General features: G+C 43.2%; 58 protein-coding genes and 2 pseudogenes (2 of these 60 running past the window's edge). 38 read left to right on the top strand and 22 right to left on the bottom strand.

The window, feature by feature from the left end:
• The 12 genes from FKQ60_RS01005 to FKQ60_RS00950 form a co-directional block, all read left to right on the top strand.
• Positions 1–646: the 3' end of a chemotaxis protein CheA gene (locus FKQ60_RS01005; protein WP_170905868.1), read on the top strand. It extends 1,493 nt beyond the left edge of the window; 646 of the gene's 2,139 nt are visible here — the last part of the coding sequence; the start codon falls outside the window, past its left edge; the stop codon is at positions 644–646.
• Positions 647–712: 66 nt separating this feature from the next.
• Positions 713–2,323 (top strand): methyl-accepting chemotaxis protein, encoded by a 1,611-nt coding sequence (locus FKQ60_RS01000; RefSeq protein ID WP_170905867.1) that lies wholly within the window; start codon positions 713–715, stop codon positions 2,321–2,323.
• A 9-nt stretch (positions 2,324–2,332) separates the two neighbouring features.
• Entirely contained in the window at positions 2,333–2,854 is a 522-nt protein-coding gene (locus tag FKQ60_RS00995) for a chemotaxis protein CheW (RefSeq protein ID WP_110166926.1), read from the top strand.
• Positions 2,855–2,864: 10 nt separating this feature from the next.
• Positions 2,865–3,704 carry a protein-glutamate O-methyltransferase CheR gene (locus FKQ60_RS00990; protein ID WP_158138476.1) on the top strand — a complete coding sequence of 280 codons (840 nt, stop codon included), beginning with the start codon at positions 2,865–2,867 and terminating at the stop codon, positions 3,702–3,704.
• A 77-nt stretch (positions 3,705–3,781) separates the two neighbouring features.
• Positions 3,782–4,876 carry a chemotaxis response regulator protein-glutamate methylesterase gene (locus tag FKQ60_RS00985; protein WP_004395233.1) on the top strand — a complete coding sequence of 365 codons (1,095 nt, stop codon included), beginning with the start codon at positions 3,782–3,784 and terminating at the stop codon, positions 4,874–4,876.
• Between the two features lie 243 nt (positions 4,877–5,119).
• Positions 5,120–5,887 (top strand): DUF3450 domain-containing protein, encoded by a 768-nt coding sequence (locus FKQ60_RS00980; protein WP_158138475.1) that lies wholly within the window; start codon positions 5,120–5,122, stop codon positions 5,885–5,887.
• Positions 5,887–7,257, top strand: coding sequence for a MotA/TolQ/ExbB proton channel family protein (locus tag FKQ60_RS00975; protein ID WP_158138474.1), 1,371 nt, complete (start codon positions 5,887–5,889; stop codon positions 7,255–7,257). Before FKQ60_RS00980 ends, FKQ60_RS00975 begins: the two co-directional genes overlap by 1 nt.
• A gap of 9 nt (positions 7,258–7,266) precedes the next feature.
• Entirely contained in the window at positions 7,267–7,812 is a 546-nt protein-coding gene (locus FKQ60_RS00970; RefSeq protein ID WP_040904289.1) for a MotA/TolQ/ExbB proton channel family protein, read from the top strand.
• The gene (locus FKQ60_RS00965; protein WP_158138473.1) at positions 7,809–8,213 is read left to right on the top strand and encodes a biopolymer transporter ExbD; all 405 of its coding nucleotides are present in this window, start codon (positions 7,809–7,811) and stop codon (positions 8,211–8,213) included. The genes FKQ60_RS00970 and FKQ60_RS00965 overlap by 4 nt, the downstream gene beginning before the upstream one ends.
• Positions 8,213–8,833 (top strand): energy transducer TonB, encoded by a 621-nt coding sequence (locus FKQ60_RS00960; RefSeq protein WP_154168138.1) that lies wholly within the window; start codon positions 8,213–8,215, stop codon positions 8,831–8,833. Before FKQ60_RS00965 ends, FKQ60_RS00960 begins: the two co-directional genes overlap by 1 nt.
• Positions 8,830–10,023, top strand: coding sequence for a tetratricopeptide repeat protein (locus tag FKQ60_RS00955; RefSeq protein WP_158138472.1), 1,194 nt, complete (start codon positions 8,830–8,832; stop codon positions 10,021–10,023). The genes FKQ60_RS00960 and FKQ60_RS00955 overlap by 4 nt, the downstream gene beginning before the upstream one ends.
• A 243-nt stretch (positions 10,024–10,266) precedes the next feature.
• Positions 10,267–11,130, top strand: a complete 864-nt coding sequence (locus FKQ60_RS00950) for a DNA ligase (protein ID WP_158138471.1) — start codon at positions 10,267–10,269, stop codon at positions 11,128–11,130.
• Here FKQ60_RS00950 and FKQ60_RS00945 read toward each other — a convergent pair.
• Positions 11,127–12,161, bottom strand: coding sequence for a DUF3080 family protein (locus FKQ60_RS00945; protein WP_158138470.1), 1,035 nt, complete (start codon positions 12,159–12,161; stop codon positions 11,127–11,129). The genes FKQ60_RS00950 and FKQ60_RS00945 overlap by 4 nt on opposite strands.
• 114 nt (positions 12,162–12,275) lie before the next feature.
• Positions 12,276–13,646: an MATE family efflux transporter gene (locus tag FKQ60_RS00940; RefSeq protein ID WP_158143866.1), complete on the bottom strand. Its 1,371-nt coding sequence runs from the start codon at positions 13,644–13,646 to the stop codon at positions 12,276–12,278.
• Between the two features lie 142 nt (positions 13,647–13,788).
• Between FKQ60_RS00940 and FKQ60_RS00935 the strand changes: the two genes are divergently transcribed.
• Positions 13,789–14,397, top strand: coding sequence for a riboflavin synthase subunit alpha (locus tag FKQ60_RS00935; protein ID WP_170905866.1), 609 nt, complete (start codon positions 13,789–13,791; stop codon positions 14,395–14,397).
• A gap of 58 nt (positions 14,398–14,455) precedes the next feature.
• On the opposite strand, the gene FKQ60_RS00930 is transcribed toward FKQ60_RS00935, so the two are convergent.
• The gene (locus FKQ60_RS00930; protein ID WP_170905865.1) at positions 14,456–14,659 is read right to left on the bottom strand and encodes a CPXCG motif-containing cysteine-rich protein; all 204 of its coding nucleotides are present in this window, start codon (positions 14,657–14,659) and stop codon (positions 14,456–14,458) included.
• A gap of 184 nt (positions 14,660–14,843) precedes the next feature.
• On the opposite strand from FKQ60_RS00930, the gene FKQ60_RS00925 reads away from it, so the two are divergent.
• The 3 genes from FKQ60_RS00925 to FKQ60_RS00915 are packed head-to-tail and all read left to right on the top strand — an operon-like array spanning position 14,844 to position 17,995.
• The gene (locus tag FKQ60_RS00925) at positions 14,844–16,391 is read left to right on the top strand and encodes a DUF3369 domain-containing protein (protein WP_170905864.1); all 1,548 of its coding nucleotides are present in this window, start codon (positions 14,844–14,846) and stop codon (positions 16,389–16,391) included.
• A 31-nt stretch (positions 16,392–16,422) separates the two neighbouring features.
• The gene (locus tag FKQ60_RS00920; protein WP_170905863.1) at positions 16,423–17,181 is read left to right on the top strand and encodes a transporter substrate-binding domain-containing protein; all 759 of its coding nucleotides are present in this window, start codon (positions 16,423–16,425) and stop codon (positions 17,179–17,181) included.
• 43 nt (positions 17,182–17,224) lie between these two features.
• Positions 17,225–17,995, top strand: a complete 771-nt coding sequence (locus tag FKQ60_RS00915; RefSeq protein WP_170905862.1) for a transporter substrate-binding domain-containing protein — start codon at positions 17,225–17,227, stop codon at positions 17,993–17,995.
• A gap of 103 nt (positions 17,996–18,098) precedes the next feature.
• On the opposite strand, the gene FKQ60_RS00910 is transcribed toward FKQ60_RS00915, so the two are convergent.
• Complete coding sequence (locus FKQ60_RS00910; RefSeq protein WP_170905861.1) at positions 18,099–20,039, bottom strand: ATP-binding protein; 1,941 nt, start codon at positions 20,037–20,039, stop codon at positions 18,099–18,101.
• A gap of 95 nt (positions 20,040–20,134) precedes the next feature.
• Here FKQ60_RS00910 and FKQ60_RS00905 point away from each other — a divergent pair, with 95 nt between their 5' ends.
• Entirely contained in the window at positions 20,135–20,449 is a 315-nt protein-coding gene (locus tag FKQ60_RS00905) for a heavy metal-binding domain-containing protein (protein WP_154168153.1), read from the top strand.
• Between the two features lie 97 nt (positions 20,450–20,546).
• Here FKQ60_RS00905 and FKQ60_RS00900 read toward each other — a convergent pair whose 3' ends face one another.
• Positions 20,547–21,413, bottom strand: coding sequence for a fructosamine kinase family protein (locus FKQ60_RS00900; protein WP_154168155.1), 867 nt, complete (start codon positions 21,411–21,413; stop codon positions 20,547–20,549).
• A gap of 384 nt (positions 21,414–21,797) precedes the next feature.
• On the opposite strand from FKQ60_RS00900, the gene FKQ60_RS00895 reads away from it, so the two are divergent.
• Positions 21,798–22,139, top strand: a complete 342-nt coding sequence (locus FKQ60_RS00895; protein WP_154168157.1) for a DUF3802 family protein — start codon at positions 21,798–21,800, stop codon at positions 22,137–22,139.
• A 68-nt stretch (positions 22,140–22,207) separates the two neighbouring features.
• On the opposite strand, the gene FKQ60_RS00890 is transcribed toward FKQ60_RS00895, so the two are convergent.
• The gene (locus tag FKQ60_RS00890) at positions 22,208–22,690 is read right to left on the bottom strand and encodes an NlpC/P60 family protein (protein ID WP_158143872.1); all 483 of its coding nucleotides are present in this window, start codon (positions 22,688–22,690) and stop codon (positions 22,208–22,210) included.
• 10 nt (positions 22,691–22,700) lie between these two features.
• Positions 22,701–23,486, bottom strand: a complete 786-nt coding sequence (locus FKQ60_RS00885; RefSeq protein ID WP_154168161.1) for a sterol desaturase family protein — start codon at positions 23,484–23,486, stop codon at positions 22,701–22,703.
• A gap of 110 nt (positions 23,487–23,596) precedes the next feature.
• Here FKQ60_RS00885 and FKQ60_RS00880 point away from each other — a divergent pair, with 110 nt between their 5' ends.
• The 3 genes and pseudogenes from FKQ60_RS00880 to FKQ60_RS00870 form a co-directional block, all read left to right on the top strand.
• Positions 23,597–24,373: a tRNA-uridine aminocarboxypropyltransferase gene (locus tag FKQ60_RS00880; protein ID WP_170905860.1), complete on the top strand. Its 777-nt coding sequence runs from the start codon at positions 23,597–23,599 to the stop codon at positions 24,371–24,373.
• A 157-nt stretch (positions 24,374–24,530) separates the two neighbouring features.
• A complete protein-coding gene (gene nagK / locus FKQ60_RS00875) occupies positions 24,531–25,439 on the top strand; it encodes an N-acetylglucosamine kinase (protein ID WP_170905859.1) in 909 nt (302 codons plus the stop codon).
• Positions 25,440–25,645: 206 nt separating this feature from the next.
• Positions 25,646–25,777: pseudogene (locus FKQ60_RS00870) on the top strand (IS200/IS605 family transposase); the annotation flags it as partial.
• 95 nt (positions 25,778–25,872) lie between these two features.
• Here FKQ60_RS00870 and FKQ60_RS00865 read toward each other — a convergent pair.
• From FKQ60_RS00865 to FKQ60_RS00840, 6 genes and pseudogenes are all read right to left on the bottom strand, one after another.
• Positions 25,873–26,148: a DUF2960 family protein gene (locus FKQ60_RS00865; RefSeq protein ID WP_154168167.1), complete on the bottom strand. Its 276-nt coding sequence runs from the start codon at positions 26,146–26,148 to the stop codon at positions 25,873–25,875.
• A gap of 28 nt (positions 26,149–26,176) precedes the next feature.
• Positions 26,177–27,964, bottom strand: coding sequence for a bifunctional molybdopterin-guanine dinucleotide biosynthesis adaptor protein MobB/molybdopterin molybdotransferase MoeA (locus FKQ60_RS00860; protein ID WP_170905858.1), 1,788 nt, complete (start codon positions 27,962–27,964; stop codon positions 26,177–26,179).
• On the bottom strand, positions 27,961–28,548 hold the full coding sequence (mobA, locus tag FKQ60_RS00855; protein WP_158138459.1) for a molybdenum cofactor guanylyltransferase MobA: 588 nt from the start codon (positions 28,546–28,548) through the stop codon (positions 27,961–27,963). Before mobA ends, FKQ60_RS00860 begins: the two co-directional genes overlap by 4 nt.
• Entirely contained in the window at positions 28,526–29,239 is a 714-nt protein-coding gene (locus tag FKQ60_RS00850; RefSeq protein ID WP_154168173.1) for an energy-coupling factor ABC transporter ATP-binding protein, read from the bottom strand. Before FKQ60_RS00850 ends, mobA begins: the two co-directional genes overlap by 23 nt.
• A gap of 13 nt (positions 29,240–29,252) precedes the next feature.
• Positions 29,253–29,951, bottom strand: a complete 699-nt coding sequence (locus tag FKQ60_RS00845; protein WP_170905857.1) for an ABC transporter permease — start codon at positions 29,949–29,951, stop codon at positions 29,253–29,255.
• 6 nt (positions 29,952–29,957) lie between these two features.
• A pseudogene (locus tag FKQ60_RS00840) lies at positions 29,958–30,689 on the bottom strand (substrate-binding domain-containing protein); the annotation flags it as partial.
• A gap of 305 nt (positions 30,690–30,994) precedes the next feature.
• On the opposite strand from FKQ60_RS00840, the gene FKQ60_RS00835 reads away from it, so the two are divergent.
• Positions 30,995–32,440, top strand: coding sequence for a sigma-54 dependent transcriptional regulator (locus FKQ60_RS00835; RefSeq protein WP_170905855.1), 1,446 nt, complete (start codon positions 30,995–30,997; stop codon positions 32,438–32,440).
• Positions 32,418–34,472, top strand: coding sequence for a HAMP domain-containing sensor histidine kinase (locus tag FKQ60_RS00830; protein ID WP_170905854.1), 2,055 nt, complete (start codon positions 32,418–32,420; stop codon positions 34,470–34,472). The genes FKQ60_RS00835 and FKQ60_RS00830 overlap by 23 nt, the downstream gene beginning before the upstream one ends.
• 63 nt (positions 34,473–34,535) lie before the next feature.
• Here FKQ60_RS00830 and fdhD read toward each other — a convergent pair whose 3' ends face one another.
• On the bottom strand, positions 34,536–35,354 hold the full coding sequence (gene fdhD, locus FKQ60_RS00825) for a formate dehydrogenase accessory sulfurtransferase FdhD (RefSeq protein WP_154168179.1): 819 nt from the start codon (positions 35,352–35,354) through the stop codon (positions 34,536–34,538).
• 207 nt (positions 35,355–35,561) lie between these two features.
• Here fdhD and FKQ60_RS00820 point away from each other — a divergent pair, with 207 nt between their 5' ends.
• From FKQ60_RS00820 to cobB, 10 genes are all read left to right on the top strand, one after another.
• Positions 35,562–36,026, top strand: coding sequence for a DUF3305 domain-containing protein (locus FKQ60_RS00820; protein ID WP_161425595.1), 465 nt, complete (start codon positions 35,562–35,564; stop codon positions 36,024–36,026).
• Entirely contained in the window at positions 36,016–36,552 is a 537-nt protein-coding gene (locus FKQ60_RS00815) for a DUF3306 domain-containing protein (RefSeq protein WP_170905853.1), read from the top strand. Before FKQ60_RS00820 ends, FKQ60_RS00815 begins: the two co-directional genes overlap by 11 nt.
• 192 nt (positions 36,553–36,744) lie before the next feature.
• Positions 36,745–38,406: a 4Fe-4S binding protein gene (locus tag FKQ60_RS00810; RefSeq protein ID WP_170905852.1), complete on the top strand. Its 1,662-nt coding sequence runs from the start codon at positions 36,745–36,747 to the stop codon at positions 38,404–38,406.
• Positions 38,407–38,416: 10 nt separating this feature from the next.
• The gene (locus FKQ60_RS00805; protein WP_154168187.1) at positions 38,417–39,052 is read left to right on the top strand and encodes a molecular chaperone; all 636 of its coding nucleotides are present in this window, start codon (positions 38,417–38,419) and stop codon (positions 39,050–39,052) included.
• Positions 39,053–39,113: 61 nt separating this feature from the next.
• Positions 39,114–39,314: a transcriptional initiation protein Tat gene (locus FKQ60_RS00800; RefSeq protein ID WP_154168189.1), complete on the top strand. Its 201-nt coding sequence runs from the start codon at positions 39,114–39,116 to the stop codon at positions 39,312–39,314.
• A gap of 9 nt (positions 39,315–39,323) precedes the next feature.
• Complete coding sequence (locus FKQ60_RS00795) at positions 39,324–42,176, top strand: formate dehydrogenase subunit alpha (protein WP_170905851.1); 2,853 nt, start codon at positions 39,324–39,326, stop codon at positions 42,174–42,176.
• Between the two features lie 11 nt (positions 42,177–42,187).
• Positions 42,188–42,796: a formate dehydrogenase FDH3 subunit beta gene (fdh3B, locus tag FKQ60_RS00790; RefSeq protein WP_004395267.1), complete on the top strand. Its 609-nt coding sequence runs from the start codon at positions 42,188–42,190 to the stop codon at positions 42,794–42,796.
• A gap of 6 nt (positions 42,797–42,802) precedes the next feature.
• A complete protein-coding gene (locus FKQ60_RS00785) occupies positions 42,803–43,861 on the top strand; it encodes a formate dehydrogenase subunit gamma (RefSeq protein WP_170905850.1) in 1,059 nt (352 codons plus the stop codon).
• Positions 43,845–44,267, top strand: a complete 423-nt coding sequence (locus tag FKQ60_RS00780; protein ID WP_161429715.1) for a hypothetical protein — start codon at positions 43,845–43,847, stop codon at positions 44,265–44,267. Before FKQ60_RS00785 ends, FKQ60_RS00780 begins: the two co-directional genes overlap by 17 nt.
• A gap of 115 nt (positions 44,268–44,382) precedes the next feature.
• Positions 44,383–45,111, top strand: coding sequence for a Sir2 family NAD+-dependent deacetylase (gene cobB / locus FKQ60_RS00775; protein ID WP_154170645.1), 729 nt, complete (start codon positions 44,383–44,385; stop codon positions 45,109–45,111).
• Positions 45,112–45,221: 110 nt separating this feature from the next.
• Here the strand turns inward: cobB and FKQ60_RS00770 are convergent, their stop codons facing one another.
• From FKQ60_RS00770 to potA, 5 genes are all read right to left on the bottom strand, one after another.
• The gene (locus FKQ60_RS00770) at positions 45,222–46,259 is read right to left on the bottom strand and encodes an extracellular solute-binding protein (RefSeq protein ID WP_154168197.1); all 1,038 of its coding nucleotides are present in this window, start codon (positions 46,257–46,259) and stop codon (positions 45,222–45,224) included.
• A 126-nt stretch (positions 46,260–46,385) separates the two neighbouring features.
• On the bottom strand, positions 46,386–47,417 hold the full coding sequence (locus tag FKQ60_RS00765) for an extracellular solute-binding protein (RefSeq protein ID WP_040904305.1): 1,032 nt from the start codon (positions 47,415–47,417) through the stop codon (positions 46,386–46,388).
• Between the two features lie 105 nt (positions 47,418–47,522).
• Positions 47,523–48,293: a spermidine/putrescine ABC transporter permease PotC gene (gene potC, locus FKQ60_RS00760; protein ID WP_004395273.1), complete on the bottom strand. Its 771-nt coding sequence runs from the start codon at positions 48,291–48,293 to the stop codon at positions 47,523–47,525.
• Positions 48,293–49,150, bottom strand: a complete 858-nt coding sequence (gene potB, locus FKQ60_RS00755) for a spermidine/putrescine ABC transporter permease PotB (RefSeq protein ID WP_004395274.1) — start codon at positions 49,148–49,150, stop codon at positions 48,293–48,295. The genes potC and potB overlap by 1 nt, the downstream gene beginning before the upstream one ends.
• The gene (gene potA / locus FKQ60_RS00750) at positions 49,134–50,267 is read right to left on the bottom strand and encodes a spermidine/putrescine ABC transporter ATP-binding protein PotA (RefSeq protein ID WP_040904817.1); all 1,134 of its coding nucleotides are present in this window, start codon (positions 50,265–50,267) and stop codon (positions 49,134–49,136) included. Before potA ends, potB begins: the two co-directional genes overlap by 17 nt.
• A gap of 519 nt (positions 50,268–50,786) precedes the next feature.
• Between potA and FKQ60_RS00745 the strand changes: the two genes are divergently transcribed.
• Positions 50,787–51,590: a hypothetical protein gene (locus FKQ60_RS00745; RefSeq protein WP_004395276.1), complete on the top strand. Its 804-nt coding sequence runs from the start codon at positions 50,787–50,789 to the stop codon at positions 51,588–51,590.
• Positions 51,583–52,377 carry a glucosaminidase domain-containing protein gene (locus FKQ60_RS00740; RefSeq protein WP_170904807.1) on the top strand — a complete coding sequence of 265 codons (795 nt, stop codon included), beginning with the start codon at positions 51,583–51,585 and terminating at the stop codon, positions 52,375–52,377. Before FKQ60_RS00745 ends, FKQ60_RS00740 begins: the two co-directional genes overlap by 8 nt.
• Positions 52,378–52,448: 71 nt before the next feature.
• On the opposite strand, the gene ttcA is transcribed toward FKQ60_RS00740, so the two are convergent.
• The 3 genes from ttcA to FKQ60_RS00725 all read right to left on the bottom strand — a co-directional run bounded on the left by ttcA (position 52,449) and on the right by FKQ60_RS00725 (position 55,378).
• Positions 52,449–53,381 (bottom strand): tRNA 2-thiocytidine(32) synthetase TtcA, encoded by a 933-nt coding sequence (gene ttcA, locus FKQ60_RS00735; RefSeq protein WP_004395278.1) that lies wholly within the window; start codon positions 53,379–53,381, stop codon positions 52,449–52,451.
• Positions 53,382–53,522: 141 nt separating this feature from the next.
• Positions 53,523–54,470, bottom strand: a complete 948-nt coding sequence (gene uspE / locus FKQ60_RS00730) for a universal stress protein UspE (RefSeq protein WP_115152734.1) — start codon at positions 54,468–54,470, stop codon at positions 53,523–53,525.
• A 155-nt stretch (positions 54,471–54,625) separates the two neighbouring features.
• Positions 54,626–55,378: an FNR family transcription factor gene (locus FKQ60_RS00725; protein WP_072669111.1), complete on the bottom strand. Its 753-nt coding sequence runs from the start codon at positions 55,376–55,378 to the stop codon at positions 54,626–54,628.
• A gap of 245 nt (positions 55,379–55,623) precedes the next feature.
• On the opposite strand from FKQ60_RS00725, the gene FKQ60_RS00720 reads away from it, so the two are divergent.
• The 3 genes from FKQ60_RS00720 to FKQ60_RS00710 all read left to right on the top strand — a co-directional run.
• Positions 55,624–55,821 carry a hypothetical protein gene (locus FKQ60_RS00720; protein ID WP_170905807.1) on the top strand — a complete coding sequence of 66 codons (198 nt, stop codon included), beginning with the start codon at positions 55,624–55,626 and terminating at the stop codon, positions 55,819–55,821.
• A 121-nt stretch (positions 55,822–55,942) separates the two neighbouring features.
• Positions 55,943–57,058, top strand: a complete 1,116-nt coding sequence (locus FKQ60_RS00715) for an FIST N-terminal domain-containing protein (protein WP_170905966.1) — start codon at positions 55,943–55,945, stop codon at positions 57,056–57,058.
• Positions 57,059–57,067: 9 nt separating this feature from the next.
• A protein-coding gene (locus FKQ60_RS00710; RefSeq protein ID WP_170905965.1) for an ATP-binding protein crosses the window boundary here: on the top strand, positions 57,068–57,671 show its 5' portion. Its footprint extends 1,142 nt past the window's final position; only the first 604 of its 1,746 coding nucleotides appear in the window; it begins with the start codon at positions 57,068–57,070; its stop codon lies off the right edge, out of view.

Here is a 57,671-nt window from a genome sequence, read left to right as displayed (position 1 = left end):
TGATGAGCACTCGGTATTGACCCGAGATGAAATGTATCAATTGATTTTTGAACCGGGTTTTTCTATGGCGCAAGAGGTTTCTAATCTCTCGGGACGAGGGGTTGGCATGGATGTGGTGCGTCGAAACATCAATGAATTACGTGGTCGAGTCGAGATAGAAAGTGAGCTATCGATTGGCACCACAGTCCGTCTAATTTTGCCATTAACTCTGGCGATCATCGATGGGTTCTTAATTGAAGTCGGTGATGAAGAGTTTGTTGTACCTCTTGATGCAGTTAAAGAGTGCGTAGAGCTGCATCACCCAGTGACCAAGCAAGGGGTAAAAGTCAGCAGTCACCTTAATTTGCGCGGCAGCGTTTTACCACTGATTGATTTACGCAAACAGTTCAACTTAAGTAAGCAAGCGCCTCGTCGGCAAAATGTGGTTGTTGTACAAACCGGTGGGCAAACGGCTGGATTGGTGGTTGACCGATTATTGGGCGAGTTACAAACCGTTATTAAACCGCTCGGACCTATTTTTGAGAATATCCAAGGGATCAGTGGCTCTACTATTTTAGGGAATGGGGATATTGCCTTGATTTTAGATATTCCTGGTTTAACGCAGCAAATGATTCAACAAGAATCACAACAATTTGCGCTGCATTAATATCGACAGCGCACAAGGTATCAGATTAAGCGCATAATGCGCGTCACCGCTATAAGGAATCTGGCAATGTTTAAGGATCTATCAGTAAAAATTAAGCTCAGCCTACTCATTGGTTTGTTAGGTGTGTTATTAATCGGTGTTGGTTCGGCTGGCTTATATGGCATGAGCAAAATGGTTGATGGATTGAGAAGTGTTTATCTTGATCGAACCATTCCGATTGGTCAGTTAAACGATATTAAAGTTCGTTTCTTACAAAATCGGATTGCAATGGCATTTGCTCAGTTGTATCCCGATGATGAGAATATCAACGCTCAAGTCAAGAACGTAGAAGATAACTTAAAAGTGATTGATCAAATCTGGTCTCGATACATCACGACGACGTTAACCGAGGAAGAAGCTCGCTTGGTCAATCAGTTTCAGCGCGACAATAAAATCTTCATTGAGCAAGCCATTGAACCGACATTGACTGCATTAAGAATGGGGGATATTGCAACTGCCACCTCATTGGCATTGGAAAGGGTTCGACCTTTATATCCCCCGGTTGCTCAGTCTTTGGATCTATTGGTTGATTTGCAAATTCAAGAAGCAGCAGCGGAATATAATAGAGAAAGTACATTGTATGAAACGCTACGTTTGGTCTCCATCTCTTCGATAGCAGTTGGACTGATTTTGGCTTTCAGTTTCGGAATTGCTTTAATTCGGGGAATTTGTGGCCCATTAGAAAAAGCGGTCCATCTATCTCAAGAGTTGGCGAAGGGCAACTTAACCACCAAGCTAGAAGCAACCAGTAAAGATGAAATGGGGCGTTTGCTCGATTCCATGCAGCAAATGGTTCGTAAGCTATCTAGTATTGTCGGTGAAGTGAATGGGGCAAGTAATGCATTGGCTTCTGCGTCAGAGCAAGTCTCAGCGACGGCGCAAAACTTAAGTCAGGGTGCGAGTGAACAAGCGGCGAGTGTTGAAGAAACCACCTCTTCAATTGAAGAAATGTCAGCCTCTATTGCCCAAAATACTGAAAATGCCAAAGTAACTAACGGGATTGCCAGTAAAGCGGCTTTAGAAGCCCAAGAAGGCGGCAACGCGGTGGGCAAAACAGTGGCCGCAATGAAATCAATAGCAGAAAAAATCAGCATTATCGACGACATCGCTTATCAAACCAACTTGCTGGCTTTGAATGCAGCGATTGAAGCGGCTCGGGCTGGTGACCACGGTAAAGGATTTGCTGTTGTGGCGGCAGAAGTAAGAAAACTGGCCGAGCGCAGCCAAGTGGCTTCGCAAGAGATTGGTGAAGTGGCGAAAAATAGCGTTGCCTTGGCAGAGCAAGCCGGAAGTTTGTTAGAAGAGATTGTCCCTTCGATCCAAAAGACCGCTGATCTGGTACAAGAAATCAACGCGGCATCTATGGAGCAAGCCACGGGTGCATCACAAATTAATCAAGCGATGGAACAACTCAATAGTGTCACGCAACAAAGTGCATCAGCATCCGAAGAGTTAGCCTCCACGTCCGAAGAAATGAGTAGCCAAGCTCAGCAGTTACAACAATTGATGACCTTCTTTAAGACCGATGAGCGACAAGTGAAATTGGCGAGTAAAAAACAGCAACCCTCTGCCAAATCATCGCCTGAAGCCTCAAGAGTCACTCAAGACGATGATGATTCGGACTATGTACGTTTTTAGGAGAATCGTATGATGGGACAGTTAGCGACACCCAACTTGGCAACCAGTATCAACGATCAGCAATATTTAACCTTTCTGTTGAACGGAGAGATGTATGCGTTTGCGATACTTAATGTCAAAGAGATCCTCGAATACGGAAAAGTAACCCCGATCCCTCGTATGCCTAAATTCATTCAAGGGGTGATCAACTTACGTGGTGAAGTGGTTCCAGTGATTAATTTGGCACATCGCTTTCAAATAGAGGCTCGCGCGATCACGAAACGAACCTGTATTGTGATTATTGAAGTCGATACCGATGATCAGCGCCAAGATTTAGGGGTGCTGGTGGATAGCGTGTCAGAGGTGATTGATATTCCGATGAGCGATATTCGTGCTGCGCCGGCTTTTAGTTGTCAGATACGGACAGATTTTATCCGCGCGATGGCTCAGTTACAGGATAACTTTGTCATCATTCTCGCGGAAGATAAAGTGCTATCGGTTGATGAGCTCGCTATGGTTGATAAAGTAGCCAAGGAACTCGGTAAGAGCTAAGAGGTGTAAGATGTCTTTTCTTGAATCTGTGTATACAGAATGTCAGCCACAGCTATCGGACGAGACATTCATTCGTTACCAACGCTGGTTATATGAAAAAGCGGGGATTTCCCTTAACGTAACGAAAAAATCCTTGGTCATTGGGCGTCTTAATGTTCGCTTACATCAACTTGGCTTAAAAAGCTTTGATGCTTATTTTGATTTTTTTGCTTTAGCACCGGATAGTGCTGATAAAAAAGCAGAGCAACAGGTGGTGATTGATTTACTCACCACCAATGAAACGTACTTTTTTCGCGAAGAGGCACATTTCACTTTCGTACAACAAGAGGTGATCCCCAACTATTATCCCCAAACACTGCGTTGCTGGAGTGCGGCAAGCTCATCAGGGGAAGAAGCTTACTCTCTGGCGATGCTATTAATGGATAACAATCCACGACCTTGGCAGATAGTAGCGACCGACATCAACAGCCGAGTTCTCGCACAAGCGAGTAGCGGAATTTATCCCTTATCTCGCAGTAGTAATATTCCGTTGCACTATTTACAAAAATATTGCCGTAAAGGCGTCGGTGCGAAAGCCAATACATTCAAAGTGATTCGTTCTTTACGTGATCGGGTCACTTTTCAGCAGGCTAATTTGCAAGAGAGTTTGGCTCGATTTGGACATTTTGATCTGATTTTTCTGCGTAACGTGATGATCTACTTTGACGCAGCGTCGAAACAAAAAGTGATTGATAATATTCAGCGTCAGCTTAATCCAGGCGGTTACCTGTTGATTGGTCATGCAGAAACGTTGCAGTCGATGAAAGCGCCATTAAAGTTAATCAGTCCGTCGATTTATCAAAAACTATAAGAAATCAAAATGCTAGTGGTTAACTATACTTTAACGTTGATGATTGCTCTCCTCCTTTGCCTCAATAGGGAAGGTTAATGACAAATAAGAAAATACAAGTCCTGATTGTTGATGATTCAGCGGTCGTCAGGCAAGTGCTTAGCCAAATATTAGTTGAACAACCAGATATCGATTTGCTTCCTGCGGCGGCAGACCCGCTATTTGCCATGAAACGGATGGAAAAAAACTGGCCAGATGTGATTATTTTGGATGTCGAAATGCCGCGTATGGATGGTATTACCTTCTTGAAAAAAATCATGGCTGAGCGACCAACACCGGTAATTATCTGTTCAACATTAACCGAAAAAGGCGCTCAAGTGACCTTAGAGGCATTACAAGCTGGTGCCGTTACGATCATTACTAAACCCAAAATGGGCTTAAAAGATTTTTTAGAAGATAGCGCCAATCAAGTGCTGCAAGCGGTAAGGGGAGCCGCGAAGGCGAAAGTTAAAAATTTGTTCAATGCTTCAGCATCTCACTCTGACAAATCATTATCCACGGAACATAAATTTCAGACTCAGCCAGCAGCTTCATTACCGATCAATTCATTATTGAGCAGTGAAAAAATCGTCGTCATCGGCACTTCGACAGGCGGAACACAAGCCTTGGAATACGTTTTAACCCATTTACCGAAACACGCGCCGGGGATTGTGATTGTCCAACATATGCCAGAAAAGTTTACCGCAATGTTTGCTGAGCGCCTCAATTCATTGAGTCAGATGACGGTCAGTGAAGCCAAAAGTGGCGATCGAGTGCTGCCTGGTATCGCATTGATTGCTCCTGGAGGAAAACACACTAAGTTGTTGCGCAGTGGTGCTCAATACAAAGTCGAGGTGTTTGATGGACCTTTAGTCAATCGACATAAACCGGCTGTCGATGTGTTGTTTCGTTCAGCAGCTCAGCAGGCCGGAAGCAATGTACTCGGGATCATCATGACTGGCATGGGCGATGATGGAGCCAGAGGGTTAAAAGCGATGTTTGACCATGGTGCGTCAACCGTCGCGCAAGATGAAGCCAGTTGTGTCGTCTTTGGTATGCCGAAAGAGGCGATTGCCCTTGGTGCGGTGCAGACCATTTGTCCTTTATCCGCTATTCCTAAACAAATTCTGCGTTTTACTCAGCACATCAAGTGATCGTGCTTCCTCGGGGCTGTTGCCATAATTTCATCGTTATCGAACCTCATGAGGCGTAATTGACTCGCCGCCGACTTATAATGTCAGTCTTTTGAGGCTTATTATCTCTGTCCGCGTTGGCTATCTTTACATTGTTTACGCTTATAATCGCAGCCAGAGCAGATTTTCATTGAAAATACAGTTGATAATGAGAGCTTTTATCAATAACATGTCAGCATTCTCATGTGGTAATTGATGACAACGATGAATTTAACCAAACCTAGCCTAATCTTATTTTCAGCGCTAAGCGTGTTAGCGGCGCATGCCAGTGTGCTGGATGATGCAAAAACAATCCAAAAAACCACCAATCGCGCTTCAGCGGTGAGTCAGCAGAACGTCGATAAAAGTGCAGAAGCAACCTTATCTCTTCAAGCGGACATTGAGCGATTAAATGAAGAAGTGAAAAATTTAACCATTTATCGTGATCATTTACTCTCGCTAGTAGCCAGTCAGGAAAGTGAAATGACGAGTTTAGATGAGCAGATCATTGAGGTTCATCAGACTCGTCAGGGGATTGTGCCTTTGATGTATCAAATGATCGATGGTTTAGATGTTTTAATCAGTGAAGATAAACCCTTACGTCTTTCCGCTCGCCAAGAGCGCCTTGAGCGACTCAAAGAGTTAATGCCACGCTCCGATGTGAGTGATGCTGAGAAATATCGCCGAATTCTTGAAGCGTATCAAATCGAGATGGATTACGGCACGAAATTAGGGGTTTACCAAGATCGAATCACCTTAGCTGATAAAGAAACGATTGAAGCGGATATTCTTTATGTCGGCCGAGTTTCATTATTAGCACGCAATCGTAATGGATCGCGCTATTGGTCTTGGGATCAAAAACAAGGACAGTGGCAAGCATTATCGATGAAATCGAAAGGGGATATTGACACCGCTTATCAACTTGCCTATCAACAAATTGCCCCGACACTGCTTTATCTACCGGTTTCTCTTACTCCAGCGGAGGCAAAATAATGATCACTAAATATGGCTTTGTCGCATGGAGTTTAAGTCTGTTATTACTCACTCCAGCTTATGCAAGTGGTGGTTTGACCGAACAAGCACACAATGAGAGTCGAGTACAACGCAATCATAATGTTCAGCGTGAAGCAACATTTCAAAAAACGGAACAGCAATTACGTGATGAAAAAAAGGCTCTGATGGCGCAAAGAGATCGCTTACAAGCAGAAGCCGATAAGCTGTCTACCCGTTTTAGCCAAAATGAAAATAGTCTTGCTCGTCTAGAAGAAAAGCTGCGTTTGGAAACCGGCAGTTTAGGTGAAATTTTTGGTGTCGTTCGACAAAACGGAAAAGAGTTACAAGCGACACTAAGTGATTCTGTAACGGGGGTTGATCGTCAGCAGTACGCACCAGTGGTTGATCAGATTGTCGCAGCACAATCCTTACCTTCGATGAAGCAACTGATTGGTTTATGGCAGGCAATGCAAGAGCAAGTGATTGCCAGTGGCGAAATCAGCACGAATACGATTGCTTTCATTGATGGTGAAGGCAGAACCCAACAAGTGGATGCGGTTAGACTTGGTGCGATGGCTTTAGTCACTGAGCAAGGTTACGTCAGTTGGAATAATCGCCGTCAAGACGCGGTCGCTTATCAACAGCAGCCCGCTCAAGGTGCGCGTTTCTCTTCATTAACCGATCTTAAACAAGGAGAAATGCAATCGCTGGTATTGGATCCTTCACAAGGCCTTCTATTTGAACAACTGGCGTTAACTCCAACGTTGAAGCAACGCCTTGAAGCCGGTGGTGTGATCGGCAATATCATCTTGGTATTACTAGCGATTGGCCTAGGGATCGCTGTTTATCGAGGCATCGTTTTAGCGATGGCTCGACAACGCATTCAACAGCAACTTAAGCAATCTGAGCCAAGCAGTAATAACCCGTTGGGCCGAGTATTATCAGTTTATGATAAAGAGCAAAACCGCAGTGTTGAAGCGCTAGAACTGCGTTTGCTGGAAGCGGTGGTTGATGAACAAGCTGGTTTAGAAAAAGGACTGTCGATGCTGAAGCTTTTTGCGGCCTTAGCACCGATGCTTGGACTCCTTGGTACCGTTACCGGAATGATTGAGACTTTCCAAGTGATCACGCAATTTGGTAATGGCGATCCTAAAGTCATGGCGGGAGGGATCTCGATGGCGTTGGTGACGACAGTATTGGGTCTAGTCGCGGCAATGCCTCTATTGCTGGCTCATAATATCTTAAGCTCTCAAGCAGAAACGATTCGTACCATCTTAGAGAAGCAAGGGATTGGGCTTGTTGCTGAACAAGCAGAACGTGAGTCTCTAGCGGCGAATACTAAAAAAGCCGTCAACCACGCAGCGGCGTAAGGGATGAACATGAATCAAGCAGATGGGTTATTTTCATTGCAAAAGCTCTTTCTGCCCCTTTCCGAGTTTATGGCTCAGGGTGGAACAGTACTCTGGTGGCTGGCCGCGGTGGTCGCGGTCTGCTGGTTGCTAGTGATAGAACGGATAATGTACTTATTATTTACCTTTCCTAAGCAGCGTAAGCAGTGGATTGAACAATGGCATGCGCGTGACGATCATCATTCATGGCATGCGCAAGCGATTCGTTCAGGATGGTTGGGTCAAGCACACATTCAACTTACTCAATACCTTAATCTAATTAAAGTATTGGTGGCCATTTTTCCGATGTTAGGTTTACTCGGTACAGTCACGGGGATGATTTCGGTGTTTGATGTGATGGCGACTCAAGGCAGCAGTAATCCCAAATTGATGGCGTCGGGAATCTCTTTAGCGACGATTCCGACCATGGCAGGCATGGTCGCTGCTTTAGCGGGGATGTTTGTTTATGCTCGGTTGGCGAAAACGTGCCGTTTATATGAATTGAAGTTAGAAAAATCCTTAAGGAGTCAGCGATGAGACTGGGTCGACGTTCGTCCAATCAAGATGAAGCACAAATCGATTTAACCTCGATGTTGGATATTGTGTTTATTATGTTGATTTTCTTTATCGTAACCAGCTCATTTGTCCGTGAATCTGGCGTTGAGGTGAATCGTCCATCCGCCTCGAATGTCACGGCACAGAAAGATGCGGGTATTTTTGTTGCGATTACCTCAGCAAACGATATTTATATCGATAAAAGGCAAATTGATGTTGAAAGAGTACAGGCGACATTAGAGCACCTGTTGTTAGAGCAGCCCGATGCGGCTTTGGTTATTCAAGCCGATGAGCATGCTTACAATGGAACCGTTGTCAAAGTGATGGACGCGGCGAAAGGGGCGGGTGTAAAAAGCATTGCATTGGCGGCGGAGAAGCGCTGATGCTACGTTTATTGCTGGCTACGCCTTTCGCGGCTTTGATTTCAGTGAGCTTATTTTCATTCATGGCTTGGATGATCAATAACGATGGCTTGCGCTCACCGACGCAAAATAACTCACTTAGCTTTACCATGGTAATGGTTGAGCAAGAGAAAGAGGTGCAGCGCCGACAACGCGCTGTGCCTGAACAGCCTAAAGCGCCACAGCCTCCGCCACAATCGCCAGTGTCTAAGCAACAGAGTTCAGTGACCAATACGTTAACTTCAACATCGGTTCCAACACTTGGGCTCGACACGGCGATTAACGGTATTGCGATCAATGTGCCTACTCTTGGTGATTTTGGGGCTAATCAGCAGGCTTTACCACTGTATCGTGTTGAGCCTAATTATCCAGCACGTGCTTTAAAACGTAATGTTGAAGGCTATGTTCTACTGCGTTTTACAATAGATGAAACGGGACGACCAACAGATATTGAGGTGGTCGATGCCAATCCGCGGCGAATGTTTGAGCGTGAAGCGATGCAAGCCTTACGGAGTTGGAAATATCAGCCTAAATTGCTGGATGGGCATGCGGTTTCTCAACCCGGTCAAACGATTAAATTGGAGTTTAAGTTAACCAAATGATCAGACGATGGATAGTTTACTTATTGCTGATTGGTTCTACTTCTTCTTTTGCGGTAGAACTCAGCCCTTATGCGGCGAATAAAGCGCTGCAAGCGAATCAACTCGCTCAAGAAGAGCGTTTTGCCGAAGCGATTGAACTATTAAGAGAAACCAAAGTAAGCCGGGGATACGATAAAGCGTATTTCGACCGTATGCTTGGGGTTTTTTATTGGCAAAATGAGCAGCTTTCTTTGGCGATACGTTCGTTGACAGAAGCGGTGGGTAGCGGAGAATTGGTTGATGAGCAAGGTTGGGCCACTCGTCGTATGTTGGCCGATTTATTACTTATGGATCAACAATATCAATCCGCTTTACCGCATTACTATCAGCTCGTAAAAGAAGTGATCAAAGACGGTAATGAAAAGCAAACCACTAGCGAATTATGGTTGAGGATTAGCCAAGTTCATTATCAATTGCAGCAATGGGCGAAGACATTATCATCGATTGATCGCTATGAGCAACTAACGTCAATCGATGAGGTGACACCACTATCGTTGAAACTTGGTGCTCAACTTCAGCTTGAACGATGGCAGCCAGCGATTGTAACCTTAAAGCGCTTGATTGCTTTAGAAAGTGACAAGAGCAGTTGGTGGCTACAATTGGTGAGTTTGGAGTTACGTACCGGACAACCGAAAGAAGCTTTGAGTAGCTTGGGCTTAGCGAAGTTACATGGTATTGAGCTGAATCAGCAAGAGTTAAGATTACTTGCCCAACTGTACGCTCAAAATGGAATTCCTGAGCGAGCGGCTCAAATTCTTGGTTCAATAGAGAATGCTGACAGTGATCTTGATTTGATCACCGAGCGAGCATCTTATTGGCAACGAGCCAAAGAGTGGGATAGGGCGATTGAAACTTGGTCTTTAGCCGCGCAATTTGACGCTAAGTACTATTGGAACGTCTCATTACTTTATAATCAACAAGGCGAATATCGACAAGCTTTAAGCGCACTGGATAAAGTCACTGATAAAGCGCGTCAACCTGAGGTCGCTTTAGCTCGTGCCCGTGCCCTTTATAAGTTAAATCGACTCGATGATGCGTTAGCTCAAGCCAAAAGAGCTCAGCATTTACAACCTTCCAATAATGAAGCTCAAGGTTGGATTAATTATTTGACCCAGTTACGCGAGATTAACTCAAGGCATCAAGCCTCTTAACCTTCTCCGGACCTTATCATTACCGTGCTCCCCATCTATTCTACCGTGAGTGTCATTGGATTTTATGATGACCTTTAGGTCAGATGGGGAGTGAATCTCGTGTATGTAGGGCATCAATTAGTGTGAAATACCTCGCTAGTTCTCCTTTGTTGTTGCTCAAATAGACGCTGATATCGGCATACTTTACTCATCTTTAAATCAGATGCTTAGCGCATCATTAGAGTGAAAATTTGAGGACAAGTGATGTCATATAAAATCTCGTTAATTACCGCCTCGCTACTACTTATAGCGCCAGCTATAACGATTACGCCAGTTTGGTCAGCCGATTATCAACCGTTGCCGATTGTCTATGCAAAAGAATATCGTCAAGGGATTGAGTTAGGTGATTATTGGCAAAGTGAAAAATTGGATGGTATTCGTGCGATTTGGGATGGGCAACAACTCACTACTCGTAATGGCTACCCGATCCATGCGCCCTCATGGTTTACTGAACCGTTGCCCAGCTACCCGTTAGAAGGTGAATTGTGGGCGGGACGCGAGCAGTTTTCCCTTGTTCAGCAAACAGTATTAGATAGACAGCCTTCGGATGTTGCTTGGCAAAAAATCAATTTTATGTTGTTTGATGTGCCTGAAATGGAAGGCAATTTTCGGATACGATACCAACATTTAATTGAGATAACGACGAATATCGGCGCGAAACATATTCAGTATATCGTCCATCAGCCGATTGAATCCGAGCAGACGTTGTTCGCTGATCTTGAAACGCTGTTTACTTTGGGTGGCGAAGGGTTAATGCTACGGAGAGTTGCTGCCGATTATCAAGCTGGGCGCAGCGATGATCTCCTCAAGTTAAAAAAACACCAAGATGCAGAAGCTCACGTGATTGGTTATCGACCAGGAAAAGGCAAATATACCGGTATGGTCGGTGCTCTGATTGTGCGAACGGATGACGGTATTGAATTTGCGATTGGCAGTGGTTTAACCGATCAATTACGTCAAACTCCACCTAAAATAGGCTGTTTAATTACTTATCAATACAATGGGTATACCGATTCAGGCATCCCTCGTTTTGCTCGCTTTATGCGTAATCGAGAAATCGTATGTTAACGGCCGACGCTGATTGAACAGCGTTGAAATAATTGCTGCCAATAGCCTACGTGTGACGCAAGGGCATCACGAAACTGTTGGTGGCTATCTTGCACGGTAAAGTGGCTCTTCATACTATCGTTGGCTTCAAAAATGATGAAGAACTCTTCTAATTGAAGATAGACACTATCAATCCGAGTTAATGCCGGCTGAATACGTTCAACATAATAACGGTTGAACACATTTTGTAAATAATGGAGACGAGTACGGTCTTGATTTGGACCACATACAATCGCGCTATCGTTATCTTGCAATTGCTGAGTCGTAACTGTGAGCCAGAGGGCTGCATTATCCAGCGAAAACTTGAGAGCCCCCAAAATACGCTGCTTTTCAATTACCTCTTGATAGGGAGTAATAACGCTATCGGGTAAGGTTTGATTAAGCACTATATGGTCATGAACGGTGGTAAAGGTTTTTAACGCTTGAGTGAGTGCACTGAGTTCGATGTTATCGGCTAACCATGAATGGCTGGTGAGCTGCGCACGCATGGCCACGCTGGTATAGAGTAAGTTATACCAATGTTTATGGAGATCTTGCCCTTTAAGTTCTGCCATCGTTTTTAGTTGTGTACTAACGCTTTGAGAAAGCGAGTTTATTTGCAAACAGTGTTCGATGCCGTTTAATAATTGTATCTCGTAGTCAAAACCGCGAAATTCATCTTGGACTCGGCCAAGGGAGGAGTTTCTTTGGGCAATGAGTTGAAAAAGCTGGCATTTTCTCAGTTCATAACTATCAAGTAAGCCTAAAGTCAGTGGCGTGATCGTCAGCTCAATGTGTCGTTTGTCCGGTAAAGTTTGCGATAACCTTTTGGGATTTGCCAACCGCTCGGCTTGTTGAACGTTGGCAATTCGTGTTAAGTAGGTAGAGAAATCACTCTCAAGTGATTGATTAGAGGTATCGCAACCAGTGAGTAAGATCATTAAGGTAATCACACACAGTAACGGTGTGAATGTTTTATGGCTGTTTATCGACCAAACATGGTACTGATCCACGGACTTCCCCTCCCGAAACCATCTCTATCCATATACGCAAAATAAAAAAGCCAAGTTCAGTTAGAGTCATCACTTGGCCTTGATTGTTGCTACTTTAAACTACCGTGTCTTTGGCTACTTAGCAGCAAATTGCATTTGTATCTCTTCATCTTGGCTTTGCATCCAATATAAACGTAAACCAAGCATTAAAGCCGCAGAGCTTAAGCCAACAATAAAGCCAATCCAGAAACCACTTGCGCCCATTGGCTCAACAATCCAGTCGGTCATCGCCAACACATAACCCGTTGGTAAGCCTAAAATCCAATACGCAATAAAGGTACGATTAAAAATCGCCGCCATATCTTTATAACCACGTAAAGCACCTGCAGCAACCACCTGAATAGCATCGACACATTGATAGATACCAGCCAGAATCAGTAGCTGCATTGCTAGGGTAATCACTTCGGTATTGTTGGTGTATAGCAAAGCAATCTCTTGTCGAAAGATCAGGGTAAAAGTCGCTGTCAACAAAGAAGCGGCGACACCGACCATTAAACCTACATTAGATGCAACGGCAGCACCAGGTAGGTTATGTTGACCAATAGTATGCCCAACACGGATGGATACAGCAGCACCAATACTCATCGGGATCACAAATACCAATGAAGAAAAACTTAACGCGACCTGATGTGCTGCGACCACCAAAGAGCCAAGCGGGGCAACTAACAAAGCCACAGCGGCAAAAAGCGTCACTTCAAAAAATAATGCCGCAGCAACAGGAAAGCCTAACTTAAACAAGCGTAGTTGTGCTTTTAGTTTCGGCGGATGAAATTGCGCAAATAAGTTAATGTGAGCTAAACGGTTCGACGTGACGACATAAGCCAGTAACATCAAAAACATAATCCAGTAGACGATGGTGGTCGCAACACCACATCCCACACCGCCAAGAGCCGGTGCACCAAACTTTCCATACACAAAGATCCAGTTGAGTGGGATATTAAATAATAAACCGAGGAAACCGATGACCATGGCAGGTTTAGTTAATGACATTCCATCAGTGAAACTGCGTAAGGTTTGAAATAACAAAAAGGCGGGAACGGCAAACATAACGGCAAACATATAGCCAATGGTTTTCTGTGCCATCAACTCTTCAACGTCCATAAAGCCCAAAATGATTTTGGTTTGAAATAAGACCAAAATGATCGGTAGCGATACCCATAACGCTAATATCGCGCCTTGCTGGATTTCAAAAGCGATCTGTTCTTTACGCCCAGAACCATTAAGTTGAGCGACAATCGGCACTAATGCCATTAGTAAGCCGATACCAAATAAGATAGAAGGCAGCCAAATACTCGCTGCAATGGACACCGCAGCCATATCTGTCGCACTCACGCCACCAGCCATCACTGTATCAACAAATCCCATCCCTGTTTGGGCAATCGAGGCAATGAGTACAGGGGTGGCGAGTTTAACTAACGTTGAGGCTTCTTGTTTATAACGTTGCACACACTTCTCCGGAAAAAGGAAAATCTAGGTCAAATAGTGACTCAAGAGATAAAAAGGGGGGTACTTTCGAGTACGTAGGGTCTAGAGAGAATGATAAAGAAATGTCACACTAAGCACCACGAAAATCTACCGGAATCACATTATGTTTACAGGTATTGTACAAGGGACAGCAAAACTTGTCGCTATGGATAAAAAAGCACAATTTCAAACTCATATTATTGAGCTTCCAGAGCCTCTCTCTACGGGCTTAACCATAGGCGCTTCGGTGGCGCATAACGGTTGTTGTTTGACGGTGACGAATATTGATGGTCACCGAGTCTCTTTTGATTTGATGCAAGAAACTCTACGCTTAACTAACTTAGGGGAGCTGAAACTAGGCGATAGGGTGAATATTGAACGAGCCGCTAAATTTGGCGATGAAATTGGTGGCCATTCAATGTCTGGACATATTATCCATATGGCAACATTAATCGATATCATCGACTCTGATCATAATAAAACGTTGTGGTTTGAAGTCCCTGAATCATTGATCAAATATGTACTCCCTAAAGGGTACATCGGTCTTGATGGTTGTTCATTAACGATTGGTCAAGTTGAAGCTAACCGTTTCAATGTTCATCTTATCCCTGAAACGTTACAGCGAACGCTGTTCGGGACCCGTCAAGTTGGCGATAAAATTAACCTTGAAATTGATCCGCGGACGCAAGCGATTGTGGATACTGTTGAGCGCGTATTGGCTAAAAAATCTTAGTCATTAATGTTAAGGACGTGTTGAAGGTCACGCCCTTAAGCAAGGTAAAGCCACTCGATTAAAAAATCTGCTCGTCATCAGCATCAATATAAAGATCAATGCAATCTTGCTGTTCGTTAACTTGCATATTAAGGTGAATAGCATGGCAGCACGCAGGACAATCATCATAAAAATCTTGGCTGCCATTACTGGAATCTAAAGTGATGCGAATGGTGTGCCCACAGTGTGGGCACGGTACCGCTCTCTCCGTAAAATTCTTCATATCGCTTTCCTTACTGTTACTCTCACACCGTTAATCTTAGCCAGTAAAGTTGCTTAAAACAGAAAATTAAGTGCAAAGTTTGCTCTCATCGAGACTTCTTTATCTAAGAAGGATTCTGAGTATATAAAATCATCGTTGATGTGCTAAACCTATAAGTAGGTCGTTAAACAATAAGATGGTTATTATGGATCTATTTGCTGATTATCGTTCCCAAGACAATTCCGGTGCCGAGAAAAAAAGCCCGATTACGGCAAGCATAAAGCCTTGGCAAGTATTGCTCGTCGATGATGATGAGCAAATCCATCAGATCACGCAAATCGCTTTGTCCGGTTTTACGTTTCAATCAAGAAAGTTAGAGCTACTTTCTGCATTATCGGCTAAAGAAGCGAAGCAGGTTCTTCAAGATAACCCAGACATCGCTCTGGCGCTGATTGATGTTGTTATGGAGACAGAGCACGCGGGGTTGGATTTGGTGGAGTACATTCGCCGAGAATGCAGTAATAAAAATATCCGCTTAGTGTTACGTACTGGGCAAGCAGGGCAAGCGCCAGAAGATAAAGTCATTCAGCAATATGAGATTGATGACTATAAAGAAAAAACCGAATTAACGACTCAAAAATTGCGTACTTTAATGTATTCGATGCTACGTTCTTATCGCGATTTATGCTTAATCGAAGAACAAAAACAGGGATTAAAGCGAGTGATTCAAGCATCGGCACAAGTACAAAATACCACAACATTAAAAGCGTATGCCGAATCGGTTCTTCATCAGCTTACGTCACTATTAAAATTACCTGCTTCTGGTTTTTATTGCGTGGTGCGTCCGAAAGCCGACGGTACCGCAACTTATGCGTTAACTCTAGCGGCGATAGGTGGGTTTGTTGATCTCTCTAGTGAATGTGATTTTTCACATTTACCCGATGAAGTCGCACGGCGATGTCAGCAAGTATTAAATAACCAACGTTCTGAAAATTTTCATGATGCGGCTATTCTTTATATGCTCGATAGTCGAGGGACTGAAAACTTATTATATATCAACTTATTAGAAGAGTTGAGAGAAGCGGATGCTCAGTTGCTCGAAATCTATATGCAAAATATTGCGCTGACTTTTAATAACCTGAATTTACAGCTTGATTTACGAGAGACGTCCAAAGAGTTGGTTTACAACCTAGCTAATGCGGTAGAAGCAAGAAGTAAAGAAACGGGCGCACACGTACAGCGTGTTTCACTGATTGCTGAAAAACTGGCCGATTTGTGTGGCTTGCCCGAGCAGGAGGTGTACATGATAAAAAATGGTTCACCACTGCATGATGTAGGCAAAGTAGCAATACCGGATAGTATTTTGCATAAACCAGGTAAATTAACGGCTGATGAATGGGAAATCATGAAAAAGCACGTTGACTATGGTGTTGAAATACTCAGTAAATCCAATCGTCCACTGATTGTGAAAGCAAAAGAAATTGCAGGTAGTCATCATGAAAAATGGGATGGCAGCGGTTATCCAAATGGATTGGCTGGCGAGCAGATACCCATCAGTGGCCGTATCACCGCGTTAGCGGATGTGTTTGATGCTTTAGGATCAAAACGCAGTTATAAAGAGCCTTGGTCGGAAGATGATATTAAAAATGAATTAATCAGCCAAAATGGTAAACATTTCGACCCGACTTTAGTTACTTTATTAATTGATAATTGGGAGCATTTTATCGCTATTCGTGAACAGTACCCAGATTAAGTTTCTTTACTTATTAAGCGTAGGTGTTGTTATGAGTGTTTTAATGGATTTCAATCGATTTTTTATATGTTCATCATTTATTTTCTTTCCTCTTTTATTTTCTATTCATGCAGAAGAGAAAGAACACTCTAGGAGTGAAATTATTGCTCATTTGGGTGAGCTTCCGGGATTAATTAATGCTGATGGTAGTGGGCCTTTTGTTGACTTTGTTCGAAGAATAGATGAATTAGATCCTGATATTAAGATTAATATTTATGTTTATCCTATACATAGAGCATTATATGGGATCATTAATGGTAGTGCAAACTTTGCATTACCAGCAATTAGAACAGATGATCCAGAAAAAAAATTACCGTTCCGCTTTAGTAGTAAAACATTTGGACTTGTCACTCATGTCCTCTACACTAATAAGAATAAACCATTCACCTCAGAACAATTGTGGAGTCAACCAAATAATTATACTATTGAAGCTGTTCCTGAATATATGCCTTTTAATGTATCTCGCTCAAGTAGTATTAATAGTTCTTTATTGAAACTATCAATGGGACGCATTGATGGTTTTGTATGGGCGCAAGAAGAAGCTGATATTGCTTTAAGGCAATTAGATTTGGAAAATATCCATAGGCAATTTTTCTATGACTTTGAAGATGTTTTTATTATTCCTAAAGGTAATAAAGGTGATTGGATTGATGATTATTTAACAAGAATGATTGATAAACTTAAAGAAAGTGGTGAGTTAGAGGCTATTTATAAAACGATCCATCTACCTTATGATGATTGGCAGTTTTAATACTTAAATGTCTTAAAACATACGATTAGAGAGAATATAGGATATGAAGAGAGAAATAATAAAAGTATTAATATTATTTTCTGGTATAACTTTATCCATATCCACAATGGCGCAAGTAAGAACGTCACTTTCAGTCTGTGGTGATGGTGGAAGTTGGCCACCTTATCATTTTGAAAAAGAGAGAAAAGTAATTGGTTATGATATCGATGTGTTAGAAGCGATTTTCTCGCCACTAGGCGTAACGATAACGGTAGATCTACCACCATGGCAACGTTGTTTACGTGAAACAAAATTAGGTCGATATGATATTGCTTTAAGTGCTGCTTATAGTGAAGAGCGAGATAAAGATTATATTTTAACCGATTATTATTATACTCTTCAACCTAGTTATGTATATTCATCAATTACTTATCCTGAAGGCTTGCCTATCCGAACGGCGCAAGATCTCGATTACTTAAGAACCTGCGGGCTACAGGGGTATAACTATACCGGCTTCGGTGTTGACGATAGTAAGGTTCGTAAAAATGGTAGAACCTTTGATCAGGTCGTGAAAATGTTAGAAGCGAATCGATGTGACGTTTTTCTTGCTCGTCATGAAATATTGGCTGGCTTTAAAGCTTCAGAAGGTATTGATCATCTCGCCAATGGACTAAAATCCGTGAGCATTCCGGGAATTAGCGGTGATAAATTCCACATGCTTATTTCACGCTCGATACCTGATGGTCTAGAGCTTAAATCTATATTTGATCAACATATTAAACAATTACGAGTATCTGGTGAGCTTGATAGAATAATAGGGAAATATATTGAATAATGGCGAATTTAATGAATCTGGTTAAAATTGGCATGATAATTTAACCAGGTTTTATTTTTCACAATAATATTTATTTGCTTCCATATGTTATATTTTTAAACTATTAATTTTTACCATCATCAATAATCAATGGTAGCTTTTTAGGTATGCGAATAATAAATTTAACACCATGATTAATCTCAGATTCAAATTTAAGATCACCGTTTAACTTTTGCTTGACCAAGTTGAAGACTAAATTTAACCCTAGGCCTGAACCGCCATAACCTCTTTTACTGGTATAGAAAGGTTCAAATATCTTGTGATGTAAATGGGGAGCTACGCCACAACCATTGTCTTGATATTCAATTAATACACTATCCTCGATTTCTGATAACTGAATCGAGATTTTTGCATTAGGTTGCTGCTCGAAAGCATGATTGACACTATTGAGTACTAAATTAGTGACAATTTGCGTAATCACACCCGGTAAGCTATTCATCTTTATTGGACCGCTAGGGCTGATAATTTCCGGTTCAACTGGGATTTTCTTAGTCTCGGAATGCAAACTGGCCATTAAAGCATCTAAGGTTTGCACAAGTTCAAACTCACAGCGACTTTCAGATACTTGATCTACCGCAGTTTGTTTGAAATCTCGGATCAATCTTGCCGCTCGATTTAAATTGTTTTCGAGCATTTTACCGCTTGAGGTCATTCTTTGCATTAATTCTGAAAATTCAGTGCTGGTCAACGTTTGATTAGAAAACGCTTGATTGAGTGCTATCGCTGTTTCGTTGATGATGGATGCAGCTGTCACAGAGATACCAAGAGGGGTATTCACTTCATGGGCAACACCGGCAACCAAGCCTCCTAATGCTGATAATTTTTCAGCTTCAATCAGTTGTTTTTGTGTAGCTTTCAATTGCGCCATACTCAGTTCGAGATCGTGAGTTCTAATGGCGACTTGTTGTTCAAGACTTTCATTTAACTCATGCAATTGAAGTTGAGTGTTTTTGAGTGAGGAAATATTTAATGCCGTACCACGAAAACCAATAAAAATCTCATCTTTATAACGTGCGATGGCTTGTAACATCAGATATTGCTTTCCAGAAGCTTGTTCTATAGTGACTTCACAGTGATTAAAATTTCGTTGTTGTTCGAGAGCAATCAATAAGTCATTAGTTTTAGAAAAACAGTCAATGTCATTAAAAGTAGGTTTTTGTTCGAGATCGATTCTTAAGGTATTTATCATGCTTTCTGAGCAATAAATTAATTCTCCTTGTTGATTAGTCTCCCATAGCCAATCTGATGAGACTTGTGTGAAATCAGCCAGTCGTTCTTTTTCTTGTTGGATATTTTGATAGAGCTTAGTGATATTAGCCGTAATACGATTCGCTTCGTAACCAAGAAGATCAAGTTCATCATTTTTTTCCATCACCCATTTATGATTATTTAACTGTAAAGGTAAAGCGGGGTGCCTTGGATTGTAGCGGCGTAAATACTCAACGATTTGAAATATTCTCTGGTTAATGCTGGAATGGAAAACTATTAATAATATCCCACACACAAAAAGAGTTTTAAACGCGTTAATCGCTAAAGTCGTTAAAAATTGTTGAAAGAGGGCGGTATAAATTTCTTCTGCATTAGACTCAACATAAATCGTACCAATGGTTTCAAAGCTCTGATCGGGTAGATTGAAATAAACCAATGGATAAGTATCGGTGATTGGATAGTTTTCCACTTTTTCTCCGGCGCTCAATACCGTTTGGACCGACTGTATTTCTAAGTATTGAATTTTTGGGAGATTAACCAATAGGTCGAGATGCTGTTGTAATAGCGCTAAATCGTAAGACCATAGTGAGCTAACGAGAAGCTCGGAATGCACATTTTTTACTTCATAATGTTTTTGGTTGATGTCATTGATCTCTTGTCTATAGTCCCAGTAGATTTGTAGCAATGTTGTAGTGAGGGTTAAAATACCACTCAAGATCACCATAATGATAATGATACGTCTGCCTATCCGACTTGAAAAAGGATTGCTTACGGCTTCTGTGTATTGTTGTGTCATTACATACCTTCCAAATAGTCAGCGACTTTATAAAGTATAGCTGGTAAATTTAATTAATCTGTGTGAAAGCAAATAGATAAATAGTGAGGTATTTGATGATTTACACCACAACAGAAACCATTCCTGGTCGAGAGATTGTTGACATTCTTGGTGTTGTAATGGGCAATGTCGTTCAGTCTAAGCATGTAGGGCGAGATATTATGGCCAATTTAAAGGGCATTATTGGTGGTGAGTTGCATGGCTATACGGAACTGCTTACCGAAGCGCGCGGTGTAGCGATTGAGCGGTTATTGATAGAAGCAAAACAACTCAAAGCGGATGCTGTGGTTGGGGTTCGTTTTACCACCAGTGCGATTACGAATGGCTCTTCGGAGGTATTGGCTTTTGGTACGGCGGTCAAACTAAAGTGATCATTTGAGGTTTAAAAGCAACACGGTATGTTTTAGAGCATGCCGTGTTGGGATGAGTGGGTTCGTTAGATAGGGAGGTTTTATTCCTACCTTGAATTTAAAAAGCGAGGATTCTCTGTATCGCATCATCGGCTTGATTTAAATAGTGCCCACCAAATTGATTACAATGATTAAGACGATGGTAAAGATTATAAATCTCTTTACGTTGTTGGTACTTATTGTCTAGAGGAAGTAGGCTTTGGTAGCCTTGATAAAATTCATCTTGGAATCCAGTCATTAACTCTGTCATTGCAATATCACATTCACGATCCCCCCAATAACAAGCCGGATCATAACAAATTGGGCCGGTAACGGAATGGGCAACGTTACTAAACCAAAGAGCACCATGTAAAAGAGAAGGTTTAGGCGTGTGAGAGGTCAGTTGTTGTTTAATCACATCGACAAATTCATCAATGTTAACTAAAAATATCCCTTTTTCTTTGAGTAATTGTAGTTGCCAGCCGATACGCTGCTCTGCAAAGAACAGATGCCATTTTTTATTCCAAGGGTTGGGCTGAAGGACTTCACCGAGATAATTATCTTCATCAAAGCCGTACTCTTTTTGTTCTCCCCACTGATGAAGTTTCGCCATTTGTTGACCGAATCGATATTGGTTATTGAGGTCATCTAATGGTTTGGTTGGCAAATAATCTAAGATAATAAAGGAGTGATTTTTGGTCACTCCGACGACAATCGGTTGTGGAACCAAGACGGATTGACTCTCCGCGAGCAGACGCAGGCTATTTGCCTCCGCTTCATAAAGAGGCAAATTGTCACGATGATTAACTTTGACAAAATAGCGTTCGTTGCCATTAGAAATCATGTAACAATCATGAATATCACCAGCATTTAATTTGCTTCTTTCAACAAGATCAAATTGGAACGTTAGGGTTGCTGAGAGCTGTTGCGTGATGGCTTGCCACATAATGCTATTCCCATGCCGATGAAGTTACCGATAGTCTAGATGAAATAAACCAACATTTCAGACTTCAAATGCACATAATTTCATTTAGTTAGCGTTTGGATGAAGTAAAAAGGAATAAATGTGATTACAGTCAAGTTTCCTAATCATAACCCGCAGCACATTTAACTGTACACCAGCTTTAAGATACAATAATGTCGTATCTCAAAGCTTGCCACGCTGTTGTGGTTGGGCAATCATCAACACCAAAACTCGCCTGCAGTTTCAGATGAGGCAAGAAATAACGCAAAGATTCTCGGTCATTAGACTGTGAAAAAGCGTGTTCATGACTTAATATTACTCAAGGCAACGTTGATTCTGGCAATAAGCGGTAAACGGAGAAGAAAAGTGGTTGTAGAAACCGATGGTTATTTAGCTCTGATCGAACATTTGGCGATGAACATGGATATCTTTACCCGTGATGGTGACATTGGGCAAGAGAGCGTCGAAGATGTCATTACCGATATGATTGCCAGTAACATTATGGCGATTTTCGAGCAAAATCCAGAGCTACACTCAAGTGTTCGTTTCCGCTTGCTAAAAGAAGCGGATTTGGTGGTTGATGATTTAGGCGAAGTCCTGACCAGTGTTTGGTATAAACCTGCGACCAACGAACAAATTTTATTTCTCGATGAGTATGTCGCTTTAGTTAAAAACTTGTTTGATACTGCGGTGAGTAAGTACGATTAACCTCATGGTTTTAAAACGACTTGCATTGAGTATATAAACTAGACCTGAGATCCACTTGCCACTGATAACTAAAGTGGCTTTTCTATTCTTCTTATTTGCCAAAACCTTGCTGCCCAGTAAGGGTTATCTAATCTCGATATGGTTACGCCTTGCGAGGTAGAGGCATGGACAAAGCTTTTATTTCCTAAATAGACCCCGACATGGCGAGTGGACGGGGAGGTTTTGAAAAAAACCAAATCACCGTATTGTGCATCGCGGTAGGCGACAGCTTTACCTTGCTGGCTCTGTAACCATGTGGTGCGCGGTAAATGGTGTTGCCAGACATCGCGAAAGGCAACTTGTACGAAAGCTGAGCAATCAATGCCATTTCTGCCGTTTCCCCCCAATCGATAAGGGACACCTCGCCACTGTTGGTACACGTTAAATAATGAAGTGTCAGGCCATTGCTCTGCCTGTTGCCAATCCGATGTGCTTTGGTTTATTTGCTCTTGTTGTGATGCACATCCGCTGATAAGCAACAGGGCCATCAGTCCAACTATTTTGAATCTCATAGAACTCCTCTTAATCACGACGAAAAGGCTGACTGAGCATTTTATCCAGCCATTGTTCTCTACGTTGCTGAAAAAGGGGTAAGCCAATCGTCATTTTATCGTGCCCATGTTCAGGCTGAGCGCGATAAGTCCCAAATAACCGATCCCAAATTGATAAACAAAAGCCAAAATTAGCATGAGTCTCTTTAGGAATAATCGAGTGATGGACGCGATGCATATCTGGTGTTACTAGCCACTTTCGTAACCAATCGTCAACCTTTAACGCCAGCTTAGCATTACTGTGATTAAACATAGCACTTGCGTTAAGGATTATTTCAAACAATAAGACCGCGCTAGGTGGAATCCCGAGTAATAACACCGCACCAATTTTTATCCACATTGATAACAGTATTTCGATAGGATGAAAGCGTGCGCCTGTCGTCACATCAATATCTTGATCTGCGTGATGCATGCGATGTAAGCGCCAGAGATAAGGTACGCGATGAAATAAGACATGCTGACCATAAATGATCGCATCTAATAGGAGTAATGACAGCAGAATAACCAACCATGAAGGCAGCCCCAAGTAGTTGAAAACACCTATCTGATGTTCTTGTGCCCACTGGGCTGCAGAAAACGCGACGATAGGCATTAACAGCATAATCAGCAAGCCGTTTAGTCCAACTAAGCCAAGGTTATTGACCCAGCGTAGCCATTTATTTTGCGTGAGCATTTTCCGAGGATAGAGTACTTCCCAAATCGCACAACTGATCAGTACGACGCCGAAAATAATCAAACGAACCGTTTCTGGTTGCATGCTTAAGAGGCTCCTTAAGTGAGAAACTGGGTGTTCTTATCGTAAAAGACTAGCGGCTCATGGTCGTGAGCGGTAAAATCGCCGCCCCTATTTTTCATTGTGTGCGAGTTATGAGAGTCCACGCTTTTCACCGTTTGTATCAGGAACGCCTGCAGCAATCAACCAAACCTTTCCTTGCCCGTGGTTCAAAAATTTCTCGTTGCTCGTTTTGTCAGGTCGCGCAACAATACTGTTTGTGTGATTTTCAACCGAATATAGAGACTCAAGTCGCGGTGATACTTTTAGTCTCTGACAATGAAGTATTTAAACCGAGTAATACCGGTCGTTTGATCGCTGATACGGTGAAAGAAACTTATGTGTATCAATGGCATCGAACTCAGCCAGATCCTCATTTACTATCATTATTATCCGATCCAAAATTTTTCCCTGTTGTTGTTTTTCCAGCCCAAACCGATCAAGATAAACAACGTCAACTGACTACCGTGGCCGAGAATAGAGGAACACGTAAACCTTTATTGATCTTTATTGATGGTAGTTGGCGAGAAGCCAAGCGAATTTTTCGTAAATCTCCCTATTTAGCTACCTTGCCTTTGTTATCGATTGAGCCTGAAAAAGTCTCTCGTTACTTGATGCGTAAAGCCAGTAAGGATCAATATCTTGCCACAGCCGAAGTCGCGAGTTTAGTGCTCTCCCTTTGTGGGGATCAGCAAGCTGCAGAAACATTACAACTGTGGTTTGAAGCATTTAAAGAGAGTTATCTGCTCGGCAAATCTCAAAACCTGATTCACTTCAAAGGCGAAAGGCCAGCTCTGCAGCAGTGGCAAGATTATTCAAGTTCAGTATTGATGAGACTGGATACCGATCATAATAAAGTGAACTGCCTCTAACGTTGTACAATGTGTGTTGGTTTCCTGTGCAAACGAGCAACAGAAAACGATAAACTCGGGGATGAGTCACGGATAAAACCATCGCTATGATGGATAATATCGGCGTTTTTATTTTTGATATTTTAACCCAAGGTTGGGTGTTGAAGGAGAGATAAGCATGTATTACGGCTTTGATGTCGGTGGCACAAAAATTGAGTTTGGTGCTTTTGATGAGAATTTACAACGCGTAGCGACAGAACGTGTCGCAACTCCGACAGAAGACTACGCTTTATTGGTCGATACGCTGGTTGGATTAGTGGCGAAATACGATGCTCAATTTGCGGTTGAAGGTAAAATTGGTCTTGGCTTACCGGGGTCCGAGGAAGCCGATACAGGGAATGTATTGACGGTTAATATTCCCGCGGCAAAAAACAAACCTTTACGAGCAGATTTAGAAGCAAGAATTGGGCGTACGGTCAAAATTGAAAACGATGCCAACTGTTTTGCTCTTTCTGAAGCTTGGGACGAAGAGTTGAAAAATGAACCATCAGTGATGGGATTAATTCTTGGTACGGGGTTTGGTGGCGGTTTAGTTTATGACGGTAAGATATTCTCTGGTCGCAACCATGTAGCAGGTGAAGTCGGCCACATGCGCCTACCGATCGATGCTTGGTTTCATCTAGGAGACAATGCACCACTACTTGGCTGTGGATGTGGTAAAAAAGGCTGTTTAGACAGTTATCTCTCTGGTCGTGGTTTTGAGTTACTTTATCAACACTATTATGGTGAACAGAAAAAAGCGATCGATATTATCCATGCTAATGAAGCCGGTGAAGCCAAAGCAGTTGAGCATGTTGAACGTTTTATGGAACTGCTAGCTATCTGCTTCGCTAATCTTTTCACGGCCAATGATCCGCATGTTGTCGCTTTGGGTGGCGGTCTTTCAAACTTTGAGTTGATTTATCACGAAATGCCTAAACGTGTACCTAAATACCTTCTACCCATCGCAAAATGTCCAAAAATCATTAAAGCGAAACATGGTGATTCCGGTGGTGTTAGAGGCGCTGCTTTTCTCAACATTAAGTAATTGCTGATTGTTAATCATCCAAATTAAAGTGGGCTTGTCATTCGACAAGCCCACTTTAATTGTCATCCCTAAACCACCGCCTTGGGCGGTGGTGATTGAACCTTGGGGCTATTGCCCGAAGAAGTGCCCATGTTAGAAGTAAACCTCTTATTCACCATAAGTAAGAGGAAACAAAAACATGGGCGATTACAGAAGTTCATCACATGTCCAATTTTTGGGCAAGAGGTTACTTTGTTGATACGGTTGGCGTAAATGAAGAAATCATCAGACGGTGCGTCAGACACCAAGACAAGAAAGATCAAGAATATGAGGAGCAGTTAGAGTTGAAGATGAACTAACAGCGCGAGTATGCCCCCTTTCAGGGGGCTGTAAACCAAAGCCGCCTTCTAAGAAGGCGGATTTTTACTATAGAGTCGTTGTTTTTACAAAAGCGCTAATTGGTTTTCTTTGGCTTTTTACCAACGCCATGATTCTCTTTCGCTTGTAACGTGATGATCCCAAAACCGAGCTTCTTAAAATAATTATCACGGTAATTACGTACCGCTTTAGTATCCGATATCGCCTCTAGCTGCAGTTCCATTTTTAAATAGTCTGAGATATCAATCCCTTCGGCTTCCGCAACCGCTTCATGAATATTACGGTGCTTTTGATAAGAAAAGGTTAAGGTTTTTTGCTGTTCTTTATAGGTATAAATGATCGTACGAACCATGTTTTGCTCTTGAACGAATTGTCATGGGCTAAATTCTGCCTTGAAGTGGGATGATTGTCACGCTTTCACCGATATTAACCTTGTCTACCGCGGGTTCAATTTCAATTAAACAGTTGGCCTCACTCATCGAGCGAAGAATTCCAGAGCCTTGTTGCCCCGTTGTTCGTACGGTTAACTGTCCATTGTCGTCAATATGGTAAATGCCTCGGCTAAACTCACTGCGTCCTTGCCGCGAACGTAGCATCTCGCTGGCGATGGCTTTGATTTTTAATGGTTGCCAGTCCGTTTCACCCTGCATTTTACGCAGTGCAGGTTCGACAAATTGCATGAATGAAACCATGACCGCGACAGGATTTCCGGGTAATCCAAAGAAAGGGCGTGTCGAGATATGACCAAAAGCAAACGGACGACCCGGACGCATATTAATCCGCCAAAAATCGATGTGTCCTAATGTATTTAATGCTGACTTAATAAAGTCCGCGTCACCAACAGAAACGCCGCCAGATGTGATAACAACATCAGCTTGATTGGCGGCTTGCTCAAGAGCGTGTGTTATGAGTACTTGATCATCGTCGAGAATACCAAGATCAATAACATGGCAACCAAGATGAGTCAGTAAGCCAAGCAACGTAAACCGATTGGCATCAAAGATAGTGTCTGGTGTGGCTTGAGTGCCGGGGGCTTGTACTTCATCTCCGGTGGAGAAGACTGCGACGGTGAGGCGGCGAAACACCGAGACTTCGGTCATACCCAGTGAGGCTAATAAGCCTATTTCGGACGATTGAACACGCTGTCCTGATGAAAAAACGCGACTGCCTAAAGCGATATCTTCCCCTGCTTGACGCACATGTTGCCCAGCTTGAATCGAGGCGTGAGGAAATGAGATAGAGGATGATTCAACGACCGCTTGTTCACGCATCACCACAGTATCGGCATCATCGGGCATTGCCGCTCCAGTCATGATTTTTACACATTCACCTAACGCCAAAGGGGAGGTATAACGATAGCCCGCCATCACTTCTGCGACCTGTGTATAGTGTTTGCGCTGTAAATCATCACTGCGGATAGCATAGCCATCCATCGCGGAATTACGATAAGCAGGGACGTTCACCGGTGAAAAAACTGGTTCAGCAAGGACTCTTCCATAAGACTCACTGACCGCAATGGTTTCAACGTCACTTAAAGATGAGACGGCAGAAAGAATTTTTTCGAGACCTTGCTCTACCGAGAGAGAGGCGGGCGATAAGGTATCGCAATTTACTACCGAAGGTTTTGTAAGCTTTGGTTGACTGTCTGGTTGATAATGGGCGACATAGCGCAAAATAAACTGACTTATCGCTTCAATATCATTGATGTTCATTTGCGGTAACAACGTATCGACGGTTTCATCGGCGGCAATGGCAATAATATTGTGATCATTTGGATAGAGCCAAGGTTTAGCCAGTGCTGCTCGATGGAGTTCAATTTTGGGAAAAGCAACGTTTTTGCATCCCTCAACCAGAATCAAGTCGAGTTGTTGTGAGTCAAAACGCTGCAAAAGGTCATCAAATGTTGCCTCAGCATCGACCGTTTCGGTCATCAATGCGTAACGTTTTCGCGAAGCAACGAGCATTTGTGATGCACCAGCCTTACGCAGGCGATAGCTATCTTTACCGGGCACATCGACATCAAAATCGTGATGAGCGTGTTTTAAGACTCCGATACGCAGTCCTTGTTGAGTAAGGTGGGGGATCAGGGTTTCCAGTAATGTTGTTTTTCCCGTTCCCGAGTAAGCAGCGAATCCCAGTATCGGCAGAGAAGGACGTGACGTTGTCATGTATTTAACGCTCCAAATTGAGTCAGTTCTTGTGGCGTATTTAAATTAAAAAAGCAGGCAGGCGAGTCACTAAAATCAACCTGTTGGGTATGGCATTCATCGTAGAGTAAAATGATTTTGCGATCGCCGCGTGCTAAAAAGGCATCGAGTTTAGGCAATACTCGTCGATGAAATAGAGTAAAGACAGGTTGTTGATGCTGGCCATCAAAGGCGACTAAAATCTCACTTTGTTGATTGACGGCAGCGCAGAACCTCTCGACCAGATCATCGTTAATCAATGGGCTGTCGCAAGGTACAAAGCCTACCCACTCGGTTGGAGAATGAGTTAATCCAGCATGAATCCCGCCCAGTGGGCCAGGAAAGTCTTTAACGATATCACTGATCACCGGTGCATACTGTTGATACTGCGTTTGATTTCTATTGGCATTGATAAAAATTTGCGTGGTCTGTGGGCGTAGTCTTGCAATTACATGGTCAATCAATGGTTGCCCATTAAGGGTAATTAATCCTTTATCTTCCCCTCCCATACGGCGAGCCTGACCGCCGGCTAAAATGACCCAGCTAGTGTGAGATGGAGGTAACATAACAATTCTCTTTGGTAATCGGTGAAATAACGTGTAGCCGTGGTGATTCAAACAGCTGATGTTCTTTTATCCACCATTGTTTATGACACAATTCGGTTAATGGATTATTTTGATGGCTGGTGATCACCAAGCTGCAGCCACGATTCAGTAAATCGTTGGCCATTATAACCAATCTGGCGATAGATTCTTCATCCAGTGAGGCGCTAGGCTCATCCATTAATAAAATCGCAGGATTTAAAATCCATGCTCTGGCCATTGCCACACGTTGTTTCTCTCCGCCAGAAAGTACAGACACGTGTTCGTTCGCTAAACTTTCTAGCCCGACCATGCGTAAGGCCGTGATCACTTGGCAACGTTTTTCTTGGCTTGATAAAGCACAAAAACGAAGCCCATAAGCAATATTACGATAGACGGTATCATCAAATAAATAAGGCGTTTGATGAAGATAAATGATGTGCTGATCAGCACGGCGACCTAATAGGCGTTGCCACCAAGAACGATGATGAGAGACCGAACCGGTGGTTGGTTTCAGTAAACCTGCGAGGATCTTTAATAGCGTGGTTTTGCCAACGCCATTATCACCTTTAAGATAAACCGCTTCATGAGGACCTAATGTTAAAGCTGGAATATGAAATAAGCCTCGTTCTTTAAAACGCATGGATAACTGATGAGCAGTGAGTAATATCGGCATGTGACCTCTTTTATTATGCGCGTAGATAGCCTTTACCTCGCATGCTAGAGAGCAAAAAATTCAGAAGGAGCGCTAAACTGAGTAATACCATTCCGAGTGCCACTCCTTGTGCAAACGCGCCTTTTTGACTTTCCATCGCAATCGCGGTCGGAATATTACGCGTTAACCCCATAATATTCCCGCCGACCATCATCGAGCAGCCTACTTCGGTGACAATACGCGAAAAACTAGCGATCACGGCGGCACAAAGTGGAAAGCGAGTTTCCCACATCATGGTCAAAGCTATCCGTGGTAGTGATGCTCCTAGGGTCATCGCGGTTTCGACTGAACGCCGATCACTCGATTGTAACGCGCCGTGCATCATGGACACTAAAATCGGCAGGCAGATGAGCATTTGTCCTAAAATCATCGCTTTTTGGGTAAACAACAGTTGCCAATCACCGAGCGGCCCAGCTCGAGACAGTAACATATACAGCAGTAGACCAATCACCACGGTGGGGACGGCTTGTAAGGTATTAATCAGCGAAAGCAGTAACCATTTGCCCGGAAAGTTACTGTAGGCTAAGACAAAAGCCAGTAATAATGCAGGCAGCAAAACCAACCCAACGGCCGCTAAAGAAACACTAAAAGAGACCGCGACAATGTGCCAAAGATCAGCATCAAAACTTAGCAAGAGTGCTAATGCATCGAGCGTCGTTTGCCAAAGACTCATTGCGGCTTACTCATTGGCATTGGCGACAAATAGCGCTTGGCCATGGACACGAAATTGATTGATTAGTTGCTGACCTTTAGGATTGACTAACCAATCACTGAGTATTTTGGCACCTTGATAATGGGTGTTTGGATAGCGTTCTGGGTTCACTAAAATCACTTGATACGGATTAAACAGCAAGGGATCGACTTGATACAGGATCACAAGGTCAAGTCTATTTTGATAAGCTAGCCACGTTCCTCGATCGGTTAGGGTATAAGCTTGCATTTCCGATGCCATGGTCAGGGTGGGTCCCATACCTTGACCCACTGAGCGATAGTGAGAAAAAATCGGCGTTATTTGATTTTCTTGCCAAATCATCAGTTCTTTTTTATGGGTCCCTGATTCATCTCCGCGAGAAATAAACAAATGGTTATGCTCGGCAATTGCGCTAAAAGCCTGTTGGATATTGTCTTGTTCGCTGACTTTAGCGGGGTCATTTTTAGGACCGACTAAAACAAAATCGTTATACATAACTTTACGCGGCAAAATACCATAACCCTTCTCGATAAATTGCGCTTCAGCTTTTGGATCATGAGTCATCACGAGATCCACATCTCCATTTTCACCCAGTTTTAATGCTTTTCCCGTACCTGTTGCTAAAACATCGACTGTATAGCCTGAGTCTTTTTTAAATTCATCCAGTAAATAATCCAAGAGACCGGAGTGATAAGTACTGGTAGTGGTGGCTAAACGAATGCGTAGCGAAGCATCGGCGAAAGTGAAGTGGCTATTGCTTAACAATAACAAGCAAGTAAGCAAGCGCAGTAAAGTCTGGTTCATATTTCTATCAATGTTTGGTGGCTGTGATGGTAGATAAGCAAAGTCGGTGCCAATATTGAGTATTGAAATTGTGCATTAAACATCAATAATTTCAGATATTTGCTATTCCTTTGACTAAGACCCCGTGACAATCTGTGTAAGCTAAGACAAAATGTCTCAACTTATCCTGATAAACGATAAGGTTTTTTGTCTCTCCATTTACAACGCACTAAAGGGAAATTATGGCTTATTTGAGCGATCACAAATCTGCGCAACACTATCACGCTTTTTCGGTCTTGGTGGTGGATGATGAAACGGGCATGCAGTCTATTTTACAAAAAGCATTACGTAAGTGGTTTTCGAAAGTAGATTGTGCTGGATGCATTGATGAAGCAGAAGTGCTACGTACGACGACCCATTATGATTTGATTATTCTGGATATTAATTTACCCGGCCGCTCTGGGATTGAATGGGAAGCGATCTTCTCTGAACAAGATCAGCGACCCGATGTGATCTTCATGACGGGTTACGCCGACTTAGAGACAGCCATCAGTGCATTGCAGTTAGGCGCTGCGGATTTTATTCTCAAACCGTTTAACCTTGAACAGATGCTCAAAGCCGTTGAACGCTGCATGGATAAGCGGTTACATCAACGCATGCAATATGCGTTACAACGTGACGTTCAACGTCATTGTGTTAGCCAAATTTTGGGGCAATCGCCACAGACCGAGCAACTCAAACAATTGATTATGCAATTTGCTCCTTCTCGTGCCTCTGTGTTGATTGAAGGCGAATCTGGTACCGGCAAAGAGTTGGTGGCGCGCGGCATTCATGAAGCCAGTGAAAGGCAGGGGCCATTTGTGCCTGTGAATTGTGGCGCCATTGCTCCAGAGCTTTTAGAGAGTGAGTTGTTTGGACATACACAGGGCGCTTTTACTGGCGCTAAGAAAAATCGTGAAGGCCTTTTTCGGGTTGCTCATGGTGGAACTCTGTTTTTAGATGAAATCGGTGAGATGCCACTGAGTATGCAATCATCTTTGTTGCGAGTGTTAGAGCAGCGAGCGATCCGTCCGGTTGGCTCAGAAAAAGAGCTGCCAGTTGATGTACGAGTTGTGGCAGCGACGAATAGAAATCTGTTTCAGGAGGTAGAAGAAGGCCGCTTTCGAGCCGATCTCTATTATCGATTAAATGTACTCAAAATTGAGGTCTTGCCGCTACGAGCGCGCAAAGCCGATTTGCATGAGCTGGTGCCTTTTTTTACTCAAACCTTGTGTGCAGAGCTGTCGCTGCCGACGCCTAAATGGGCTCATGAAGATATTAATGCACTGTTTGATTACGACTGGCCGGGGAATATTCGCGAATTAAAAAACCTCATTGAGCGCTGTTTATTAATTGGTCAACCGTTAGCGCATTACTGGCAGCCATTACCACGTGATGGTCAAAACAGTGACAATAAAGTGACGATGTCACCAAAGCCATCGGCGAGGGTTGAACCAAATCGAATCGAGTCTTATGGGTATCCTGTACATTGGAGTTTAAGACAAGTAGAGAAAGCCCATATAGAACAAATCGTTGCCTTTCATCAAGGTAATAAATCGGCGGCGGCTCGGGATTTAGGCGTTGCTCGCAAAACATTAGAACGAAAATTCAAAGAGTGGGAAAGTGATGAGCAAATCAAGGTGCGTTAAGCCCTCATGGTGGCGAGCTTGGCATCATCGTTTCCGAAGTATGGTCCGCTACCGACTGTTGATTCTGACTTCCGTACCGATTGCCGTCACATTAATGGCCTTGATCGGCATCAGTTTTTATTGGTCTTTGCATTATACATGGCAAAGTGCCTTGGTCGATGTCTCAGAACGGTTGGGGGTTGCTCAAAACAGCGTGACGCTATTGCAACAAAAACAGGCCAGTTATGTTCATGCCTTCGCCGATTCCTATGATTTTCAACATGGGCTTCGAGAGGGGTATTATTACCAGCCAGAGTTTATGGATTGGGTTCAACAACAAAAAAAACGTTACGAATTAGACTTCCTCCATTTTCAATTGGTTAACACGCTAGAACAGCAGTTTCGTTATTTGGATCTGACGCGAAAAGAGTCTTTTTTTGATGTGCTGAGTGCGGCTGAATTACAGCAATTGGATCCCGATTTGGCGATTCGCGCACAGACCCCGATGTTAAATGATCGCTCGGTAGAATCGCGTGGATTAGTCAGTCGAACCGTCGTTCCGATCTTGATTGATCACAAGGTGATCGGTTTTTTAGAAGGTGGATTGCTACTGAATAATAGCACGTTACTCGTTGACCAAATTCGAGACTTAATCTATCCCGTACAAGCCAATCGATTAAGTCCAGCAGGCACGTTAACGTTATTTTTAGATGATTTACGGGTCAGCACCAATGTACCGCTTCATAGTGGTACTCAAGCTGGACGAGCGATTGGTACGCGAGTCTCTCAACCGGTAGCGGATAAGGTATTAAGACAAGGTGAACAATGGGTAGATAAGGCGTATGTCTATGATGCGTGGTATGTCAGTGCTTATCAGCCACTTCGCGATCAATATGATCAAGTCATTGGTATGCTTTATACTGGCTATCTACTGTGGCCATTGGTTAAAACCTACCTAACGAATATTATTGAAATGGGTAGCATGACCTTGATTTTACTTATCGTTTCCGGGCTCTTTGTCTATCGAGGTTCTCGTGATCTGTTTCGTCCGATTGAACGCATTCACCATGTTGTCAAACGGGTACAAGTCGATAAAAATCAACGTATTGGCTCATTAGGGTTGGATGAAAAACATGAGCTCGCTCAGTTGGCCAAGCAATTTGATCATATGCTGGATTTACTGCAACAACACAACCAACAAATTCAGCATGCCGCCGATCAGTTAGAAGCAAAGGTTCAATCGCGCACCGCCAGTTTGCATGAAAAGACGCAGCAATTAGAACACCATATTCAATTACTGAATCAAACTCGTAATAAATTGATTGCCCATGAAAAACTGGCCGCGCTTGGTGAGCTGACCGCGGGTATCGCCCATGAAATTAATAATCCTACCGCCGTGATTCTTGGCAATACTGAGCTTATCCGCTTTGAACTTGCTGACCAAGCCCCACGGGTGGCTGAGGAAATTGAGGCGATTTTGCTGCAAGTCGATCGGATCCGTAATATTACTCGCAGTTTGTTGCAGTACAGTCGTCATGGTGGTGTGCAAGATAAAATTACCTGGCAGCGCGTTAATCCGATTATTGAAGAGAGCATTACGCTGGTCAAAGCGGGCAGTAAGAAGCATGAAGTTGAGTTTATTACGCAGTTGCAAGCGCGCTGTTCTGTTGAAGTGAATCATCATCATTTGTTGCAAATTTTAGTCAATTTACAGATCAATGCCATTCACGCTATGCAAGGCAAAGGTCAACTGATCATTCGTAGTGAAGATTGGCAACAAGACGGAAAAGTACTCGGCGCGCTCATTCATGTTCAAGACCATGGTTGTGGAATTAAGCCTGAGCAATTAAGCAAAATATTTGCCCCTTTTTATACGACCAAGAGGCAAGGAACTGGGTTAGGTTTATCGGTATCACAGAGTTTACTCAGTCAAGTTGGCGGTGAAATTCGAGTTCACTCTGTTGAGGGGCAAGGTAGCACTTTTAGTATTTATTTGTTGGCGAAGGCGGAGAGCCCACTATTGATCACGACGACGCGTTCATCTTCTGAATAATCTTTTTCTCTGAATGAGTGATTGCGCTCATTCAGAGAGGAACATCAATCTCTTCGCGTAAGATTAGCTTTTGACATCAAAATCAATTTTTTCTGCGCCACTGTAGATTTCAAAACGCAGACCCTTTGCTCTCGCAATGGTGGTAATACCAAACTGATTGGCCAAATCTAAGCCCATTTGAGTGACCCCAGAGCGAGAAAGTAGGACGGGAATACCCATTTGCGCAACCTTAATCACCATTTCAGAGGTTAACCGTCCCGTCGTATAAAACAGTTTGTCATCACCTGAATCTCCTTGCAGCCAGAGTTCGCCAGCTAATGTATCGACAGCGTTATGCCGACCCACATCTTCGACAAAAGAGTGCACATGGTTATTTTGGCAAATCGCACAGCCGTGAACAGCACCGGCTTTTTTATAGGTTTGATTATGATGAGTCAGCGCCTCTAACGTTGCGTAGATCTGTGACTGTTTCAAGCGTGTCTGTGGGACTTGATAGCCTTCTAATTGTTGCATCACATTGCCATACATCGTGCCCTGACCACATCCAGAGGTAACGGTTTTTTTCTTAAGCGCCGGTTGAACGCGGTCGGTATTCTCTTTAGTCACCACGGCGGCTGAATGCGTTTGCCAATCAATGATCACTGATTGAAGTTGTTCTCGCTCAGCAATAAAACCTTGGTTTTTCAAATAACCGAGCACTAACGCTTCAGGGCGAGAGCCTAGAGTCATTAGCGTCACCACTTCTTGCCAATTTAACAGTACGGTTAAGGGGCGTTCACAGGCGATGGATTTGGTTAATGGCTCACCATACTGATCATACACCGTTACTTCTATGGTTTGTTTTGGGTTTTCAGTAGCTTGAATAAGAGAGAATGCTGACACAAATTGTTCCTATACCGATGCTAAAAGTGCGTTAATCGCCAATCGTGATCGATGATACGAGTTAGGCAGAGATATAAAGAGAGCAGCAAATATCATTCCATATCCTCTTTATCGTTGTATGTTATGTCGATTAATCGGATGGCGTAATAATTGCTTAAATGAGCAGATGTTGTTGATGGTATTGACTCAAGCAAGGATTTACTCTTCATGGCTTTCCCCATTTCACATTTAGTACCGTTGATCAAAAACGAATTTCAATGGTCCATTGGTTGTCTACTTCATTTACGCTCGTTTAATGTTGGACGTTGGGTAACGAGCCAATGGCAATTAAGCGGTTTTGAATTAATGCCTCAGGCTGACTTCAAAGCACGAGCTATATTGGAGCTCTTTCGCGATGAGCGAAGTGATTATCGATTTAACCTCAGTTCGCGAGAGCCTAAGTTATTCGTGATCGTGGAAAATAGTACCGATGACGATCAACCCAAACTGGTGTGCATTACCGCCTCGCAAGGTGTGGCGGCTCGTTATATGGATAGCGACTACGTGGTACTTTCTGAGCCTATGCCTTTAGCGGTACAAGCGTGGATTGAAGCTTTCATTGGTCGAGAAGGTGAATTGCTCGACTACCGTTCTAAAAAGCGTAAAGGTGCCGGGAGGTCATGTGGCAACTGATTCTTTCTTTAATCGATGGTCAAAGCGTAAATTACATCAAGCAACGATATCAGAAGACGTATCTATTGATGAGTCGGGTAGTGACGATAAAACATTACCGAGTGCTCTACAACCAGAGAGCCTTTCTGAACGGCCTACGACCTTAACTCGCGATCAGACAACGTGTCCGACAGGCTTAGTGGCAGATGAAAGCATTGCTACCGAGAATGAGCTCTCCACACTATTGGTTTCGGCCTCTGCTGAGTTGAAAAAAAAGGCGTTACGGCAGCTTTTTTTCAATGGTGAATTCAATCAAGTTGATGGTCTAGATGATTATGATGGTGATTATCATGCATTAAAACCCTTGGCGAGTGAACTAGCACAAAGTGTCCGTGAATGGCTTATTGATGTCGACCCATCGAATGTAGATCGGCTACCTGATCACCAATCTGAACACCAAAATAACCATAACCACTTCGCTCATCAGTCAGTTATGCCACGTGATCGGATGGATGAAGGCGAACCAACATTGTTGGATAAAAAGTAGGGACATTTTGTCTCACTACTCAGTTTCATAATGAGACAAAATGTCTTACTGAATAACTTGTGATGAAGGGGGTGTTTAAATTCCTAACAAATCAATGACATAGATAATATTTTAAGTTGGAACGTTATTTGCTAAATCCATGTAATAAATAAGGGTAGGACAATGAGCCTGCTTTCAGCATGGAATTGAGCAATGTTAAACGACTATCTACAACAAGCCAGTAGCACTTCTGGTCAAGCGCGTTGGTTTGCCCTGCAACATACTGTTGAGCTGCAGAATTTGATCCCACCAACGGTTAGCTATCAAAGTGGTGGGCATACGCTGTTGATCGGTCCCACCAGTTTGATTGAACGAGCGGCCCAACAACTGCCTTCGATGAGCTCTTTGACGCTCTTATCGATTGACGGCCATCAGGGGCATTCAAGGACACTTTACTTTGCCGATTCGGTACAAATCAGTGGTTATCTTGGGGCATTCGATATTCAGGTGCTCAATCATGGTCAAACCATCAATTTAGCCCAAGCGGCAATCGGACAAGCATGTTTTGATATTGTGTTGGATCTCTCACTCAACGGGATTATGAGTGAAGAGGTGCCTGTTCCTGGATACTTTCCAGTAGGGAGAGGCGAAAATAAACTCGTTGAAGCGTTAGAAACCATTCCCACATTAATCGGGACTTTTGATAAACCGAAATATTTTCGTCTCAATACCGATTTGTGTGCGCACAGTTCACGAGGTGTGAAAGGTTGTGAGCGGTGTGTTGATGCTTGTCCGGCGGGTGCGCTTTCTAGTGAAGGAACAGCACAAACAGGCCACCGAATCGAAATCAACCCTTATCTTTGCCAAGGTATTGGAACGTGCGCGACCGCTTGCCCAACGGAAGCGATCCACTACGCTTTACCTAACCCTACCGATACACAAAAGTTTGTTGAGCGACTACTTAACCATTATTTTCAGGCCCAAGGCGAAACACCGATCATTCTTTTTTGCAGTGATCGCCACGAAACTCATCATCTTATGGCGCTTAAAGCCTTACCCGATAATGTCATTCCAGTGATGTTAGAAGAGCTTCCTTCTGTCGGTATGGATACTTGGTTTGCTGCGCTGGTTAATGGCGCGACTCAGGTACTGTTTGCAGCTAGCCAGCATATGCCTGCGACTGTATTGCGTATTCTTCATCAAGAAGTGTCGTTAGCACAAACGTTACTAACCTCGTTAGGCTTAGACAAGCAGCGGATTGATATTTTGTATTTGGAATCGCTAGGCGAAGGGCTTCCAGTTCTGTGTGAAGACGATTTGACACTTCGATTGGGTGAGCTCTCTGGTAATAAACGCCAACGCTTGTATCAGGCATTAGATGCACTTGCCACTCAATATCAACCAAATTCGATGATTCAAGCGCTGAATAGCTCGGCTCCTTTGGGCTCAATTGAGTGCGCCAGTCAAGATTGTACCTTGTGCATGAGCTGTGTCGCGGTCTGTCCTACACGAGCTTTGCATCACCGTGGTGATATCCCAGCTTTGCATTTTATTGAACAAGACTGTGTGCAGTGTGGTTTATGTGTCACTGCATGCCCTGAAAAAGCCCTGACGGCGCTACCAAGAATTAATTGGGACCATGATGAGCGACAAGCGGCGCAGGTGTTACACCAAGAAGAGCCCGCCCGCTGTTTACGTTGCCAAAAAGCATTTGCACCTCAATCAATGATCACCATGCTGCAAAATAAGTTACGCGGTCACTCTCATTTTTCAGATCCCATTTCTCTCAATCGAATCGCCATGTGCGAAGACTGTCGAGTGATTGATATTTTTGAAGCGATGGCTGAAAACCCAGAGCAGCAACTTCACTATTAAGGCGATGTTTATGCAAGTTACCGACACTATACGTACCGATATTTATCTGATGTTGGCCTCCCTGTTTCGCGCTCCTCCTCGTCAGTCACAATTGCAGTTTTTAGCTGACTTAGAGATTGAAGATAACTCAAGCGTGATGAGTCAGTGTTGGTTAGCCTTAAGGCATGCTGCACAACATACTGATATTCATAGCCTTGAAGAGGAATATCAATGGCTATTTATTGGTATCGGAAGAGGCGAAGTGGTGCCCTTTGCTTCATGGCATCTGACGGGATCATTGATGGAAAAACCTCTAGCGGATCTTCGCCAGCATATGGCGCAGCTTGGTTTGCAGCGTTCAGACTCGGTGAAAGAGCCAGAGGATCATATTGCCGCCTTATGTGAAAGTATGGCGTGGTTGATCAGTGATATGCCTGAGCAGCAAGGTGAATTTTTTCATCGTCATATCAGCTCTTGGTTTAATCACTTAGCGCAACAAATTGAGCAAGCCGAACATGCGAATTTTTATCGAGCGGTGTCTCAAGTATTTAAGGCTTTTTTAAGCTTAGAGAGCATTCAGATGACACCAGCTAGCATTGCTAGTCAATGTAATACCCATGTTATGCATGTAAAAAATACCATTGAGCAGAATGTCAGCGAATTATAACCAGCGTCCTACAACGGCAGTGGAATCATCACTGCGGTTATATGGAAAAAGGAAGAGAGCGATGAAAAAACAATCAGATATTAATCAGAGTCGGCGCACGATATTAAAAAGTATAGCTGGTGCCGCCGTTGTCGGAGGTGTGGTGGCTTCGACGAGTTCGTCGGCGTTAGCGGTAGAGACAGTGGAAGAAGCGACGCCACAGCCATTGCAAAAAGGGTATCACGAAACTCAACATATTCGCGATTACTACGCCAGTTTATAGGAGCCGATAATGAAACTGACCAAACGTTCAGAGCAGGTCGAACAGCCAAATGCACTAGGGCTCAGTCGTCGAGCTTTTATTCGCAACAGTTCATTAGCCGCGGGTGGCGCGGTTGTTGGTTCTGCTTTATTTGCTCCTGGAATGATTAAAAAAGCTCAAGCAACCTCGCGACCTAATCAGGTCAAAACGGAAATAAAGCGTACCATTTGCTCACACTGTTCCGTTGGTTGCGGTATTTATGCTGAAGTTCAAAACGGGGTTTGGACAGGCCAAGAGCCAGCTTTTGATCATCCTTTTAATGCGGGTGGGCATTGCGCAAAAGGCGCGGCCTTACGCGAGCATGGTCATGGTGAGCGACGCTTGAAATATCCGATGAAGCTTGAGGGCGGAAAATGGAAAAAGCTCTCATGGCAACAGGCAATCGATGAAATCGGTGATGAAGTTCTAAAGATTCGTCAACAGTCGGGGCCAGATTCGGTCTACTGGCTTGGCAGTGCTAAACACAGCAATGAACAAGCGTATCTCTTTCGTAAAATGGCCTCATTATGGGGAACCAATAACGTTGACCACCAAGCGCGAATTTGTCATTCCACGACCGTAGCAGGCGTTGCCAATACTTGGGGTTACGGTGCGATGACCAACTCCTTTAATGATATGCATAATTGTAAGTCGATGTTGTTCATTGGTTCGAATCCTGCGGAAGCGCATCCGGTCGCGATGCAACATATCTTGATTGCCAAAGAGAAGAATAATTGCAAAATTGTGGTTGCCGATCCTCGTCGTACGCGCACCGCAGCCAAAGCGGATCACTATGTGTCATTGCGTCCCGGAACGGATGTTGCCTTTATTTGGGGCGTGCTCTGGCACGTATTTAAAAATCAGTGGGAAGATAAAGAATTCATTCGCCAGCGTGTGTTTGGCATGGAGGAAATTCGTCAAGAAGTGGCGAAATGGGCACCTCAAGAGGTGGAGCGGGTCACCGGAGTGAGTGAGTCGGATGTTTATCAAACCGCGAAGCTACTCTCTGAACATCGCCCCGGTTGTATTATTTGGTGTATGGGCGGCACTCAGCACACAACAGGAAATAACAATACTCGTGCTTATTGTGTACTTGAATTGGCTTTGGGGAATTTGGGTAAACCGGGTTCCGGGGCGAACATTTTTCGTGGTCATGATAACGTTCAAGGCGCAACGGATTTAGGGGTACTTTCTGATTCGTTGCCTGGTTACTATGGGGTCGCAGAAGGGGCATGGCGTCATTGGGCCAAGGTATGGGATGTTGATTTTGATTGGATAGCGAATCGCTTTGATCAAGGGACTTACGGTGGCACTAAGCCAATGAATAGTTTCGGAATTCCGGTATCTCGTTGGATTGATGGCGTACTGGAGAATAAAAACAATATTCAACAACGAGAAAATATTCGCGCTATGTTCTATTGGGGTCATGCGGTTAACTCGCAAACCCGTGGCGTAGAAATGAAAAAAGCGATGCAAAAGCTCGACATGATGGTGATTGTCGATCCTTATCCAACCGTTGCTGCAGTCATGAATGAGCGCAGCGATGGCGTGTATTTGCTTCCTGCCACGACCCAATTTGAAACTTACGGCAGTGTGACTGCGTCGAATCGCTCTTTGCAATGGCGTGATCAAGTCATTGAACCGTTGTTTGATTCCAAACCTGATCATGAAATCATGTACTTACTGAGTAAAAAACTCGGCTTTGCCGAGCAACTTTGTAAACACATTCGAGTTGAGAATGATCAACCACTTATTGAAGACATTACCCGTGAATTCAATAAAGGGATGTGGACCATCGGCTATACCGGACAAAGCCCTGAACGTTTAAAAGCGCATCAACAGCATTGGCATACTTTCCATAAAACCACTTTAGAAGCAGAAGGTGGGCCAATTCATGGTGAGACTTATGGTCTACCTTGGCCTTGCTGGGGGACTCCAGAGATGAAGCATCCCGGAACGCATATTTTGTATGATACTTCTAAACCGGTTGCTCTGGGCGGAGGGACGTTCCGAGCTCGCTACGGCGTTGAGTTTGAAGGTCAATCACTACTCGCAGAAGATAGCTTTTCAAAAGGCAGTGAGATTGAAGATGGTTATCCGGAATTCACCGATAAATTGCTCAAACATTTAGGATGGTGGGACGATCTGACCGAGGCCGAAAAAGTCGCAGCAGAAGGACAAAACTGGAAAACCGATCTTTCAGGTGGTATTCAACGAGTGGCAATTCAGCATGGCTGTATTCCTTTCGGCAATGCGAAAGCTCGTGCAATTGTGTGGACATTTCCGGATCGAGTGCCACTACATCGTGAGCCACTGTACACGCCAAGACGCGATCTCATCGCTGATTATCCTACTTGGGAAGATAAAGACGCGATTTTTAGAATGCCGACGCTCTATAAATCGATTCAAGATATCGATAAATCTCAAGAATATCCGATCATTCTGACTTCTGGGCGCTTAGTCGAGTACGAAGGTGGTGGCGAAGAAACCCGTTCAAACCCTTGGTTAGCCGAACTGCAGCAAGAGATGTTTGTTGAGGTGAACCCTAAAGATGCCAATGATCTTGGTTTCAGAGACGGTGACATGGTTTGGGTTGAAGGGGCAGAAAAAGGGCGTATTCATGTTAAAGCCATGGTGACACGTCGCGTTAAACCCGGTATGGCGTTCATTCCTTTTCATTTTGGCGGCAAATTTCAAGGTGAAGATCTTCGTCATAAATACCCACAAGGTACCGATCCTTATGTGATTGGTGAGTCAGCGAATATCGCGACCACTTATGGGTACGATCCTGTTACTCAAATGCAGGAAACTAAAGTCACCTTGTGTAACATCCGTAAAGCGTAAGGAGTAAACCAATGGCTAAAATGAAATTCCTTTGTGATACCAAACGCTGCATCGAATGCAACGGCTGTGTCACGGCCTGTAAAAATGAAAATGACGATGCTCTGCAATGGGGAATCCAACGTCGTCGAGTGGTCACACTCAATGATGGCGAACCGGGAGAGAACTCGATCTCGGTAGCTTGCATGCACTGTACGGACGCGCCTTGTATGGCGGTCTGTCCGGCGGACTGTTTTGTCAAAACGGAAGATGGCATCGTGCTGCACAATAAAGATCTTTGCATTGGTTGTGGTTACTGCTTATTTGCTTGCCCGTTTGGTGCTCCGCAGTTTCCTAAGCAGTCTGCCTTTGCTGAGCGTGGGAAAATGGATAAATGTACGTTCTGTGCTGGTGGACCTGAAACAGAACCGGGTTCCCCCGAAGAACGTCGTAAATATGGAGCTAACCGGATTGCTGAAGGCAAATTACCGATGTGTGCTTCCTTATGTTCGACTAAAGCACTACTGGCTGGTGATGCCGCGGTGGTTTCAGATATTTTCCGTCAGCGCGTGGTAGAGCGCGGAGCTAAAAATGCTGGGTGGACCAATGGTGAAGATCTCGCTTTCGATGCCACAAGGAGTTAAGTAGCGATGCAATATCGGATAAAGCGTGCGTTTCAGCAGGTCTTGGTGCTATTGATCTTAACTCTTAGTTGTTTATCTCTCCCATTATTAGCCAATGAGGGCGAGTCCACTAATCACAATGTGGCGCAAAAAGAGATTTCTCAATTAGCGGGTGCCGACTTTTGGCGTCAAGTGAGGCAAGGTCAAGAAGGCTATACCACATCACGTTCTCCTGAGCATGGCGTGTTAATCAGTACACCGGGTGAAATGTGGTTTGTCTTAAAAGAGAAATGGATGTCTCCTGCTGGGGCAGTGGCGATTTTTGGTAGTATTGTGATGGTTGTGATGGCCTATTGGTTGATGGGGCCGATCATGCTTAGTCAGCCAAGAACGGGGCGAAAATTAAAACGTTGGTCGCGTTTGGATCGAGCGTTGCACTGGAGTATGGCGTTTACTTTTCTTACCTTGGCGTTCAGTGGGTTAATGTTGGTTTATGGTAAACACTTTCTTAAACCTTACATTCCTACCGATTGGTGGGGAATGGTCATTTATTCCGCTAAGCAATACCACAATTACGTTGGCCCCTTATTCTTTGTGTTGCTGATTTTTATGTTGCTGAAATGGTGGCGAAAATCCTTATTCAACAAGGTTGATTTCCAATGGTTTTTAAAATTGGGAGGAATGGCGGGCAAGCACAAAGGAACCCATCCTTCGGCTGGCTTTTCCAATGGTGGTGAAAAAGCGATCTATTGGCTGTTGATCGTATTTGGTAGCTTTGCTGCGATCAGTGGACTTATTTTAGACTTTCCGATTTTTGGGCAAACGCGCCGCGATATGGAACTCTCGAATTTGATCCACATGTTCTCTGCTTTAATCCTTATTTGTGGCTTTATTTTCCATATTTATATCGGTTTATTTGGTATGGAAGGAGCATTAGAAGGGATGGTGACAGGTAAAGTCGATGAGACCTGGGCCAAAGAACATCATGATTTATGGTATGAAGAAGTCAAAGCGCGAGGCGAAATTGAAGCGGCTGACCATCAAGTTCCAAAGATACAGGAGAGTCATGATGATCCCCGCCAGTAAAAATAAATCCGTTTGGTTTGTGTATATCGCCAGTTTGCTGACCCCATTTACTGGGTTACTTTCTGGGGTGATTGGCATTATCTATGCTGGCTATCGGTTGGATAAAAACCAAGATGGCGAGGTGGCGAATTCCCATTATTACGGATTAATTCGTACTTTTTTCTTATTCTTAACCTTTTTTGTGGTGCTAATTGTCACCGTTGCTACGGCAAATGGCGTTCTGATGGGAGTCAACCGTTATTGGTTTAGTAATACTTGGTTAAGTACGATTGGCTACGCTATCCCTTACCTTGGCGCGTTCATTGCGTTAGGTGCCATTACCTTATGGTTTTGGCGTATGGTGCAAGGTATGAAGCAGCTGCGAGCCGATATCGCTCATCGTCCGACGAAAGGTCCGAATCTTTAATCATCACACCCAGCGAGTCTGGGTGTTTTTTTCGACTATTGTCTAAGCCTTGAAATTAGGGACGCTCGTTTATCAATGCTAAACTGGTGTAAAGATTGAAAATAAGGAATGGATGATGAATTTCCCCTATCGCAATATTGTAGTATTGACCGGCGCGGGGATATCTGCCGAGTCGGGTATTCAAACCTTTCGGGCCCAAGATGGATTATGGGAAAACCACCGGATTGAAGATGTTGCCACACCAGAAGGTTTTGCTCGTGATCCTGATTTGGTGCAAGACTTTTATAATCAGCGCCGCAGAAAACTAGGCTCTCCTGAGATTCAACCCAATGCGGCTCATCTTGCTCTTGGCGAGCTAGAGCGACAACTGAATGGTTCAGTAACCATCATTACCCAGAATATTGATGATCTGCATGAGCGAGGCGGTAGTCAAAACATCATTCATATGCATGGCGAGTTATTTAAAGCTCGCTGTAGTATGTCTAATCAAGTGGTTGAACAAAAGGGCGATTTATTGACCGGTGAATTGTGTCATTGCTGTCAAATTCCGCAACAAATGCGGCCTCATATTGTTTGGTTTGGGGAAATGCCTTTGCGGATGGGGGAGATTTATAGCGCATTAGAAAAAGCCGATTTATTTGTCTCTATTGGTACATCTGGTGTGGTTTATCCGGCGGCTGGTTTTGTGCATGATGCGAGAATGCACGGCGCACATACGATTGAAATTAATTTAGAGCCGAGCGCGATTGAAAGTGAGTTTGCTGAAAAACGTTATGGCAAAGCGACGCTTGAGGTCCCTCGTTTAGTTAACGAGCTATTAATGCTGCAAGATTCCCCTCGATAAGAGGACAAGAACCTCATTTTTTGCTAACGTCACATCGTTTTCATCTAGCACAGAAAACAGGCAAGAAAAAAGCGGCATCAGCCGCTTTTTCACATTGATAGAATCGCTGATTACTTCACTTTTAAGCGTTGGAAGTAGTTATCGTATAATATTGATGCTTCACCGACATCATCTTGCCATTCACCGCTATCCATGACTGATTGTGGTGGGAAGATATTCGGGTCATTGACAAACTCGGCAGGTAATAGCTTATGGGCCGTTTTGACTGGTGTTGGATAGCCGATTTCCAGCGCAATTTTTGCTGCATTTTCCGGACGCAATAAGAAGTCGATCATTTTATGTGCCGCTTCGATATTTTTCGCTCCTGCAGGAATCGCAATGCTGTCCATCCAGAAAATAGCGCCTTTTTCTGGCCAAATAATCTCAATATTGGCTCCTTCTTGACGCGCCATGTAGGCAGACCCATTCCACAACATCCCAAGCGAAACTTCTCCGGCTAAAAACGGGTTGGCTGGGAAATCAGAGTTAAAGACCAAGACATTTGGCATCAGTTTGGTTAGCTCTTGATAAGCGGCTTCAATCTCTTCTGGATTGGTACTATTTGGCGAGTAACCCAATTTACTTAAAGCCATATGGAACACTTCACGAGCGTCATCCATCAGCATAAGCTGACCACGCCATTTGGCATCCCATAAATCGTTCCAATTGGTCAGTGCTGATTTATCAAGCATGTCGGTGTTAATGCCAATACCTGTCGCTCCCCAGATATAAGGGATTGAGTAACGGTTTTCGGGATCAAAAGATTTATTGAGAAAATTAGGGTCAAGATCCGCAAAATGACTTAATTGATTTTTGTCGATGGGTTGCAGCATGCCTTCTTTGCGCATCTTAGAGACAAAATAAGTTGAAGGAACCACTAAGTCATAACCAGCACCTTGGGTTTTTAACTTCGCGTACATGCTTTCGTTTGATTCGTACGTCGAATAAATAACTCGGATACCGGTTTCTTTACTAAATTCTTCTAGTACATCGCTAGGGATATATTCCGACCAGTTATAAAAATACAGCTCGGTATCGTTGGCCATCGCGTGGGTAGTGAATAGAGTCGCTGCGCATAGTACGCCCGCATACAGTTTACTTTTCTTCATTACAATTCCGTATTTTGGTAGCAAAAGCCCAAATAGGCTAGAGAGATTAGCTAAATCAGCCGCCAAGTATACCAGCTCACAAAAAAATAGGCAGCTAATGCTGCCCATTTACTTAAGCTCGTAGGTTTATAAACCTGATTTTAAACGCATAAAGTAGTTTTCATACTTAATGGTTTTGTCTCCCACCGCATCTTGCCACTCCACGCGATCTAAATCTTCTTGAGATGGGAATAGGGGGGCGATATCTTTGAACTTAGCGTTCGATTCCGCCACACCTGTTAAGTAGCCAGTATCACGAGAGATTTGCTCAGCGATTTCAGGGCGCAGTAAAAAGTCGATCATCTTATGGGCGGCGTCGACATTTTTCGCTCCTGAAGCAATGGCGAAGTTATCGACCCAACCAATACCGCCTTCTTTCGGGAAGATCAGTTTGATCGGTAATCCTTCATTTTGCGCTGCCGCTGCAGAGCCATTCCATAACATCCCTAAACCGACTTCACCAGCAAGATAGGGTGCAGCAGGGTTGTCAGAGTTAAACACCAAAACATTCGGCATTAATTTACGCAATTCAGCGTAGGCTTCATCAATTTGCTTATCGTCAGTGGTATTACCGGAATAGCCGAGTTTACGCAGAGCGATATGGAACACTTCGCGAGTATCGTCCATTAACATCAATTGTCTCGCCAGCTCTGGCTTCCATAGGTCACCCCAGCTTTGGAAATCATTCGGGTCATACATATCGGTATTGACCGCTAAACCGGTAATGGCGACCACATGCGGAATCGAGTAGTCGTTGTTCGGATCATAAGGTTTATTCAGGTAGTTAGCGTCTAAATTACTGAAATTAGACAGCTTAGACTTATCTATTTTCTGAATCATACCCTCATCACGCATTTTGGATACGAAATAGGTCGAAGGAACAATAAGATCGTAGCCCTGATTATGGGTTTTTAGTCTGGCGTATAAAGTTTCATTTGACTCATAAGTTGAGTAAATGACTTTGATACCGGTTTCACGAGTAAACTGTTCAAGGATATTACTGTTAATGTAAGGTCCCCAGTTCATGAAAACCAATTCTTTATCTTGCGCGATAGCTGAATTTGACAACAGTGAAAGCGCACATGCACTACCAGCTAATAAAGTAGCCCATTTTTTCATCGACGTTAGCTCCAAACCAAACGTTGCCCATTAGGGCGTTACATAGAGAAACAGAATGGTCATGGTGGCCATTCTGTTTCGTGTTTTTAACATGCAGTGAGTATATTACTTCACTTTTTCTCTGGCTAACAACTGTGAAGTGATCACAAGGATTAATGAAACCACTAACATCACAGTCGCTAACGCATTCACTTCCGGTGAAATCCCAACCCTAACCATAGAGTAAATCTTTAAAGGGAGAATTTCATAGGTTGGTCCTGTCACAAAAGAACTGATGATGACATCATCGAGTGACAAGGTAAAACTTAATAACCAACCAGCCGCAACGGCTGGCTTAGCAAGTGGGAAAATAATATTTTTCAATATAACCCATTCGCTTGCTCCGAGATCTTTTGCCGCTTCTAACATCTTCACATCAAAACCATTCAAACGGCTGTAAACCGTGACGACCACAAAGGGTAAGCAGAAGGTGATGTGCGCAATCAAAAGGGTTAGAAAGCCCAATTGAAAGCCGAGGACTAAAAACAGCGCCAGTAATGAAATTGCCATTACGATATCTGGTGACATCATGACAACAAACAGCATGCCATTGACCATTTTCTTACCTTTAAACTGGTAACGAAATAGGGCAACAGCCGTCAAGCTACCAATAATTGTCGCTGCGGTCGCTGAAAAGACCGCAATATTGATAGAGTGCCAGGCGGCTTGCATTAAGCTGTCATTATTAATCAAAGCATGATACCACTTGGTCGTGAAGCCACCCCAACGAATCCCAAAGCGGTTGTCGTTAAAAGAGTTCACAATCAAAACAATAATCGGTAGGTACAAAAATAAGTACACTAAGCTCATAAAGCTAAATCGAACTGTCTTTCCCATTAGCTTAGCTCCGATTTCTTATTCAAGAGTTTTCCTGCTCGATAGTACGCATAGAGCATGACGGCCATGGCTAAGGTGAGGGCAATACTTGTCGCCGCACCAAATGGCCAGTCTCGGGCGTTGAGCACTTGGCTCTTAATGACGTTACCGATCAATAAGTTTTTCGCCCCTCCCAGTAAATCAGAAATATAGAACATTCCTAATGCTGGTAGCAGTACCAGTAAACAACCGCCAATAATGCCGGGCATGGTTAAGGGTAAAATGACTTTAATCAGCGTTTGCAACTTGTTCGCACCAAGATCTCGTGCTGCTTCTATATAAGTATGATCGAGCTTCTCGATCGCAGAATAGAGAGGCAGAATCATAAATGGCAACAAGATATACACTAAACCAATCATTACCGCGGTTTCGGTGAACATGATACGGATCGGAGTATCGATGATGCCGATGCTTAATAATGCTTTATTCAAAATACCTTGAGTGCCCAAAACAATTTTTAATCCATAGGTACGGATCAGTGAGTTAGTCCAAAATGGAACAATCACTAAAAACAGCATAATAGGGCGCCATTTTTGTGGCATTTTGGCAACGATATACGCAAATGGATAGCCGACCACAAGGCAAATTAAGGTCGCCACGATAGCCATGTAAAATGAGTGCAGCATCACTCTGGCATAAATCGGATCCATTAAACGAAGATAGTTATCGAACGTAAAGGTAAAAGCGATTAAGTTCGATTCATCACGCGTTAAAAAGCTGGTCACAATGATCATCAGATTGGGGATCAGAACAAACAGCCCTAACCAGCCGACAATCAAAACAATAATTGCGTTTTGTAGATTAAGCTTGTTGCTCATCATTGAGGACGACCTCCCAGCTTTCAACCCAAGTGATGGCGACTTTCTGGCCGATAGAGTGGTCTACGTCTGGATCATCCTCGTTAAAGAATTCACTCACCATAACGCGCATGCCTGACTCTAATTCAACCACTGACTCTAACGTCATGCCTTTATAAGTACGATCGATAACATGACCAACAATACCCGCACTTTCTGATTCTTTGATCTCTTCAATGCGTAAATCTTCTGGACGCAGTAAGACTTGCAGTTTATCGCCGCTAGTCACGGGTTGATCATAATAGACAATCGCAGGAACGCCTTCGATCTGTACGTTAATGCACTTATCATCGATACGATCTTGAGTGACGGCATTAAATACGTTGATCTCACCGATAAATCGGGCAACAAATAGGTTTTTTGGCTCTTCATAAATTTCACGTGGTGAACCATCTTGCTCAATGCATCCATCGCGCATAACAATGATTCGATCCGACATGGATAAAGCTTCTTCTTGATCGTGAGTAACGAAGATGAAGGTTATACCCAGTTGACGTTGGAGTTGCTTCAGCTCGATTTGCATCTGTTTACGCAGTTTATAATCGAGAGCGGATAAAGATTCATCCAACAATAACACTTTAGGTTTATTGACCACGGCACGAGCAATCGCAATACGTTGTTGCTGACCACCAGAAAGCTGATGTGGCTTACGTTGCGCCATTTGCTCTAAACGAACCATGCGTAGGGCTTCCATTACTCGTGGTTCAATCTCTGCGCTTGGTACTTTCTGCATACGCAATCCGAAGGCTACGTTATCAAACACGGTCATATGAGGAAACAAGGCGTAACTTTGGAAGACCGTGTTGACATGCCTCTGCTCAGCAGGAACTTGAGTCACATCTTGACCGTCAAGTAAGATCTGGCCGTTATCGACCGTCTCAAAACCAGCAATCATTCGTAGTACGGTGGTTTTCCCACACCCTGATGGGCCAAGTATAGTTAAGAATTCACCGTGATTGACATCTAAATTCAGGTGAGAAATGATCTCTTTACCATCAAAGCTTTTGCTAATGCCAGATAGACGAATAACTGGCTTTCCTACCGAGTGTTGTTTGTTCAACGTCTGTTTTTCTCCCACAGTGGTTGTATACCCAAAAAATGGCAAAAACGTCGTTGAATGGCTAATGGTTCATTCAAACAATCGTCCTTAACTTTTTTGAGTATAGGAGCGTGATATACAGTGCATTATTATTCCCGTTTAGCTTAAAGTGGCAGCAGACGTTGCCATCACTCTCGGTTGTTCGGGTATAACACGAAAACCAGTCATAAATCAGAATCATACTTGGTGTACTTATACATCCAATTTATACACTGGTTATACCTTTTCAAAGGGCGCATCATAATTAGCATACCCGACGAAATCAAAGTATTTTCTTATCTTGAAACAGAAAAAATTTTGCATCGTTGAGTGATGATTCTTTACCATGACCTGTTAACGAATAATAAAGGCTTTTAAGTGGTCAATTATCAGCCATATGAAGCATAAAGCAAGCTGAGTTTGACAGTAAGATTTTAGACTCGACGGTATTTCAGTATAATGAAAAACTATCTCCATTTGTTTCGAAAGCATTTTTGACAGGCCAAACTAGGGCGAATTATGAGCAATAATATCGAGAAAGATTTTAACTTAGGGGGAACGTTGGAACGCGCTCTTTCTGGTGATTACCAACTTAAGATAGGTGAGGTACTAAAAGAAGCATGGGATTGTACCCTGAAACACTTCCTGTCTTTTTCTCCTGCCATTGTTATTTTGGTCGTGATCCAATTGGCGATTTTTATCATTGCCTTCAGATTAATGGTCGGCGATCCGTCGGTCATCTTTTCTTTATTTGCTCAAGAGGGCAATATCCCTCCGGGCGTTATTCAAGGGATTTTGATTGCTAACTTTAGTTACGAAGTAGTCAGTGCTCCGATTTATGCTGGCGTGAGTTTAATGGCCATGAGTCATGCTGCCGGGCTTAAAACTAGGACCAATCATATTACTAAAGGGTTGCAGTTCACCATACCAGTAATTATTGCTTCATTATTGAGCCTAGTACTACAAGGGGTTGCCGGGATGGTTTTCCCACTCCTCTCGATGTATTTTTCACTGGCTTTTAGTAATTCGATTTTACTGATCTGTGAAAAGAAAGTTCCCCCGATGCAAGCACTGTGGCTATCATTACGTGCAGTGAACAAAAAACTGCTACCTTTAGCGGGCATCTACGCTTTACTGATGTTGATGTTCGTAGCTGCCGTCCTGTTTTATGGTATTGGCTTAATCTTTGTTCTGCCTTTCTTTTTTCATGTGAAAGGCATTATTTACCGTAATATGTTTGGTATTCGTTTACAAATCGTTGCCACGAAGAAAACCAATAGCGATGATGATCATGATGCAAATTCACAAATTTTTAATGCGTAAGCGCTTTATCCTCATAGGGTTAGCGATGGTGTTGATTGGATTGAGTCTTTATTACTCAACCCGGACTGCTGATCACCCTTCGGTTGAGTTAACCGGCCATGCAGTATCAGCAGCCCCTGATTTTTCATCGATAACGGATATAGCAGAGAAAAAAGAGGCATTTTTTTCTTACTTAAGACCTGGAGTTGCGTTTGAGAACCAACGTATTTTACAAGAAAGGCAACAATTGCAACGACTAGCTACCCGTTTTCAGCAAGGCAAACTGTCAGCCAAAGATAAGACACTGGCGGCTCAATTGGCTGAACAATACGGTTTAGCACTGAATAAGGGAAATCGACTGAGTAGTGAATGGCTGAATGGTATGTTACAGCGTGTTGACGTTTTACCAGAAGCGTTAGTGCTGACTCAAGCTGCTAATGAGTCCGCCTGGGGAACTTCGCGTTTTGCTATTGAAGCGAATAACTATTTTGGTCAGTGGTGCTATTCTCCGGGCTGTGGGGTAGTACCAGCAGCAAGAGGCGCAGGAATGACCCATGAAGTTGCCAAGTTTTCTTCGGTGCAAGAATCGATTCATCGTTATTTTATGAATGTGAATCGTAACGCGGCTTATCGTGATTTGCGCAATATTCGGCAACAGCTGCGTAAAAATGACGCAAATTTATTCAGTGTGGATAGTGCGCTGGCTTTGAGTAATGGATTATTGCGTTACTCTGAGCGTGGCGCGGATTATGTGCAAGATGTACAGGCGATGATCCGCCATAATCAAGTTTATTGGGTAGAGCAATAACCTGAAAATACCAATAAGGCTGCCCAGTGGCAGCCTTATTGGTATCCGTTCAACTGGTTATCAACAACATGCTACAAGTTAGTCACGTCTAATTTTAATGCAGGATCAAACGGTATCACTGTATCGTCTTCATCGAGAATAGGCTGTGGGACGGGTTCTTTATCAAAACCAATGTCACCACCATTAATGACGCCAGAATCACGATTGATCGATTTAAAATCAAATAATTCAAAGTCGGCAAGATGGCTAGGCACGACATTTTGCATGGCTCTAAACATGGTTTCTATACGACCAGGAAACTGTTTATCCCAAGCATTAAGCATCTGCTTAATATTTTGGCGCTGCATATTAGGCTGCGAACCACATAAATTGCAGGGAATGATAGGATAAGCGCGATGGTTTGCGTATTTGATGATGTCTTTTTCTCTGCAGTAAGCAAGAGGGCGAATCACCACATGCTCGCCATTGTCAGAGACTAACTTAGGTGGCATCCCTTTCATTTTTCCGCCATAGAACATATTCAAAAACAAGGTTTCAATAATGTCATCACGGTGATGGCCTAAAGCAATTTTAGTGGCCCCTAACTCCTTCGCTGCGCGATATAAAATACCACGGCGTAGGCGAGAACACAGAGCGCACGTGGTTTTACCTTCGGGAACTTTATCTTGTACGATGGAATAGGTGTCTTCTTCAATGATCTTATACTCAACGCCTAATTCTTGAAGGTATTCAGGTAGAATATGTTCAGGAAATCCGGGTTGTTTTTGATCAAGATTGACAGCGATGAGTGAGAAGGTGATCGGTGCACTTTTTTGCAAACTCATCAGAATGTCGAGCATCGTGAAGCTGTCTTTGCCTCCCGATAAACAGACCATGATTCGGTCGCCATCTTCAATCATATTAAAGTCAGCAATAGCTTGCCCCGTATTACGACGAATACGTTTTTGTAGCTTATTGAAATTATAATGTTGGGCTTTAGTCAACTCTTGAGTTTGCTCTGTCATTGGCTTTCGTTCTTTAATCTTCCACACAAAATGAAGTGCGTATAATACGGATCTACTGACAAGATGCCAGTATTAAGCATGCCCGATAACAAAAAATCCCCAACCAAGGGGATGGGGACTTATAAATAGCAAACAGAGTGTTTAGCTAGCGATGTTAGGATCAAGAGGACTAATATACCCAGCGGGTTTTAGGGCAAGGACATCACAGTTGATTTTATCAATGACTTGTTCAGCGGTATTACCAATAAAGACGGCTGAAAGTCCAGTTCGCCCTGTCGTTCCTAAAATGACCATCGCCGCATCAAGCGTTTTGGCTGCCTCGGGAATAACATCTTCAGGTAAACCTTGTTGAACAATAGTTTGGCTTTCATCTAAACCATGTTTTTGTCTTAGTGCTTTCATCGATGTGAGGTGATGGCCACGAACGGCATCAGTATAAGTGGTCGGGTCAAACTCAGGTAGCTCAATCGTAATATTGGCTGGCGTTACCGGGTAAGCATTAACTAAATAGGGCGATGCCCCAAGACGTTGAGTTAAATTGAGTAATTGTTCGACCATGATATCGTTGAGCTGAATATGAGTATCAACCTCTGACCCCACGTGAACAGAGGCGATAATATTCGCATTCTCAGGCCAGTGACTGTGTTTAACCAGTAAAACAGGAGTCGGGCATTTGCGCAGTAGATGCCAATCAGTAGGAGTAAATATTACTGATTCCAATACATCATGTTTATGAGTGCCTTTGATAAGAATATCATGTTGACCAGAGAAGACTTCTGCAATGATCGCCTCGTAAGGACGATTGTGCCAAACCACCTTTACATCAAATTGAATGGATGAATCGATATAAGGTTCAGCAACGCTTCTCATCCATTGTTCTCGTTGTTGAATCACGCCTCTGCGCATCGCATCTCGTTCATCAATAGAAAGCATCGAAGTCATGTCATAAGAAAAATCATAAATCGACATAAAGAAAGTGATATGACTCGGGGATTGGCTTTTTGCTGCTAGCTGAACTGCTCTGGCTAATGCCGGTTGTTCATCGTGATTAATGTCTGCAACAACTAATATTTTGCTATAGATACTCATAACAAACTCCTTGTTTGTGGAGGAGGTCAATAACTCACAGACCTTAGAGATACTTTAACGCAGTTGGAGAGAGAGTTTTAGTGAAGAGAGTCAGTTTTTTAAGAAAAGTATGATGCAGCTCATCAAAGTGCTGCATCATCGCCATGAATCAAGAATTACTTGCTGTCTTTCGATACACCCGCTAATTGCATTAAAGCGTCATGATCTAAAATTGTGATGTATTTGCCTTTCACGCTAAGCATTTCTGATTTTTGAAAACGTCCCAGTAAACGACTGATAGTTTCTACGGTTAAGCCTAAGTAATTGCCAATGTCACCACGAGTCATGGTTAAACGGAATTCGCGAGGGCTAAATCCTCGTTGAGAAAAACGCGTTGATAGATTATACAAGAAGGCCGCCAATCTCTCTTCGGCATTCTTTTTTGAGAGTAATAGGATCATCTCTTGATCGCCCTTAATCTCGTTACTCATCAAACGCATAATTTGTTGGCGTAACTTAGGCATTTTTCCAGAAAGGTCATCTAAGATTTCATACGGTATTTCACAAACCATTGAGGTTTCTAATGCCTGAGCAAAACTTGGATGAGAGTCGCCAGTGATGGCATCGAACCCAACCAAATCACCGGCAAGGTGAAAAGCGGTAATCTGTTCATCACCTTGTTCAGTGATGGTATAACTTTTAATGGTTCCTGAACGAATCGCGTACAGAGAGCGAAGTTCATCACCGGCTTTGAAGAGCGCTTGTCCTTTTTGAATCGGCTTTTTACGCTCAATAATTTGGTCAAGCTGGTCCAGTTCTGATTCGTTCAGTGTAAACGGAATGCAAAGTTGACTGATACTACAGTCTTGACAATGAATGGCGCAGCCACCAGATTGAATACGCTTTGCCGCAGGCTTTTCAGAAATCATAACAACCTTTCACTAAATTGATGTACATCAAGAATTCTAGCATTCATTATCGTCAAAGGATAGTGATCCATAAACAACTAAAGAGAGTAAGCACAGTTAATATTGGTAATCGGTATCATGGTCACGGACGTTAACATTTAAAAGCGGATGTAGTACTCTCTTCTTTCTATTTACATACCCACGATGAGCACTGCAAGACCAAGTTACTGATTCGGTTAGTCATTGATGATAAAGGACACCCTCTAATGCCAGCAGAAAAACTGACAAAAAACAAGCTGATTCAAATAATCGTTATGTTAACTATTCTGATATCGGCATTCACCTGGCGCACTATAACTCATTATTCAACAGATAAAGAAGCCGCTAAAGAACACCCAACGTTAAAAAATGAGTCTATCGATCACGAAAACACCCAATCCTTGCAGTACAAAGACAGTCAATAAAAAAGTATCGTGTTAATATTGCATCATTAACGCATCTTTATTAGTTTGATATATGCAATTTACTACCACTTTTACTCATGCCACGAGACCTGAAGACGCAATAGGGCAGTTAGCAGAAACATTGAAAAAAGATGGCTTGTCCAACCTAATTTGCTACTACTCACAAGAGTATTCCGCGAAGCAGATACAGCAAGAACTTCGCCTACATTTTCCAGGAATCCCATTTATTGGCTGTTCTTCATGCCAAGCGATCATGACTGATAAAGGATTTCATATCGGGCCTGTTGTGGCTTTAATGGCTATTTATGACTGCTCTTATAGTGCGTATGGCACTGGTTTAGTCGAGTTAGGTCAAGAGGATGATCGGCAAGCCGCTTATGTCGCTATTCAACAAGCTTTGCGACAAGCGAATAGAATTGGTGAAGTACCAAGCTTAATTCTGTTGCATTCGACACCCGGCCATGAAGAGGCATTTATTGATGCGATTGATGCAACCTTTGGCACTCACGTTCCTATTATCGGTGGGAGCGCAGCTGATAATCATATTCAAAAACAATGGTCTATCATTACCCAACAGGGATGGAGCTCTAATGGCATAGCTTTGCAGCTATTTTTTCCATCTAAGCCACTAACCTCGGGTTTTAGTGCTGGTTATTCACCGACTGAGTTTGAAGGCGAAATTACCCAAGCTAGCCATCGATGTATTCAGAGTATTGATGGTGAGCCAGCCTCGGCTATTTATAAAGAGTGGATCAGCGATCACTCCAATATTCAATTTAACGATCGACATCTGTTTGAGCATGTGACTCGATTTCCTTTAGGAAGAGTGGCCGGATATGTTAATCAACAGCCTTACTATAAATTGTGTCATCCTATTCAAATGCTCAATGATGGATCGCTTGAACTATTTGCTACGATTAATGAAGGCGAAAAAATAAGTTTGATGACCGGTTCAAAAGAACAGCTACTCAATCGAGCATCACGAGTGATCCAAGATGCAAATACACAAAACTATCATGAGTCATTACTGCTCGGCTCGATTATCATCTATTGTGCAGGGGCAATGCTCCGTCTAGGAGAAGATGTACAACTCGTTCATAAAAAACTGGTCGAGCAAATGCATGGTCAGCCTTTTATTTGTCCATTCACTTTTGGTGAACAGGGACGTTTTATTGGTGGCGAGAATGCCCACGGAAATTTAATGATAGCATCGGTTATCTTCTATGAGTCAGAATAGACAAAGATGATAGAACAAGACAAAAATGAGCAGCTGAGTGAGGTGCTACTTGAGTTAGAGAGAAGTAAAGAGAGAGAGCTTCGCTTAGCGGAAGAGAACCGTGTTATTCTCAGCGCCATATCGGCGCTTAGTCATGCTGATAATAAATATCAGATATTTGAAGAGCTTAAAAACGTCCTTCATCGATATATTAACTTTGATGATTTTATTGTTATTGCTAAAAACACGCCAAATTCGTTATTTTCAACATTTCTGTCCTCGAATATCGCGTTTCAAGGCAAGCAGTGGCTTAATGGTGATAAATTTCAACGAGTATTACAAGGCGAGTGTATTATCCTATTTGAGCCCACCAAGCTTGCCGAATTTCAAAATCTTAATCCATTTCTTCAAAACACAATAAACTCCGCGTTAATCACGGGTATCCAAACGCAAACCAGCGATTCCGTATTACTGCTTTTAGGCAGTAGGAAAGGGCAGTTTAGTTTAGAGACTAAAGCAACGTTGCAACGTTTTCGTCCACTCCTCGAGCGGGCTATTAACGATATTGAACATAAAGAAGAATTGCAAAGCTTAGTGCGTATAAAAACTCATGAACTCTATATTGCACAGCAGC

The sequence above is a fragment of the Vibrio sp. A11 genome (genome assembly GCF_013048705.1).
In the GTDB taxonomy this organism is placed as follows: Bacteria; Pseudomonadota; Gammaproteobacteria; order Enterobacterales; family Vibrionaceae; genus Vibrio; species Vibrio metschnikovii.
The sequence above is the reverse complement of the archived record's forward strand: the minus strand, read 5'-3'. Positions and strand labels throughout refer to the sequence as shown.

Bases quoted from the DNA above. Each gene is read 5' to 3' on its own strand.
- FKQ60_RS01000 (WP_170905867.1), top strand. From the start codon at position 713: ATGTTTAAGGATCTATCAGTAAAAATTAAGCTCAGCCTACTCATTGGT.
- FKQ60_RS00995 (WP_110166926.1), top strand. From the start codon at position 2,333: ATGATGGGACAGTTAGCGACACCCAACTTGGCAACCAGTATCAACGAT.
- FKQ60_RS00990 (WP_158138476.1), top strand. From the start codon at position 2,865: ATGTCTTTTCTTGAATCTGTGTATACAGAATGTCAGCCACAGCTATCG.
- FKQ60_RS00985 (WP_004395233.1), top strand. From the start codon at position 3,782: ATGACAAATAAGAAAATACAAGTCCTGATTGTTGATGATTCAGCGGTC.
- FKQ60_RS00980 (WP_158138475.1), top strand. From the start codon at position 5,120: ATGAATTTAACCAAACCTAGCCTAATCTTATTTTCAGCGCTAAGCGTG.
- FKQ60_RS00975 (WP_158138474.1), top strand. From the start codon at position 5,887: ATGATCACTAAATATGGCTTTGTCGCATGGAGTTTAAGTCTGTTATTA.
- FKQ60_RS00970 (WP_040904289.1), top strand. From the start codon at position 7,267: ATGAATCAAGCAGATGGGTTATTTTCATTGCAAAAGCTCTTTCTGCCC.
- FKQ60_RS00965 (WP_158138473.1), top strand. From the start codon at position 7,809: ATGAGACTGGGTCGACGTTCGTCCAATCAAGATGAAGCACAAATCGAT.
- FKQ60_RS00960 (WP_154168138.1), top strand. From the start codon at position 8,213: ATGCTACGTTTATTGCTGGCTACGCCTTTCGCGGCTTTGATTTCAGTG.
- FKQ60_RS00955 (WP_158138472.1), top strand. From the start codon at position 8,830: ATGATCAGACGATGGATAGTTTACTTATTGCTGATTGGTTCTACTTCT.
- FKQ60_RS00950 (WP_158138471.1), top strand. From the start codon at position 10,267: ATGTCATATAAAATCTCGTTAATTACCGCCTCGCTACTACTTATAGCG.
- FKQ60_RS00935 (WP_170905866.1), top strand. From the start codon at position 13,789: ATGTTTACAGGTATTGTACAAGGGACAGCAAAACTTGTCGCTATGGAT.
- FKQ60_RS00930 (WP_170905865.1), bottom strand. From the start codon at position 14,659: ATGAAGAATTTTACGGAGAGAGCGGTACCGTGCCCACACTGTGGGCAC.
- FKQ60_RS00925 (WP_170905864.1), top strand. From the start codon at position 14,844: ATGGATCTATTTGCTGATTATCGTTCCCAAGACAATTCCGGTGCCGAG.
- FKQ60_RS00920 (WP_170905863.1), top strand. From the start codon at position 16,423: ATGAGTGTTTTAATGGATTTCAATCGATTTTTTATATGTTCATCATTT.
- FKQ60_RS00915 (WP_170905862.1), top strand. From the start codon at position 17,225: ATGAAGAGAGAAATAATAAAAGTATTAATATTATTTTCTGGTATAACT.
- FKQ60_RS00910 (WP_170905861.1), bottom strand. From the start codon at position 20,039: ATGACACAACAATACACAGAAGCCGTAAGCAATCCTTTTTCAAGTCGG.
- FKQ60_RS00905 (WP_154168153.1), top strand. From the start codon at position 20,135: ATGATTTACACCACAACAGAAACCATTCCTGGTCGAGAGATTGTTGAC.
- FKQ60_RS00900 (WP_154168155.1), bottom strand. From the start codon at position 21,413: ATGTGGCAAGCCATCACGCAACAGCTCTCAGCAACCCTAACGTTCCAA.
- FKQ60_RS00890 (WP_158143872.1), bottom strand. From the start codon at position 22,690: ATGAGATTCAAAATAGTTGGACTGATGGCCCTGTTGCTTATCAGCGGA.
- FKQ60_RS00885 (WP_154168161.1), bottom strand. From the start codon at position 23,486: ATGCAACCAGAAACGGTTCGTTTGATTATTTTCGGCGTCGTACTGATC.
- FKQ60_RS00880 (WP_170905860.1), top strand. From the start codon at position 23,597: ATGAGAGTCCACGCTTTTCACCGTTTGTATCAGGAACGCCTGCAGCAA.
- nagK (WP_170905859.1), top strand. From the start codon at position 24,531: ATGTATTACGGCTTTGATGTCGGTGGCACAAAAATTGAGTTTGGTGCT.
- FKQ60_RS00865 (WP_154168167.1), bottom strand. From the start codon at position 26,148: ATGGTTCGTACGATCATTTATACCTATAAAGAACAGCAAAAAACCTTA.
- FKQ60_RS00860 (WP_170905858.1), bottom strand. From the start codon at position 27,964: ATGACAACGTCACGTCCTTCTCTGCCGATACTGGGATTCGCTGCTTAC.
- mobA (WP_158138459.1), bottom strand. From the start codon at position 28,548: ATGTTACCTCCATCTCACACTAGCTGGGTCATTTTAGCCGGCGGTCAG.
- FKQ60_RS00850 (WP_154168173.1), bottom strand. From the start codon at position 29,239: ATGCCGATATTACTCACTGCTCATCAGTTATCCATGCGTTTTAAAGAA.
- FKQ60_RS00845 (WP_170905857.1), bottom strand. From the start codon at position 29,951: ATGAGTCTTTGGCAAACGACGCTCGATGCATTAGCACTCTTGCTAAGT.
- FKQ60_RS00835 (WP_170905855.1), top strand. From the start codon at position 30,995: ATGGCTTATTTGAGCGATCACAAATCTGCGCAACACTATCACGCTTTT.
- FKQ60_RS00830 (WP_170905854.1), top strand. From the start codon at position 32,418: ATGAGCAAATCAAGGTGCGTTAAGCCCTCATGGTGGCGAGCTTGGCAT.
- FKQ60_RS00820 (WP_161425595.1), top strand. From the start codon at position 35,562: ATGGCTTTCCCCATTTCACATTTAGTACCGTTGATCAAAAACGAATTT.
- FKQ60_RS00810 (WP_170905852.1), top strand. From the start codon at position 36,745: ATGTTAAACGACTATCTACAACAAGCCAGTAGCACTTCTGGTCAAGCG.
- FKQ60_RS00805 (WP_154168187.1), top strand. From the start codon at position 38,417: ATGCAAGTTACCGACACTATACGTACCGATATTTATCTGATGTTGGCC.
- FKQ60_RS00800 (WP_154168189.1), top strand. From the start codon at position 39,114: ATGAAAAAACAATCAGATATTAATCAGAGTCGGCGCACGATATTAAAA.
- FKQ60_RS00795 (WP_170905851.1), top strand. From the start codon at position 39,324: ATGAAACTGACCAAACGTTCAGAGCAGGTCGAACAGCCAAATGCACTA.
- fdh3B (WP_004395267.1), top strand. From the start codon at position 42,188: ATGGCTAAAATGAAATTCCTTTGTGATACCAAACGCTGCATCGAATGC.
- FKQ60_RS00785 (WP_170905850.1), top strand. From the start codon at position 42,803: ATGCAATATCGGATAAAGCGTGCGTTTCAGCAGGTCTTGGTGCTATTG.
- FKQ60_RS00780 (WP_161429715.1), top strand. From the start codon at position 43,845: ATGATCCCCGCCAGTAAAAATAAATCCGTTTGGTTTGTGTATATCGCC.
- cobB (WP_154170645.1), top strand. From the start codon at position 44,383: ATGAATTTCCCCTATCGCAATATTGTAGTATTGACCGGCGCGGGGATA.
- FKQ60_RS00770 (WP_154168197.1), bottom strand. From the start codon at position 46,259: ATGAAGAAAAGTAAACTGTATGCGGGCGTACTATGCGCAGCGACTCTA.
- FKQ60_RS00765 (WP_040904305.1), bottom strand. From the start codon at position 47,417: ATGAAAAAATGGGCTACTTTATTAGCTGGTAGTGCATGTGCGCTTTCA.
- potC (WP_004395273.1), bottom strand. From the start codon at position 48,293: ATGGGAAAGACAGTTCGATTTAGCTTTATGAGCTTAGTGTACTTATTT.
- potB (WP_004395274.1), bottom strand. From the start codon at position 49,150: ATGAGCAACAAGCTTAATCTACAAAACGCAATTATTGTTTTGATTGTC.
- FKQ60_RS00745 (WP_004395276.1), top strand. From the start codon at position 50,787: ATGAGCAATAATATCGAGAAAGATTTTAACTTAGGGGGAACGTTGGAA.
- FKQ60_RS00740 (WP_170904807.1), top strand. From the start codon at position 51,583: ATGCGTAAGCGCTTTATCCTCATAGGGTTAGCGATGGTGTTGATTGGA.
- ttcA (WP_004395278.1), bottom strand. From the start codon at position 53,381: ATGACAGAGCAAACTCAAGAGTTGACTAAAGCCCAACATTATAATTTC.
- uspE (WP_115152734.1), bottom strand. From the start codon at position 54,470: ATGAGTATCTATAGCAAAATATTAGTTGTTGCAGACATTAATCACGAT.
- FKQ60_RS00725 (WP_072669111.1), bottom strand. From the start codon at position 55,378: ATGATTTCTGAAAAGCCTGCGGCAAAGCGTATTCAATCTGGTGGCTGC.
- FKQ60_RS00720 (WP_170905807.1), top strand. From the start codon at position 55,624: ATGCCAGCAGAAAAACTGACAAAAAACAAGCTGATTCAAATAATCGTT.